Source organism: Brevibacillus centrosporus, assembly GCF_046622605.1.
GTDB lineage: Bacteria > Bacillota > Bacilli > Brevibacillales > Brevibacillaceae > Brevibacillus > Brevibacillus centrosporus.
In genome coordinates this window covers 2,035,938-2,093,608 of sequence record NZ_CP176856.1, presented here as the reverse complement: position 1 = coordinate 2,093,608, position 57,671 = coordinate 2,035,938, and the positions used below count along the sequence as shown (strand labels likewise).

53 protein-coding genes, 1 other RNA gene and 1 pseudogene (1 of these 55 only partly in view) are annotated in these 57,671 nt (G+C 50.6%); 9 read left to right on the top strand and 46 right to left on the bottom strand.

The window, feature by feature from the left end; translation table 11 throughout:
• Positions 1 to 69 precede the first annotated feature (69 nt).
• A protein-coding gene (locus tag ACLIN2_RS10715; protein WP_411504510.1) for an IS1182 family transposase occupies positions 70 to 1,421 on the top strand; the annotation gives its coding sequence in 2 pieces (ribosomal slippage) (positions 70 to 637 and positions 637 to 1,421; 1,353 coding nt in all).
• A gap of 116 nt (positions 1,422 to 1,537) precedes the next feature.
• On the opposite strand, the gene mltG is transcribed toward ACLIN2_RS10715, so the two are convergent.
• The 6 genes from mltG to ACLIN2_RS10685 form a co-directional block, all read right to left on the bottom strand.
• Positions 1,538 to 2,638, bottom strand: a complete 1,101-nt coding sequence (gene mltG / locus ACLIN2_RS10710) for an endolytic transglycosylase MltG (RefSeq protein ID WP_258957737.1) — start codon at positions 2,636 to 2,638, stop codon at positions 1,538 to 1,540.
• 152 nt (positions 2,639 to 2,790) lie between these two features.
• Complete coding sequence (locus ACLIN2_RS10705; protein WP_092269388.1) at positions 2,791 to 3,081, bottom strand: DUF1292 domain-containing protein; 291 nt, start codon at positions 3,079 to 3,081, stop codon at positions 2,791 to 2,793.
• A gap of 5 nt (positions 3,082 to 3,086) precedes the next feature.
• Entirely contained in the window at positions 3,087 to 3,503 is a 417-nt protein-coding gene (ruvX, locus tag ACLIN2_RS10700; RefSeq protein ID WP_411504011.1) for a Holliday junction resolvase RuvX, read from the bottom strand.
• A 10-nt stretch (positions 3,504 to 3,513) separates the two neighbouring features.
• A complete protein-coding gene (locus ACLIN2_RS10695; RefSeq protein WP_092269719.1) occupies positions 3,514 to 3,774 on the bottom strand; it encodes an IreB family regulatory phosphoprotein in 261 nt (86 codons plus the stop codon).
• A 118-nt stretch (positions 3,775 to 3,892) separates the two neighbouring features.
• Positions 3,893 to 6,541: an alanine--tRNA ligase gene (alaS, locus tag ACLIN2_RS10690; RefSeq protein WP_411504010.1), complete on the bottom strand. Its 2,649-nt coding sequence runs from the start codon at positions 6,539 to 6,541 to the stop codon at positions 3,893 to 3,895.
• A 322-nt stretch (positions 6,542 to 6,863) separates the two neighbouring features.
• On the bottom strand, positions 6,864 to 7,928 hold the full coding sequence (locus tag ACLIN2_RS10685) for an AI-2E family transporter (protein ID WP_411504009.1): 1,065 nt from the start codon (positions 7,926 to 7,928) through the stop codon (positions 6,864 to 6,866).
• Between the two features lie 367 nt (positions 7,929 to 8,295).
• Between ACLIN2_RS10685 and ACLIN2_RS10680 the strand changes: the two genes are divergently transcribed.
• Entirely contained in the window at positions 8,296 to 8,982 is a 687-nt protein-coding gene (locus tag ACLIN2_RS10680) for a TerC family protein (protein WP_411504008.1), read from the top strand.
• A 181-nt stretch (positions 8,983 to 9,163) separates the two neighbouring features.
• Here ACLIN2_RS10680 and ACLIN2_RS10675 read toward each other — a convergent pair whose 3' ends face one another.
• From ACLIN2_RS10675 to ACLIN2_RS10655, 5 genes and pseudogenes are all read right to left on the bottom strand, one after another.
• Entirely contained in the window at positions 9,164 to 9,358 is a 195-nt protein-coding gene (locus tag ACLIN2_RS10675) for a hypothetical protein (RefSeq protein ID WP_246011181.1), read from the bottom strand.
• A gap of 28 nt (positions 9,359 to 9,386) precedes the next feature.
• The gene (locus tag ACLIN2_RS10670) at positions 9,387 to 9,593 is read right to left on the bottom strand and encodes a hypothetical protein (protein ID WP_049737968.1); all 207 of its coding nucleotides are present in this window, start codon (positions 9,591 to 9,593) and stop codon (positions 9,387 to 9,389) included.
• 36 nt (positions 9,594 to 9,629) lie between these two features.
• Positions 9,630 to 10,109 carry a PRC-barrel domain-containing protein gene (locus ACLIN2_RS10665; protein WP_092269406.1) on the bottom strand — a complete coding sequence of 160 codons (480 nt, stop codon included), beginning with the start codon at positions 10,107 to 10,109 and terminating at the stop codon, positions 9,630 to 9,632.
• 74 nt (positions 10,110 to 10,183) lie between these two features.
• A complete protein-coding gene (locus ACLIN2_RS10660) occupies positions 10,184 to 12,445 on the bottom strand; it encodes an SF1B family DNA helicase RecD2 (protein WP_411504007.1) in 2,262 nt (753 codons plus the stop codon).
• Between the two features lie 97 nt (positions 12,446 to 12,542).
• Positions 12,543 to 12,915, bottom strand: a pseudogene (locus ACLIN2_RS10655) (methyl-accepting chemotaxis protein); the annotation flags it as partial.
• 239 nt (positions 12,916 to 13,154) lie between these two features.
• Between ACLIN2_RS10655 and nhaC the strand changes: the two are divergent.
• Complete coding sequence (nhaC, locus tag ACLIN2_RS10650; RefSeq protein ID WP_411504006.1) at positions 13,155 to 14,507, top strand: Na+/H+ antiporter NhaC; 1,353 nt, start codon at positions 13,155 to 13,157, stop codon at positions 14,505 to 14,507.
• 72 nt (positions 14,508 to 14,579) lie between these two features.
• Here nhaC and ACLIN2_RS10645 read toward each other — a convergent pair whose 3' ends face one another.
• The 4 genes from ACLIN2_RS10645 to cymR form a co-directional block, all read right to left on the bottom strand.
• The gene (locus ACLIN2_RS10645; RefSeq protein ID WP_327931590.1) at positions 14,580 to 14,960 is read right to left on the bottom strand and encodes a DUF4183 domain-containing protein; all 381 of its coding nucleotides are present in this window, start codon (positions 14,958 to 14,960) and stop codon (positions 14,580 to 14,582) included.
• Positions 14,961 to 15,083: 123 nt separating this feature from the next.
• The gene (locus ACLIN2_RS10640) at positions 15,084 to 15,446 is read right to left on the bottom strand and encodes a DUF4183 domain-containing protein (RefSeq protein WP_122959635.1); all 363 of its coding nucleotides are present in this window, start codon (positions 15,444 to 15,446) and stop codon (positions 15,084 to 15,086) included.
• Between the two features lie 152 nt (positions 15,447 to 15,598).
• A complete protein-coding gene (locus ACLIN2_RS10635; protein ID WP_411504005.1) occupies positions 15,599 to 16,747 on the bottom strand; it encodes a cysteine desulfurase family protein in 1,149 nt (382 codons plus the stop codon).
• 38 nt (positions 16,748 to 16,785) lie between these two features.
• A complete protein-coding gene (gene cymR, locus ACLIN2_RS10630) occupies positions 16,786 to 17,205 on the bottom strand; it encodes a cysteine metabolism transcriptional regulator CymR (RefSeq protein WP_092269424.1) in 420 nt (139 codons plus the stop codon).
• 97 nt (positions 17,206 to 17,302) lie between these two features.
• Between cymR and ACLIN2_RS10625 the strand changes: the two genes are divergently transcribed.
• Positions 17,303 to 17,476 carry a hypothetical protein gene (locus ACLIN2_RS10625; RefSeq protein ID WP_170184422.1) on the top strand — a complete coding sequence of 58 codons (174 nt, stop codon included), beginning with the start codon at positions 17,303 to 17,305 and terminating at the stop codon, positions 17,474 to 17,476.
• Positions 17,477 to 17,491: 15 nt separating this feature from the next.
• Here ACLIN2_RS10625 and ACLIN2_RS10620 read toward each other — a convergent pair whose 3' ends face one another.
• The 7 genes from ACLIN2_RS10620 to ACLIN2_RS10590 all read right to left on the bottom strand — a co-directional run bounded on the left by ACLIN2_RS10620 (position 17,492) and on the right by ACLIN2_RS10590 (position 25,202).
• Positions 17,492 to 18,850, bottom strand: a complete 1,359-nt coding sequence (locus tag ACLIN2_RS10620) for an AAA family ATPase (protein WP_092269427.1) — start codon at positions 18,848 to 18,850, stop codon at positions 17,492 to 17,494.
• 6 nt (positions 18,851 to 18,856) lie between these two features.
• Complete coding sequence (locus tag ACLIN2_RS10615; protein ID WP_122925601.1) at positions 18,857 to 19,612, bottom strand: tRNA threonylcarbamoyladenosine dehydratase; 756 nt, start codon at positions 19,610 to 19,612, stop codon at positions 18,857 to 18,859.
• A gap of 68 nt (positions 19,613 to 19,680) precedes the next feature.
• A non-coding RNA gene (gene ssrS, locus ACLIN2_RS10610) (6S RNA) lies at positions 19,681 to 19,862 on the bottom strand.
• A 49-nt stretch (positions 19,863 to 19,911) separates the two neighbouring features.
• Positions 19,912 to 21,696, bottom strand: a complete 1,785-nt coding sequence (gene aspS / locus ACLIN2_RS10605) for an aspartate--tRNA ligase (RefSeq protein WP_092269430.1) — start codon at positions 21,694 to 21,696, stop codon at positions 19,912 to 19,914.
• Positions 21,697 to 21,719: 23 nt separating this feature from the next.
• Positions 21,720 to 23,000: a histidine--tRNA ligase gene (gene hisS / locus ACLIN2_RS10600; protein WP_327931599.1), complete on the bottom strand. Its 1,281-nt coding sequence runs from the start codon at positions 22,998 to 23,000 to the stop codon at positions 21,720 to 21,722.
• Between the two features lie 417 nt (positions 23,001 to 23,417).
• Entirely contained in the window at positions 23,418 to 24,932 is a 1,515-nt protein-coding gene (locus tag ACLIN2_RS10595; protein ID WP_411504004.1) for a coproporphyrinogen III oxidase, read from the bottom strand.
• Between the two features lie 99 nt (positions 24,933 to 25,031).
• Positions 25,032 to 25,202, bottom strand: a complete 171-nt coding sequence (locus ACLIN2_RS10590) for a hypothetical protein (protein WP_170184421.1) — start codon at positions 25,200 to 25,202, stop codon at positions 25,032 to 25,034.
• A gap of 210 nt (positions 25,203 to 25,412) precedes the next feature.
• On the opposite strand from ACLIN2_RS10590, the gene ACLIN2_RS10585 reads away from it, so the two are divergent.
• On the top strand, positions 25,413 to 27,245 hold the full coding sequence (locus ACLIN2_RS10585; RefSeq protein WP_411504003.1) for an SH3 domain-containing protein: 1,833 nt from the start codon (positions 25,413 to 25,415) through the stop codon (positions 27,243 to 27,245).
• 140 nt (positions 27,246 to 27,385) lie between these two features.
• Here the strand turns inward: ACLIN2_RS10585 and ACLIN2_RS10580 are convergent, their stop codons facing one another.
• The 9 genes from ACLIN2_RS10580 to ACLIN2_RS10540 all read right to left on the bottom strand — a co-directional run bounded on the left by ACLIN2_RS10580 (position 27,386) and on the right by ACLIN2_RS10540 (position 37,699).
• Positions 27,386 to 27,868 carry an SRPBCC family protein gene (locus tag ACLIN2_RS10580; protein ID WP_411504002.1) on the bottom strand — a complete coding sequence of 161 codons (483 nt, stop codon included), beginning with the start codon at positions 27,866 to 27,868 and terminating at the stop codon, positions 27,386 to 27,388.
• A 21-nt stretch (positions 27,869 to 27,889) separates the two neighbouring features.
• A complete protein-coding gene (dtd, locus tag ACLIN2_RS10575; protein ID WP_092269442.1) occupies positions 27,890 to 28,327 on the bottom strand; it encodes a D-aminoacyl-tRNA deacylase in 438 nt (145 codons plus the stop codon).
• A 72-nt stretch (positions 28,328 to 28,399) separates the two neighbouring features.
• Complete coding sequence (locus tag ACLIN2_RS10570) at positions 28,400 to 30,565, bottom strand: RelA/SpoT family protein (RefSeq protein WP_122959639.1); 2,166 nt, start codon at positions 30,563 to 30,565, stop codon at positions 28,400 to 28,402.
• A 579-nt stretch (positions 30,566 to 31,144) separates the two neighbouring features.
• A complete protein-coding gene (locus ACLIN2_RS10565; protein WP_092269448.1) occupies positions 31,145 to 31,657 on the bottom strand; it encodes an adenine phosphoribosyltransferase in 513 nt (170 codons plus the stop codon).
• A gap of 12 nt (positions 31,658 to 31,669) precedes the next feature.
• Positions 31,670 to 34,024 (bottom strand): single-stranded-DNA-specific exonuclease RecJ, encoded by a 2,355-nt coding sequence (gene recJ, locus ACLIN2_RS10560; RefSeq protein WP_411504001.1) that lies wholly within the window; start codon positions 34,022 to 34,024, stop codon positions 31,670 to 31,672.
• Between the two features lie 108 nt (positions 34,025 to 34,132).
• Entirely contained in the window at positions 34,133 to 35,038 is a 906-nt protein-coding gene (locus ACLIN2_RS10555; RefSeq protein ID WP_400582681.1) for a cation diffusion facilitator family transporter, read from the bottom strand.
• Positions 35,039 to 35,137: 99 nt separating this feature from the next.
• Positions 35,138 to 36,055, bottom strand: a complete 918-nt coding sequence (secF, locus tag ACLIN2_RS10550; RefSeq protein WP_411504000.1) for a protein translocase subunit SecF — start codon at positions 36,053 to 36,055, stop codon at positions 35,138 to 35,140.
• On the bottom strand, positions 36,045 to 37,283 hold the full coding sequence (secD, locus tag ACLIN2_RS10545; protein ID WP_092269458.1) for a protein translocase subunit SecD: 1,239 nt from the start codon (positions 37,281 to 37,283) through the stop codon (positions 36,045 to 36,047). Before secD ends, secF begins: the two co-directional genes overlap by 11 nt.
• Positions 37,284 to 37,462: 179 nt before the next feature.
• The gene (locus ACLIN2_RS10540; RefSeq protein WP_092269461.1) at positions 37,463 to 37,699 is read right to left on the bottom strand and encodes a post-transcriptional regulator; all 237 of its coding nucleotides are present in this window, start codon (positions 37,697 to 37,699) and stop codon (positions 37,463 to 37,465) included.
• Positions 37,700 to 37,787: 88 nt separating this feature from the next.
• Here ACLIN2_RS10540 and spoVB point away from each other — a divergent pair, with 88 nt between their 5' ends.
• On the top strand, positions 37,788 to 39,374 hold the full coding sequence (gene spoVB, locus ACLIN2_RS10535; protein ID WP_092269465.1) for a stage V sporulation protein B: 1,587 nt from the start codon (positions 37,788 to 37,790) through the stop codon (positions 39,372 to 39,374).
• A gap of 2 nt (positions 39,375 to 39,376) precedes the next feature.
• Here the strand turns inward: spoVB and ACLIN2_RS10530 are convergent, their stop codons facing one another.
• Entirely contained in the window at positions 39,377 to 40,093 is a 717-nt protein-coding gene (locus tag ACLIN2_RS10530) for a DUF421 domain-containing protein (protein ID WP_411503999.1), read from the bottom strand.
• 67 nt (positions 40,094 to 40,160) lie between these two features.
• Positions 40,161 to 41,138 (bottom strand): magnesium/cobalt transporter CorA, encoded by a 978-nt coding sequence (gene corA, locus ACLIN2_RS10525; RefSeq protein ID WP_055743137.1) that lies wholly within the window; start codon positions 41,136 to 41,138, stop codon positions 40,161 to 40,163.
• Positions 41,139 to 41,270: 132 nt separating this feature from the next.
• Here corA and ACLIN2_RS10520 point away from each other — a divergent pair, with 132 nt between their 5' ends.
• Positions 41,271 to 41,672 carry a TIGR04086 family membrane protein gene (locus ACLIN2_RS10520; protein ID WP_092269472.1) on the top strand — a complete coding sequence of 134 codons (402 nt, stop codon included), beginning with the start codon at positions 41,271 to 41,273 and terminating at the stop codon, positions 41,670 to 41,672.
• A gap of 64 nt (positions 41,673 to 41,736) precedes the next feature.
• On the opposite strand, the gene yajC is transcribed toward ACLIN2_RS10520, so the two are convergent.
• The 10 genes from yajC to ACLIN2_RS10470 all read right to left on the bottom strand — a co-directional run bounded on the left by yajC (position 41,737) and on the right by ACLIN2_RS10470 (position 51,335).
• Positions 41,737 to 42,075, bottom strand: coding sequence for a preprotein translocase subunit YajC (gene yajC, locus ACLIN2_RS10515; RefSeq protein ID WP_092269476.1), 339 nt, complete (start codon positions 42,073 to 42,075; stop codon positions 41,737 to 41,739).
• A 15-nt stretch (positions 42,076 to 42,090) separates the two neighbouring features.
• Positions 42,091 to 43,221 carry a tRNA guanosine(34) transglycosylase Tgt gene (tgt, locus tag ACLIN2_RS10510; RefSeq protein WP_092269480.1) on the bottom strand — a complete coding sequence of 377 codons (1,131 nt, stop codon included), beginning with the start codon at positions 43,219 to 43,221 and terminating at the stop codon, positions 42,091 to 42,093.
• Between the two features lie 117 nt (positions 43,222 to 43,338).
• A complete protein-coding gene (queA, locus tag ACLIN2_RS10505) occupies positions 43,339 to 44,367 on the bottom strand; it encodes a tRNA preQ1(34) S-adenosylmethionine ribosyltransferase-isomerase QueA (protein ID WP_411503998.1) in 1,029 nt (342 codons plus the stop codon).
• Between the two features lie 43 nt (positions 44,368 to 44,410).
• The gene (locus tag ACLIN2_RS10500) at positions 44,411 to 46,507 is read right to left on the bottom strand and encodes a SpoIID/LytB domain-containing protein (protein ID WP_411503997.1); all 2,097 of its coding nucleotides are present in this window, start codon (positions 46,505 to 46,507) and stop codon (positions 44,411 to 44,413) included.
• Between the two features lie 171 nt (positions 46,508 to 46,678).
• Positions 46,679 to 46,897: a DUF2905 domain-containing protein gene (locus tag ACLIN2_RS10495; RefSeq protein ID WP_092269490.1), complete on the bottom strand. Its 219-nt coding sequence runs from the start codon at positions 46,895 to 46,897 to the stop codon at positions 46,679 to 46,681.
• Positions 46,894 to 47,892: a Holliday junction branch migration DNA helicase RuvB gene (gene ruvB, locus ACLIN2_RS10490; RefSeq protein WP_092269493.1), complete on the bottom strand. Its 999-nt coding sequence runs from the start codon at positions 47,890 to 47,892 to the stop codon at positions 46,894 to 46,896. Before ruvB ends, ACLIN2_RS10495 begins: the two co-directional genes overlap by 4 nt.
• Before the next feature lie 4 nt (positions 47,893 to 47,896).
• Positions 47,897 to 48,514: a Holliday junction branch migration protein RuvA gene (gene ruvA, locus ACLIN2_RS10485; protein WP_122924819.1), complete on the bottom strand. Its 618-nt coding sequence runs from the start codon at positions 48,512 to 48,514 to the stop codon at positions 47,897 to 47,899.
• Complete coding sequence (gene ruvC / locus ACLIN2_RS10480) at positions 48,511 to 49,011, bottom strand: crossover junction endodeoxyribonuclease RuvC (protein WP_411503996.1); 501 nt, start codon at positions 49,009 to 49,011, stop codon at positions 48,511 to 48,513. The genes ruvA and ruvC overlap by 4 nt, the downstream gene beginning before the upstream one ends.
• A gap of 259 nt (positions 49,012 to 49,270) precedes the next feature.
• Positions 49,271 to 50,569: a group II intron reverse transcriptase/maturase gene (gene ltrA / locus ACLIN2_RS10475; protein ID WP_411501843.1), complete on the bottom strand. Its 1,299-nt coding sequence runs from the start codon at positions 50,567 to 50,569 to the stop codon at positions 49,271 to 49,273.
• Positions 50,570 to 51,143: 574 nt separating this feature from the next.
• The gene (locus ACLIN2_RS10470) at positions 51,144 to 51,335 is read right to left on the bottom strand and encodes a hypothetical protein (protein ID WP_092269499.1); all 192 of its coding nucleotides are present in this window, start codon (positions 51,333 to 51,335) and stop codon (positions 51,144 to 51,146) included.
• A 131-nt stretch (positions 51,336 to 51,466) separates the two neighbouring features.
• Between ACLIN2_RS10470 and ACLIN2_RS10465 the strand changes: the two genes are divergently transcribed.
• The gene (locus tag ACLIN2_RS10465; RefSeq protein WP_411503995.1) at positions 51,467 to 52,552 is read left to right on the top strand and encodes a hypothetical protein; all 1,086 of its coding nucleotides are present in this window, start codon (positions 51,467 to 51,469) and stop codon (positions 52,550 to 52,552) included.
• A gap of 43 nt (positions 52,553 to 52,595) precedes the next feature.
• Here the strand turns inward: ACLIN2_RS10465 and ACLIN2_RS10460 are convergent, their stop codons facing one another.
• Complete coding sequence (locus ACLIN2_RS10460; RefSeq protein ID WP_411503994.1) at positions 52,596 to 53,168, bottom strand: BofC C-terminal domain-containing protein; 573 nt, start codon at positions 53,166 to 53,168, stop codon at positions 52,596 to 52,598.
• A gap of 187 nt (positions 53,169 to 53,355) precedes the next feature.
• Here ACLIN2_RS10460 and ACLIN2_RS10455 point away from each other — a divergent pair, with 187 nt between their 5' ends.
• Positions 53,356 to 55,344 (top strand): bifunctional 2',3'-cyclic-nucleotide 2'-phosphodiesterase/3'-nucleotidase, encoded by a 1,989-nt coding sequence (locus tag ACLIN2_RS10455; RefSeq protein WP_092269505.1) that lies wholly within the window; start codon positions 53,356 to 53,358, stop codon positions 55,342 to 55,344.
• A 42-nt stretch (positions 55,345 to 55,386) separates the two neighbouring features.
• Here ACLIN2_RS10455 and ACLIN2_RS10450 read toward each other — a convergent pair whose 3' ends face one another.
• Both ACLIN2_RS10450 and safA read right to left on the bottom strand, forming a co-directional pair.
• Positions 55,387 to 56,415 (bottom strand): phosphotransferase, encoded by a 1,029-nt coding sequence (locus tag ACLIN2_RS10450; RefSeq protein WP_327931629.1) that lies wholly within the window; start codon positions 56,413 to 56,415, stop codon positions 55,387 to 55,389.
• A gap of 11 nt (positions 56,416 to 56,426) precedes the next feature.
• Positions 56,427 to 57,671, bottom strand: partial view of a SafA/ExsA family spore coat assembly protein gene (gene safA, locus ACLIN2_RS10445; RefSeq protein WP_411503993.1) — the 3' portion only. 129 nt of this gene lie beyond the right edge of the window; only the last 1,245 of its 1,374 coding nucleotides appear in the window; its start codon lies beyond the right edge, outside the window; its stop codon occupies positions 56,427 to 56,429.

Genomic DNA, 57,671 nt, shown 5'->3' with positions numbered 1-57,671 from the left:
TAAAAATTTCAATACGACTCCGCGTTAATGTGTTATAATATAAGTATACTATAACTGTAGGTGATCGTAATGTTACGTTCAAATAAAGATAAACAAACCGCATACGAATTTGTTTCGATTGAGCAACTCGTCCCCCAAGACCACATGCTCCGTAAAATAGATAAATACATCGACTTTTCATTTATCCTTGAAAAAGTTCGGCCCTATTATTGCGAGGATAATGGGCGCCCTGCCATTGATCCATTGGTTTTATTTAAAATGATCTTTTTGGGATACTTTTACGGCATTCGCTCGGAAAGGCGTCTTGAGCAAGAAATCCAAACCAATGTGGCCTATCGTTGGTTTCTTGGATTGGGTTTGACGGACCGGGTGCCTGATCACAGTACCATCAGTTTAAACCGTCGTGTTCGCTTTAAAGATTCCACTATCTTTCAAGACATTTTTGATGAAATCGTTCTTCAAGCCATTGGTCACAGAATGGTGGGAGGGCGGATGCTTATTTCTGACTCTACGCATGTAAAAGCCAACGCAAACAAGAATAAATACACGAAAGAGCAGGTATTACAAAACACCAAAAGCTATATGGATGAACTGAATGCTGCTGTGGAAATCGATCGGAAGAACAACGGAAAAAAGCTCTAAAACCTGAGAAAGAAGTGGTTGAACAAAAAGAAGTAAAAGTGAGCACAACAGATCCAGATAGCGGTTATATGGTGAGAGAGGGTAAGCCCGAAGGATTTTTTTATCTGGATCATCGCACAGTGGATGCAAAATACAATCTCATAACGGATGTCTATGTTACACCAGGAAACGTACATGATTCGATCCCTTATCTTGATCGCCTAGAACGCCAAACCGAGCGGTTTGGCTTTAAAGTAGAAGCTGTTGCTTTAGATTCTGGCTATTTAACAAACCCGATTTGCAACAAGTTAAAAGAGAAAAACATTTTTGCCGTTATTGCACACCGTAGGTACCATCCGACTCAAGGCTTATTTCACAAGTGGCAGTTTACATACAACTCCGAAACGAATAGTTATTTGTGCCCTCAGAATCATGAACTGCCATACAGCACTACGGACCGCAAAGGGTACCGTCATTACAAATCAAACCCGGAGGTTTGTAAAACCTGCCCTTTCCTCTCGAAATGCACCCGATCGAAGAACCACCGCAAAGTGGTCACTAGACATGTCTGGGAAGACAGCAAGGATTGGGTGCGTACAAACCGACTAAGTAAATCAGGGAAAAAGCTCTACAAAAGAAGAAGAGAAACGATTGAGCGAAGCTTCGCGGATGCCAAACAGCTCCACGGGTTTCGCTATTGCCGTTTGCGAGGGTTGCACAACGTCAGTGAACAGGCACTGATGACCGCAGCGGTACAGAACATGAAAAAGATTGCCCTCCACCTTGCGAAGCAGGGGTAAAATGGAGGGCAATCCTTTTTTCTCAAGAACAAAGTAACTTTTTTCCACTGAACCAACTAGAAGCAAGAAAGCCCTGCTTAAAAGCAAGGCTTTCTCAACAATCTGAGGAAACTTGGTTAGTTTCCCCTGCTTTTGGCATTATTCGCATTGTGCTCTTCCAGCGTTCGAGAGAAATAGTGTTCGGATGTACCATCTTTTTTCGTCACGTAGAAGAAATACTCATGCTTGGCTGGCTTCACGACAGCCTCTAGTGAAGCTCTCCCCGGATTCGCGATCGGTCCTGGCGGCAGTCCCGGGTTGGTATACGTATTGTACGGGCTCTTTACCTTTAAATCCTCGAAGGTCAGACGATCCCTCTGCTTGCCCAAAACAAACTGCACAGTGGCATCCGCCTGCAGCGGCCATTTGTCGCGGATTCGGTTGTAATATACACCGGCAACGAGCGGTCTTTCTTTATCCACGGTCACTTCCCGCTCGACAATAGACGCGAGATTCACAGCTTGATCCACCGTCAGTTTACGTTGCTGCAGCTCAGTCGTCCATTCCGGCTTCCATTCTTTCTCGAACTGCGCCAGCATTTTGGATACGACATCGTGGGCTGTTGCATCCTTTTTTATCTCATACGTTTCCGGAAATAAGTATCCTTCCAGACGATGCTTGCGTTCCTTGCTGGCAGGAATTTGCGCGACAAACGGATAATCCGGGAACTCTCCTTTGTCTACCTCCTGCAAGAAGGCTGCTTTTGCGACAATGCCTTCCTTGTCCAAATGCTCAGCGATTTGCTCCACATTCCAGCCTTCTGGAATCGTAAAGCGTTTTGCACTCACGACGGTTTTTCCTTCCGTCATATCCAGGAGCAAGGCATCGATGGTCTGCCCCGTGGTAAACAGGTATTCTCCCGCTTTTAGTTCGGGAGCCACCCCTTTATACTTTACATAGTAGCTGAACATATCTGCATTTCGGATCAATCCCGCTTCCTCTAACAACCGTCCAATGTCCCGGACGGAAGAACCTGAGGGGATTGTAACGTTTTTGGCGGTTTGTTCACCTTCGACCGGCTGCAGCTGCTGATAGATGTACAGACTGCCTCCCCCGACAGCCACTACCATCAGCAAAAAGAGAGCGACAATCCAGCGAAAGAGACCTCCGCCTCGTCTACGTCGCATGACAACTGGTCGATCCGCCTGGCGATCAGGCTTCACTGACATGGGTTTCAAATTCGAAATCCTCCCTTTAGGGTCTTCTCTCTCGATCCTCATCATTATACAGGAGGGTTGTCTACCTTGTCACGATATAGGATATTTCAGGAAAAAAGCGCGATTTTTGTAGAAAAAAGAGGACCCTCATCTGGGTCCTCCTTCGTTTTTTCTTATATACCGTCTTTCTCGAGATCCGCGATCAGCGTTTCGAAGGTAGCTTCGACTTGCTCCCACTCTTCGTCGTCTTCGATCGGCTGCAGCATGTCTGTACCATCATAGCGCAGGAAGTGAACTTCGTATTCCTCTTCCTCTTCTTGATCGACGGGTACAAGCACCAAATAGCTGCGATCTTCGATGTCAAAGATGTACATGATCCTAAAGTCACGAGGCTCCTCGGTACCTTCTTCTGTCAGGGCAATCACATCGCCCACTTCAAACTCTTCGTTCATCTCTTCAGTCATTGTGGTCACCTCGATTTTGCGTCCAAATATCCTTGTAGGATCAATGTGGCCGCCATTTTGTCTATTACCGTCTTTCGCTTTTGGCGACTGACCTCGGCAGAGATAAGCATACGCTCCGCTGCCATGGTCGTCAACCTTTCATCCCACATGTGGACAGGAAGAGAGGTCTTCTCCTGCAGAAGCTTGCCGAATGACTGGCACAATTCCGCACGGGGGCCGATCGTGCCGTTCATATTCTTCGGCAAGCCAACCACGATGGCTCCAACCTGATACTGGGCAATCAGCTCCTGCAAGCGGGCAAAATCCTTTGCTTTGGATTGCCGTTTGATCGTCTCTACCCCTTGGGCCGTCCAACCAAGCTCATCACTGACTGCTACTCCAATCGTTTTGTCGCCAACATCTAAACCCATTAATCGTGTCATATAAGCAGGCTTACTTGCGCTCTGACAAGTAAACGGTCACCAACTCTTCTATGATTTTGTCCCGTTCCAATTTGCCAATCAGGCTGCGCGCGTTGTTGTGGCGTGGGATAAACGCCGGATCGCCAGAGAGCAAGTAACCGACGATCTGGGTGATCGGGTTGTATCCCTTTTCCTGAAGGGCTTTGTACACCTCTGTCAACGTCTCTTGCACTTCCGCCGCATTTGCTTCCTTTGGCACCGTGAACTTCATGGTATTATCCAACGAACTCACAATCAACACCTCGATTTCCTTTGAGACTTGTACCTTACTGGCTTCTTGCTACCCATTGTATTCGACCTTGCTCGACTCTACTCCTTGTAGATCGCGCAAATTTTACACTTTGGCTGTGTTATTTCGCCACTGCTTGCGTTTTCACGAACTCAGCTACTGCATCCAGTGCTTCCTGAAGCTTGGATGGATCTTTCCCGCCTGCCTGTGCCATGTCAGGACGGCCACCGCCGCCACCGCCGCAACGAGTCGCGACTTCCTTGATGATCTTACCGGCATGAATGCCTTGATCCATCAGATCTTTGGTGACCCCTGCTACGAGGTTCACCTTGTCACCGTCTACTGCACCGAGAACGATCACGGCCGAGCCCAGGTTGTTTTTCAGCTCGTCCACCATGCCGCGCAGGTTGTCCATATCGACTGCGGATACGCGTGCAGCCAGCACGTTCATGCCATCTACTTGCTTAAGCTGATCGGTCAAGGAAGCCGCTTCGATATTACCCAGCTTCGCGCGCAGTGATTCGTTCTCACGCTGTGCCTCTTTCAGCAGCTGCTGCAGACCTTCTACACGTGCAGGAGCTTCTGCAATAACTGGAGCTTTCAGAGCATGTGCAACTTCCTTCAGCGTAGTAAACTGCTGGTTCAGGAACTGATAAGCACCGCGACCGGTTACCGCTTCGATACGGCGAGTGCCTGCACCGATGCCGCTTTCGCTCACGAGCTTGAATAGTCCGATCTCTGCCGTGTTGCTTACATGGCAGCCACCGCACAGCTCCAGGCTGTAGTCGCCCACTTTTACCACGCGTACGATGTCCCCGTATTTTTCGCCAAACAAAGCCATAGCACCCATTGCTTTTGCTTCTGCAATCGCTTTGTTGGAAATCTCGACAGCGAGATTTTCCCACACTTTTTCGTTGACGATCGCTTCAATGCGCTCCAGCTCTTCTGCTGTGATAGCGCTGATGTGTGTAAAGTCAAAACGCAGTCTTTCAGGAGCAACCAAAGAACCAGCCTGGTTAACATGCGTGCCCAGTACGTCTTTCAAAGCCTGGTGCAACAGGTGTGTAGCCGTGTGGTTCTTGGTGATCGCCAGACGTGCTTCGCGATTCACCTCTGCGCGTACTTCATCGCCTTTGCGCAGTGTGCCCGCTTCCACCGTAACAGAGTGTACGTTTTGGCCTTTAGGACCTTTTTGTACGTCGGTTACACGTGCTTTTACGGAATCGGAGATCAGATAGCCTTCATCGTTGATCTGTCCGCCACTCTCCGCATAGAACGGTGTCTGGCTCAGAACGACTTGAACGGTCTGGCCTTCCTCCGCTTCCTCTGTCAGTTGGTTTTCGAAAATAATCGCTTCTACTTTACCTGTCGCTACCAATTCAGTATAACCAACAAATTGGCTCGTAACCGTCAGCTCGGACAAAGGACCGCCCTGGATCTGCATGCTGTCTACATCCTGACGAGCTGCACGAGCGCGCTCACGCTGTTCTTCCATCGCTTGATCGAAGCCATCTCGGTCAACGGTCAGTCCCTGCTCATCCGCAAAGTCCTCTGTCAGGTCCACAGGGAATCCATACGTATCGTACATTTTGAACACATCTTGTCCGGAAAGCTGCGTTTTGCCTGCTGCTTTCGCGTTCTTCACCATGTCGGAGAGGATCGCCAGTCCATCGTTCAACGTCTCGTGGAAACGCTCTTCCTCGGCACGAATGACTTTTTCAATGAATTCGCGTTTTTGCACCACTTCTGGGTAGAATTCGCCCATCATGGTACCGACTGTAGCTGTCAGGCTGTACAGGAACGGTTTTTCCACTCCCAGTTTCTTACCCATGCGAACGGCACGGCGAAGCAGGCGGCGGATAACATAGCCACGACCTTCGTTGGAAGGAAGTGCACCGTCACCGATTGCAAACACAACCGTACGAGCGTGGTCAGCGACAACTTTCAGGGCAACGTCCATTTCAGGGCTTGTCTTGTATGCCACACCGGAGATCTTGCTGGTTTCCTCGATCAGCGGGAACAACAGGTCTGTCTCAAAGTTGTTGTCCACCCCTTGAATGATGGAAGCCATGCGCTCAAGACCCATACCGGTATCGATGTTTTTCTTCGGCAGTGGTGTATACGTGCCGTCTGGATTGTGGTTGAACTGGGAGAACACCAGGTTCCAAACTTCCAGATAGCGTTCGTTTTCACCGCCTGGGTAGAGTTCAGGATCACTTGGATCATTTCCGAACGCCTCACCACGATCGTAGAAAATTTCCGTGTTCGGACCGCTTGGGCCTTCGCCGATATCCCAGAAGTTGCCTTCCAGACGAACGATTCGCTCTTCCGGTACGCCGATTTTTTTATTCCAGTATTCGAAAGCTTCCTCGTCCTCTGGGTGAATGGTAACGGAAAGCAGCTCTGGATCAAAGCCGATCCATTTTGGACTGGTCAAGAATTCCCATGCCCACTCGATTGCTTCTTCTTTGAAGTAGTCGCCGATGGAGAAGTTCCCCAGCATCTCGAAAAACGTATGGTGACGAGCCGTGCGTCCAACGTTTTCGATGTCGTTGGTACGAATGGATTTTTGCGAGTTGGTGATGCGTGGGTTGTCCGGGATGATGCGGCCGTCAAAATATTTTTTGAGAGTCGCCACACCGCTGTTGATCCACAGCAAGGAAGGATCGTCGATCGGAACCAAGGGAGCGCTCGGTTCAATTCGATGTCCTTTTTCCACAAAGAAGTCCAAGAACATCCGGCGAATTTGATTGCCTGTCAGTTTCTTCATTTACATTCTCCTCTAAAGAAAAATAAAAAAAGCCCCCATCCCCTCAGGGACGAGAACTGTTTTTCTCGCGGTACCACCCTGCTTACAGGCATACACCATGCTCTTAAACAAAGAGCCAAAATACCTGTCGCTTTCCGGCTTTTAACGGTGCCAAGCCGCCGGTTTTTGCCCGGTCTTAGGAGTAGCCTTCTGTCGCACTTCTTCTGGGCGCTCTCTCAACCGTGGAGCGTCCTCTCTGTAGAAGGGCTGCAACGTACTCGTTCCCTCATTGATCAATGCAGTATTGCTTTGTTCGTATTATAAATTTTTTAGGCGATCACTGTCAACTTTCATGCAACATCAAAGCCACTCGACTGATAATCACTTTGCAAACGGCCAGCACAGGTACAGCCACGATCAAGCCAATGACACCACCAATGGCCTCCCCTGCCAAGAGTGCCATGATAATGAGCAGCGGATGCAGGTGTAGGGAACGCCCCACGATATTGGGCGACAAGATATTCCCCTCCACGACCTGAATCACAATATTGATCAAAAGCACAAGCAGGAGCATCTTGGTTGAAATGGTCAAGGCCACTACGACTGCAGGCGCTGCACCGATCAAAGGCCCTATGTACGGAATGATGTTCGTCAAGCAGACAAAAGCTGCGAGGACAAACGGATAAGGCATTCCGACCAGCCAGTATCCCAGGTAAGCAAATACGCCAACGATAATCGCTACCGTCATTTGACCGTGTATGTAGTTTCCCAGAGATTCGTTGATGTCGCGCAATACCGCGAGAACCTGCTTGCGGTATGCCCGAGGCACGACTGACATTCCCGCTTCATGCAGCTGCTTCATATCCTTCAGCAAATAAAAGGCGATAAACGGAACAACGGCATACGCAAGCACCTTACCGATTGAGTTGCGGGCGTTGTTTACCAGCTGCGTGACGGAACGCGACATATTCTCATGCGACTGTATAATAACGCGATCCACCCCGTGCGAGATGCTGTCAGGCAAAAAATATTTATGTGCTTCCCATTCGCTCATCCATTTGTAATACCATTCAGATAGCCTCGGCAGATCATCGGACAGCTCCACCAGCTGTTTCGTAAAAATCGGGATGGCGTTGACGACGCCGATAGCAATTATGAGCACAAAGGAACCGTAGATAAGCAATACAGCCATGAGCCTCGGAACTCTGCGCCTCTCCAGCAGCTGCACAATGGGATGGAGCAAATACGCGATAATCAGGCCGACCAGAACGGGGACCAGGACTTCCTCCAATAAATGAAACACCTGTGACAAGACAGGTCGCAGCAGCCACAGCAAGTTGGCGATGATCAACAGGGCAATGAGCCAAATGGCGGCGGCGAACAGGCGACTGCGCCGGAGTTCATCCATGCTGACAGACCTCCCTTCCTTTCCGTATCTAATAGAATGGCTCAGCCGCACAAAAATCATGTACCCTATTGACACATCGGAATCATCGAAGTAGTATGATATTACAAGTGGATATCTCCAAAGGGGAGTAGCTTTTTCGCAACATAGTCGTCATTACGGGAGAAATCCCCGGCTATGTTGGCAACATGTACCTTATGTTGTAAGCAAGACCTTTGCCTAACAGGTAAAGGTCTTTTTCTGTTTGTTTCACGACCTTTGCCTGTCCAGGGAAAGGTCGTTTTCTTTTTCCCCCTCTGCAGCAAACTATAGGAGGTATCAAGAAAACGGCCGGAGGATTTTTACTTTCCAAGGACGAGGAGGAAGAGAAATGGATCTATTGTTTACCCCTGAGTTTTGGTCGGCGCTGCTTGCCATTGTCGTCATCGACTTGGTTTTAGCGGGCGACAACGCGATTGTCATCGGGATGGCCGCTCGAAATCTTCCCGCACATCAACAGAAAAAGGCAATTATTTGGGGAACGGTCGGTGCCATTGTCATTCGTGCATTGGCGACTATGGCAGTCGTTTGGTTGCTGAAAATTCCTGGTCTGATGCTCGTCGGTGGATTGATCCTCGTATGGATCTCGCTGAAGCTGCTCGTACAGGATGACAGTCATGAAAACATGAAAGCAAGCAGCAGTTTGGGAGCGGCGGTCTGGACGATTATCGTCGCAGATACGGTGATGGGTCTGGATAACGTGATCGCGGTTGCAGGTGCTGCCCATGGCGACTTCCTGATGGTGATTATCGGTTTGGTCATCAGCGTTCCGATCATGGTGTGGGGAAGTACCATGATTCTGAAGTTCATGGAGAAATACCCGATCGTCATCTACATCGGTTCTGCGGTATTGGCTTATACGGCAGCGAGCATGGTTACCTCGGAAAAATTCCTGGCCCCCTTCTTCGCCGCTTATCCTTGGGTGAAATGGGTGTTCATCGTAGCCATCGTAGTTGGCGTACTGCTGACGGGTCGCATGAAGAGCCAGAAGCAAAAGCGATTGGCAGAACAATCGTAAGCTGGCTATCCCCGCTGCATCTAACCTATAAATAACCAAAGACACCTCTCGCGGAGCAGCGGCCATCTTACAGGATAGTCGGTGCGGATGCAGGAGGTGTCTTTTTTCTGCGATAAATGAAACGACAAAAAAACTGACACCCGAAATGACAGGCGTCAGCTTTTGGATCGTTTCATCTAGGTTACCTGGCAACGGCACGCATCAGTTTGCGCCCTGTTTTCATCATACGCTGCATGTCGCGCATGGAGAAAGGCATTCGGTTCCATTTGAATGCGAATCGACTGCGTCGGCGCGGAGCCATCAAATAGCCAATGATTGCCACGATACCGCTTGTGGCAAGGACGCGCAACAGGCTTCTTACTACCAAGCGTGCCACCTCCAGTTGTTTTAGTCGCTCAGTGAAATTACATATTCAGTTGAGCGCTAACCGTTTGATCCTCGATAAACAGATCATTGAGCGAGTGCAACGACCCATCTTCCTCCACCTGGTAGACAGAGGCGATCTGCTCGTTAGTCACGCTCATCTCTATAAAGCAATTCCAGCAGTAGTACTGATTGGTACCAATTTTTCCTACATCTTTGGAACTGCAGTTCGGGCAAATGACACGCATTACGCTTTCCTCCCTTTCACGCCTGGCTACGAACCATTAGTCCGGCACGATCAGGTTTTCCTCCCCGACGATAACGGTAGGCGGCGCATAGAGGCGTTTTCGGCCTTCGGTTATGTCCGCAAACCAGCCATAAGACAGTTCGTACCCTACAAGTTTCTCCCAGTTCGCAGAAAAGTAAACGTCTTCCAATCTGCCCAGGAGTTCACCGGAAGCGGTAATAACCGCTTTTCCTTTTAGTTTCGTCTTTCCCGTCACGAAGCCGACAGGTTCCAGACCGGCGAGATGAGGCAAGGGCGTAATCGCGTCTTTACCCGATACGGTAAGGCAGGACTCCCCTACCGCGTGTATACGTTCGGTAGGAATGTAGGTACCTGAATGGAACCAACCCTGCTCGCTCAGCAAGACTCCGCGTACATACCAGCTGGAGTCACAAAGAATGTCACGGACGGTACCAATCGTCTCTCCTGTTTGCAGGCAAACGACGGGCAAGCCGACTACATCCAATGCCTTGCGCATGTGGGATTTCCCCCTTCCGCCCTTTTAGTATCTGGCGATTGGACGGGGGTCATTCGACGCAAAAGGTTCCAAACCTACCCTTGCCGAAGCCGTTCCTCAAGATAGCTGTATCGCACGCCCTCTTCATCTGTTTCCACTGCCGCACGAAATGCATCCGGCTCGCCGCACATGATGAGGAAGGATTTGCTTCGGGTAATCCCTGTATAGACAAGCTTGCGCCGAAGCATTCGGTAATAGCTTTTTACGAACGGCATGACTACGATCGGAAATTCGCTCCCTTGTGACTTATGAACGGAGCAACAGTACGCCAGCGTCAGCTGATGATACGCGGAGCGCTTGTATGTTACTTCCCGGCCGTCAAAGGATACGACCAGCATCTCTTCGTTCTCTGCGTTTTCGTTCGGGAAAAAAATCGCAACAATCTCACCCATGTCACCGTTGAACACCTGTTCTTCGGCATTGTTCACCAGTTGCAGGACTTTGTCACCCGTGCGGAAAGCCGTTTCTCCAAACGTCACTTGCCGCTTTTGGGCTGTCTTTGGATTAAACAGCTCCTGCAACTCTTCATTCAACTTGTTAACACCGGCACTTCCTTTATAAATAGGGGCCAAGACTTGTACATCTTTTGCCGTATACCCTTTCTTTACGGCCCCCGAGCAAATTTGTTTCACTGCTTCCGGCACATCTTGTGGCGAACTTGTGAAAAATCGCCGATCCGGTGTCGTGTGCAGTAAATCCGCCGGTACATTTCCTTTTCGCACATCATGCGCAAGCCGGATAATTGTGGACTCTTCCGCCTGACGGTAGATCTCGGTCAGTTGAACCAGCGGCAGCAATCCCGAGCGGATCATGTCCTGCAGCACGTTTCCTGGCCCCACAGACGGCAGCTGATCAGGGTCACCCACCATAATAATTTGCATATCATCCGGGATCGCCCTGAAAAGCTGGTTTGCCAGCCAGATATCCACCATGGACATTTCATCAATGATCAACAGGCGTCCCTGGATCGGATGCTCCGCGTCATGCTCAAAGCTTTCGCCTTTATAGCCGAGCAGTCGGTGGATCGTCATCGCAGGAAGTCCAGTCGTCTCCGTCATCCTTTTGGCTGCACGGCCAGTAGGGGCCACGAGCAAAATAGGAAACGGATTGTCCTCTCCATACTTTTTGAGGTCCAGCGACAAACCATGCAGCTGAGAAAACACGCGACAGATCCCTCTGATCACAGTCGTTTTCCCTGTACCAGGTCCCCCAGTCAACAGCATCAGTCCAGATGTAATCGCCTGCTGGATCGCGTCACGCTGCGTCTGTGCATACGTAATGGCCAGCTCATCCTCCACCGCTCCGATGGCTCTGTAGAACTCGGAGGTAGGAAAGGAAGCAAATTGATCACGCTCGGAGAAATGCCGCAGTCTCTTTGCCAGTCCAAGCTCTGCGAAAAACAGGGAGGGCAAATAAACCCGATCGTCTTCCCAGGCAATCTTTGTAGCGATAAACAGCGCTTCGACAGCCTGAGTAATCTCATCGGCCGCAAATGCATGCCCGCCACACTCGTCCAAAAGCCTCATCGTTTTTTCGCAAAGCTCGTCCACAGGCAGATACACGTGTCCTTCCGAATAGGACGCCTCCTGCAGCGTAAACAAGGCTGCTGCTTTTACCCGCTCTTCTGAAGAAGCGGCAATCCCCGTTGAACGCGCAATATCATCCGCCCGTTTAAAACCGATGCCTTGGACATCCTCAATCAGACGATACGGCTCTTCCTTGAGCACTGTCATCGTTTCCAGCTTGTAGGTCTGGTAAATGCGCAGCGCCATGTTGACACCGATGCCAAAATCGTACAGGAACACCATCGCACTCTCCAGCGAACGATGCTCAATCACCGATTCATAAATGATCTTGGCCCTCGATTCGGAGATCCCTTGCACTTCTGCCAGCCTCTCCGGAAAGTCCGCGATGATGGTCAAAGCGTCCACTCCGAGCTGCTCAACGATGCGCTTCGCCATCTTTTTTCCGATGCCTTGAAAAAGCCCGCTCGCCAAATAGCGTTCGACCCCTGCAATCGTTTTGGGTGTCTCCCGCTCATAGCGTCTGGCCACGTACTGCTGCCCAAAGCGCGCATGTGTTTTCCAGTCCCCGTAAAACGTATAGAGCTCATCCGGATGTGGCTTTGGAAAATTCCCTACGATGACGACTTCCGAATCCTTGATGGCTTCCGTTGTCTCTTCTATCTTTAGACGGATAACACCGTACCATGTTTCCTCGTTGTAAAAAATTTCTTGGGTGACAAATCCCCGAATGTAGTTTTCAGCAAACAAGGAAATTGATTGCTGCTCGTCCATCTTGCTTCCTCCTTGCCCAGTTCTTTTTCGTCTTAATACCCGTTGGGAAGGAAAAAATCCACTTTCAACCAAAGTGGATTCTACCAGTAAACGCTTGTTAAATTGTAAATCGTTTTATCTGTTCTGACAACCGCTCTGCCATTTGCGCCAAGTTTTCCGCAGCAGCAGACATCTCTTCTGTTGTCGCGGTCTGCTCTTCGGACGCAGTTGCTACCTCTTGGGTGTCATGGGCAGCCGTTTCGGCGAGCCTCGCGATGCGATCCGAGTTTCCTACCAGCTTTTCGGTATCGCGATGGATCGTCTGAGCCGCTTCGTTCATTCGATTGACCTGATGGCTTACATCCTGGACGGCGATCAAGATCTGCTGGAAGCTTTCGCTCGCGGATGAAACCCCGTCCCTGCTCACCAGCGCGTGCTGCTTCAATCGCTGCATTGAGCGCGAGCAGATTAGTCTGATCGGAGCAGTAGTTCTATTGTCATAGCCTGCCAAGCATAAGTGTACCACTTTCCAGAATCAACCACAATTAGAACGGATCACCACAGACAAAATGGCTCATTACTCCGTATTTTTTTACGATTACGAATACAGCGGAATTCGTTGACGAATCTAGCAAATCGGGATAAAGTACCTCTAGCTCACTTAAACGCACAAAAGCACAAAAGCAAAGAAGCGGAAAAGTGAACCTACCATCTACGAGGAGTTTTCAGCATGAACAACAAATCTGTATCTTTTGCCCAAAGCATTTGGGTGCTGCTTGCTATATTTGGGATCCTCTTTCCTGCCCTGTTTTTTGGTAAAGTAGAGCCTCATATGCCGCTCCTGGGGGCAACGATCGTAGCTGCTACCCTACTGCGCTTTTTTGGAGTCTCCTGGAAGCAAATGGAGGATGGACTGATCAAAGGCATCCAGTCTGCCATCGCTCCCATGCTCATCCTCTGCCTGATTGGCATCCTGATCGGTGTCTGGATGATGAGTGGAACCGTCCCAACTATCCTAAATCTCGGGATTTCCGTGATCTCCCCTGAATACTTTACGATCAGTACCCTGTTTTTGACGATTATCGTATCCAGTGTGACGGGGAGCTCTTTTACAACGCTCAGTACCATCGGTGTGGCTTTGATGGGCGTCTCAACTGCCCTCGGCTTGGACCCGCTGCTGACTGCCGGCGCGATCATTTGCGGGGCTTGCTTTGGGGACAAAATGTCTCCGCTCTCGGATACGACCAACTTCGCGGCAGCCATGGCAGACGTCAGCCTGGCCTCGCATATTAAATTCATGATGAACACGTCGATCCCCGCGCTCGTCTTGACCGCGTTGTTTTTCGGAATGCAGGGGCGAACGGTTGAAGTTGATATGAATGCCATTTCCCAGATCCGAATCGCTCTGGAGCAGCACTTTGCTTTAGGGCTCGGAACCCTGTTGCCGGCTCTCGTCGTGCTCGTCTGCTCCGCGCTGCGAAAGCCGATTCTCCCTACACTCGTTTTCGGGATTGTCAGCGGTATTGCTACGGCAGCGTGGATGCAAGGCGTCTATTCCCCGGTGACCTGGATGAACGTCATGCAAAACGGCTTTACCCTCGACATTCCTAACCAAGCGGTGACAGCTATCGTGAACCGGGGCGGCCTTCTGTCGATGACCTGGTCCATTGCCCTCATTCTGATTGCGCTGTCCCTCGGAGGCATCCTGCAGAGCAGCGGCGTTTTCGATGCTCTATTTAGCGGCCTGATCAAGCGTATACGTAGAGACGCGGAATTGGTTGGCCTGGCTGGCTCTTCCTCCATCCTCGTTAATGTGCTGACAGGGGAACAATATCTTTCTATCCTTCTGCCTGGGCAAATGTTTCGAGAAGCATTCGTAGCTCGGAAGATGGAAGGCCGAAGACTGTCCCGTACGCTGGAGGACTGCGGCACGCTCGTCAATCCGCTCATCCCTTGGGGAGTCAGCGGTGCCTTTTTTAGCACGACCCTGCACGTCTCTACTTTGGAATACCTGCCTTACGTCATGTACCTGTGGCTATCGCCTCTACTGACATTCCTGTACGCATGGCGCAAAAAGGCGTAGCTTCGATCGTCAAGAGAATTTCTACAAAAAAACCGTTCGGGCTTGTTTTCCCAAACGGTTTTTGCTTTTTCTTTACCCCGTAATCGTCGTAGTCGAAGTTGGAGCGTAGCTGACAATTTCCAGCACCACGACTGTATCCTCAGAAATGCTTTCCCCTGTAGGCACAGTAATGGCAAGACTCCCTACTCCTGTTGCTCCTGGTGTATATACGGAAAGGCCGCTCATTTGCAAAACGCCATTAATGAACACGTTGTAGTAGCTGTTGTTCGCATCCAAGGTAGGCAGAGTGGTTGCCGCGTTTCCATCGTCCTGGAGAAAATCAGCTGCGTCGATGCTCAACGTCGTCGGACCAGTAGTCAAAGCGGGAACCTGATAAAACAGACGAGTCGCCGTCGGTACCACATTTGTGACAGTGGTAGCCCCTACGACAATTTTCATGATTTCAAGTGCCATGTGAAACTCTCCTCCTTTCCCTCATCCATACTGTATTGTATGAGGACTTGCTGAAAGCGTGTGGACAAGTGCCGCTGATGCAGCTCCTATTTTTTCAGCACAAAATGATCCGGTGTTGGTCTCTCACGGATTAGGCAAAAGAATCTTTACAAATTGCAGCATAATCATGACTCCGGACTGGGGTACATCCGTTGTCTTGAGAAGCAAAAGTCCCCTCCTCACTTCATACAGAATGGGAGGCTGGAGCATGCCATTGACAAAAAGATTCATATAGGACACTTGCTGCGGATCGAGAATGAGTGAAGACTGGTATTCAATCAGACGGTCGTGGTCCGTAAAATAACGGGTACTGCCACTGGCCAAAGCACAGTAATAGTACACTTCGGTTTGCAGGAATTGGCCTTGATTGTTGCCTGGAAAAATATCGGGACAGCCTGATGGCACAAGTAGCTTCCGTCTCGCTGAGGCTGCATCTCGTATGTGCATATCCTCCCCCTGCTCACTGTCATTTTCTTTAGAATATGTTTTTGTTTACAGAATGGCATGGTTCTTCACCTACCAGGTACATGCAAAAAAACCGCTCGGGCAGCTTCCTCCCAAACGGTTTCCATCCTCTTTCTCTATACCAATCCATTCTTTTATGCGCGCTTGACCAGTCGCTGTACGATTTTGGCAACAGCGTCTGCTGCACGGCGAGCTTCTTCCACGGTATTCGTGATACCAAAGCTAAAGCGAATGGCAGAGTGCGAGACGCTGTCCTCCAGATGCATGGCTTTCAAAACATGGGACAGCTCGAGCGAGCCAGACGTACATGCAGATCCACTCGATGCAGCGATATGAACCAAATCCAGGTTCATCAGCATCGTCTCTGTATGTACGCCGACAAAGCTGACATTGAAAACATGCGGCATGACCATTTCGGGGTGACCATTGACCTGGTAAGCAATCCCCGCTTCCTTCCAAACCGCCTGCATTTCTTCTTTCATTCGCTTGTATTTGGAGACACGGTCGTCCATTTCCTCTTCGGTCACCTTTGTAGCTTCTGCAAATCCGACGATTCCCGCGAGGTTTTCTGTCCCTGCTCTCCGGTTCCGCTCTTGGGAGCCTCCATGCAGGATCGGTTCGATCGGAACTTTTTTCGCCAGATACAGCGCTCCTACTCCCTTGGGTCCATTGATCTTATGGGCAGACACAGAGAGCATATCCACAGGGAGCTGCCGCACGCGAATAGGCAGTACCCCAAAGGCTTGTACAGCATCGGTATGAAAAAGAATGCCTTTTTCACGCAAAAACGTACCGATCTCCTCAATCGGTTGAATCGTGCCTACCTCGTTGTTGCCGTACATGATGGATACGAGCACAGTATCCGGTCGAACAGCCTCCTTCAGATCAGCCAATCGCACGGAACCTGTCTCATCCACCGGAAGATACGTCACCTCGAAGCCTTCCTGCTCCAAGTATTCGCACGCATGCAAAACGGCGTGATGCTCAATTTGGGAGGTGATGATATGACGGCCGCGTTCCCGCTGTGCCATCGCTCCTCCGATAATCGCCAGGTTATCTGCTTCTGTCCCGCTGCCAGTAAAGATGAGCGACTGGGGATCGGCATCCATGAAAGCAGCAATCTGATCCCTCGCCTGCTCCAAAGCTTTGCGTGCTTCTCTACCGAAGCCATGAACGCTGGACGGATTGCCAAACACTTGCGTCAAGTATGGGGTCATAGCCTCCAATACCCGTGGATGCACCGGGGTAGTGGCGGCGTGATCAAAGTACATCATGTCAGACACGGGTGTCACCTTCTGCTCATTAATCATTTGACGATAGGTCAAATGTAAAACATGTAGCTGTCCGAACGACCGTCATCCTCAAACGTAATCAGGTCTTGCAGGGAAGTCGAATCGAGTACAGCGGAAATGCTGTCGCGAATGCGCAGCCACAGGTAGCGTTTTGCTGGATCTTCCTCTTCCGCGAACTCTACAGGACTAATCGGACCTTCCAGCACACGGATAATATCGCCAGCCGAAATTTCTTCTGGCTGCTTGGCAAGGACATATCCACCGTAAGCACCGCGAATACTTTTTACTAGTCCAGCATTGCGCAGTGGCGCGATCAATTGCTCCAAATAATGCTCTGACAAATCATGACGCTGGGCGATGCTGCGCAAGGAAGTCGGCCCTTCACCGTTACGGTTGGCCAGCTCCATCATAATCGTGAGCCCATAACGCCCTTTCGTAGAAATCTTCACGTAACAATCTCTCCTCTATACAAATCTTTTCCCCCCGCCAGCCCCTACATGACTTGGGCGTGTCGGGACAAACTAGCATCCATGGGGGTGAAGTCACATGGCGACAAATAAGGGTTCAGAACGGGGGAAGAACCACCCGTCCAATACCTTGTACGATCAGCCGGCAGGAACCATCGCTCACAAAGCCCGCTACGGTGCCACCGAGCAGAGCAAGCAGCCGAATGAAAATGGCGATCTGCCAAATAAGCCAGGCGGAGATGTCCGTACCTGACGAAAAGCTCTCCCTCTATTCGGGGGAGTTTTTTTGTGGCAATCCCCGGTCATCCAGTTTTTTTCGCTCTTCCTGAAATCGTTTGATATGCCTTTCGTAGCCATGGTCTTTTGGCAGGTAAAACGAATAGTTCACACCATCTGGCAAATATTGCTGCGGGACATACCCATATGGGTAATCATGCGGGTACTTGTAGCCCTTTCCATGCCCCAGCTTGGCAGCACCCTTGTAGGCCGCGTCGCGCAAATGGATCGGGACTGCCTTGTGACCATCGTTTCTGATCCGGTCCAAGGCTGCATTGATTCCATTGTATGCGGCATTGCTTTTCGGAGCTGTAGCCAGGTAGGTCGTCGCTTGTGCCAGTGGGATCCGTCCTTCCGGCATGCCAACCAATTCCACTGCTTGAAAACAGGCGGTAGCGACTGCGATGGCTTGCGGATCGGCATTGCCAATGTCCTCCGAAGCAGAAATGACAAGCCTGCGGGAAATAAAGCGCGGATCCTCTCCCGCATCGATCATTCGTGCAAGCCAATACAAGGCTGCGTCCGGATCAGAGCCGCGGATGGATTTGATGAAAGCGGAGATCGTATCGTAGTGGTTGTCTCCGCTCTTGTCATAACGAACAGCTCTTCGCTGGATAGACTCTACCGCGACATCCAGGGTAATCGTCACACGCCCGTCGGAACCTGCAGGCGTCGTGGTAACAGCCAGCTCCAAGGCATTCAACAATCTCCTGGCATCGCCTTCTGCGTAATGGATCAAATGCTCAGAAGCTTCTGGTGTCAGAGAGACCCGAAGCTCTCCCAGTCCGTTTACTTCATCCGTTAACGCTCTCTCCATCACTTGACCCAATTCTTCGTGCGTCAACGACTGTAGTGAAAAAATCTGCGAGCGGGACAGCAAGGCCGGATTCACCTCAAAAAAAGGATTTTCCGTGGTCGCTCCAATCAAAATAATCGTCCCTTCTTCTACATAAGGCAGAAGAGCGTCCTGCTGGGATTTGTTGAAGCGATGGATCTCGTCGACAAACAGCGTGGTTCGCTGATTGTCCATGACAAGCCTCTCTTTGGCTGCTTCCACCACTTTCCGGATGTCTGCGACGCCAGCCGTGACCGCATTCAATTCTGAAAAATGGGACCGCGTCGACCTCGCAATGACTTTGGCTAAAGTGGTTTTCCCCGTTCCAGGCGGTCCGTAAAAGATCAGCGAAGATACTTGGTCGGCTTCAATCGCACGTCGCAATAGTTTACCTGGAGCGAGAATGTGAGACTGCCCGATGACCTCTTGAATCGATTGGGGGCGCATGCGGGCAGCCAATGGCTTTTGTTTGCCTCCACCCTGCTGGTCGTAGGCAAACGTGAAAAGATCATCCATAGGTCACTATCCTTTTATCGGCTGCCAGTCCAACAGATCACGCACAACGACACTTGCCAGAATCAATCCAGCTACGGAAGGGACAAAGGCGTTGCTTGCTGGAGGCTGCCGCACTTTGCTAATGGGTGAATCCGGATTGGAAACGATTTGTTCACGTACATCTGAGCGGACGGTCACCGGAATCTCACGGGAATAGACCACTTTTACCCCTTTGTAGATCCCAGCCTTGCGCAGCTCACGACGAATCACCTTGGCGATCGGATCGTAGCTCGTTTGAGAGATATCGGCTACCTCGAAACGGGTTGGATCCATTTTGTTGGCCGCTCCCATGCTGGAGATAATGGGAATGTTGCGTCGTTTCGCTTCTTTGATCAAATAAAGCTTCGCGGACATGGTATCCATGGCATCTACGATGTAATCCACTTCATGCGCGAAAAATTCATCGGCGGTCTCCGCTGTAAAGAACATGTTCAAGGTAACGACCTCGCACTCCGGATTAATCGCGGCGATTCGTTCCTTCATCAGCTCCGCCTTTTTTTGCCCGACGGTATTTAGTGTAGCATGAATCTGACGGTTGATGTTTGTAATATCCACGACATCCTTGTCAACCATTACAAGCTTGCCTACGCCTGTGCGGGCCAATGCCTCAACCGTGAATGATCCCACTCCGCCTATACCTAATACCGCAACGCGGCTATTTTTCATTTTTTCCAAACCTTCGGGACCGAAGGCCAATTCACAACGAGAAAATTGATGGAGCATCTTCTTGTCACCTTTCATTTCATCCGCGAAATTATAATCCATCGGAAAAGTAGGATTCCAGCGAAAAAAGGAGCCCCATTATGCCGTGTAGCTCCTTAGTTTTGAACCTGCTCATCGCAGGTGGGTGTCTTGCCCAACCATTACAGACGTCCACTCGATGGAGGCATGCCTTTACAGTTGCGGACGAAAAACTCCCTAAACAAACTTTGTGGCTCAAAACTATCGGATTTCACGTACATCTCAGGGCTTCTTTTTAGTATTACCACTGTATCAAATCGTCATGCGGTTGTGCAAGTCGCTTACGCTTCTACCTTTTCTTCTACAGTCGTTGCGATATGCAGATCGGACAGCTGTCTTGGTGCTACGACATCTGGTGCGTTTACCATCAGGTCGGTTGCACTCGCTGTTTTCGGGAACGCGATTACTTCACGCAGGTTCGTACGTCCAGCCAGCAGCATGATCAAGCGGTCCAGACCAAGGGCGATACCGCCATGTGGTGGTGTGCCGTAATCGAAAGCATCGAGCAGGAAACCAAATTGCTCACGAGCTTCTTCTTGTGTAAAGCCGAGCGCTTTGAACATTTTCTCTTGGACATCGCGCTTGAAGATCCGCATGGAACCGCCGCCAAGCTCATAGCCGTTGAGTACCATGTCGTATGCCTGTGCACGGATTTGGCCTGGATCCGTATCGAACAGGTGCAGGTCTTCGTCTTTCGGACGTGTGAACGGATGGTGCAGCGCCACGTAGCGTTTTGCTTCTTCATCCCATTCAACCAACGGGAAGTCTACGACCCACAGGAAAGCAAATTTGCTGTGGTCGATGAGGCCAAGTTCTGCACCCAGCTTGGAGCGCAGAGCGCCCAGCGCATCTGCAACCACTTTTGGTTTGTCTGCTACGAACAGGAGCAAGTCGCCATCTTCTGCAGACAGGCGTTTTTTCAGCTCCGCGATCTCTTCTTCTTTAAAGAACTTCGCGATTGGACCTTTTACTTCGCCGCCTTGGAAGCCGATGTAAGCCAAGCCTTTTGCACCATAGCGGTTCGCGAATTTTTGCAGGTCGTCTGCTTCTTTGCGGGAATAATGACCGCAGCCTTTTGCATTGATCGCTTTTACCTGACCGCCGCCTGCAACGACACTTGCAAATACTTTAAAGTCGCTGGATGCCACGAGGTCAGATACATCCGTGAGCTCCATGCCAAAACGTACGTCCGGCTTGTCGGAGCCATAGCGTCCCATCGCTTCTGCATAAGTCAGGCGTGGGAATGGGGTTGGGATGTCTACACCAAGCGTTGCTTTGAATACGTGAGCCACCATCTCTTCCATCATCGGCAAAATTTCTTCCATCGACAGGAAAGAGGTCTCGATGTCCACTTGCGTAAATTCCGGTTGACGGTCAGCTCGCAGGTCTTCGTCACGGAAGCAACGGGCGATCTGATAGTAACGCTCCAGACCGGATACCATCAACAGCTGCTTGAACAGCTGAGGAGATTGAGGCAATGCGTAGAATTCTCCTGGATGCACACGAGATGGCACCAGGTAGTCGCGAGCGCCCTCTGGTGTACTCTTATTCAGGATCGGAGTTTCAACCTCTAAGAAACCGTTGTTGTCGAGGTAATCGCGGAACGCTTTCGCTGCTTTGCTGCGCAGATACAGGGAGCGCTGCATTTCGGGACGACGAAGGTCCAGATAGCGGTATTTCAGGCGAACCTGCTCATCTACATCGATCTCATCCTCGATTTGGAACGGAGGCGTTTTCGCTTCGTTCAAGATTTGGATGTCAGAGATATGGACCTCGATTTCACCTGTTTGCAGTTTCGGGTTGATCGCTTCCGGTGCACGGTTCACGACGGTTCCTTTTACGACCAGTACGTATTCGCTGCGGACCTTGTCGGCCAGCTCCCATGCGCCTTTGTGATGCTCAGGGTTGAATACGATTTGCACGATCCCTGTACGGTCACGGAAGTCGATAAAAATAACTCCGCCGAGGTCGCGGCGTTTTTGTACCCAGCCATTCAGGACAATTTCCTGTCCTACGTGTTCTTTCGTTACTTCTCCGCAATGTACGGTGCGATATTGCCATGACATGTTGGTAATCCCCCACTCAATTTCTAGTTTGTATGGTGTAATGTAGCGTTCAGCACGGAAACGAGCTCTTCCCGCTTGACTTCCTGCTGTTCACCCGTTGCCATCTCTTTGAGCACGACTGTGCCGTTTGCCAGCTCTGACTCGCCGATGATCGCCGTAAAACGTGCGGACAAACGATCAGCTTGCTTCAGCTGTGCTTTCATTTTGCGATCCAGGTAATCGAGCTCTGCTGCGATTCCAGCTTGACGCAGCTGGTCGACTAGTACAAAGGCTTGCGTTTTTGCCTCAGGAGACTGTACGACGACGAAGCAATCGATGCCACCTGTGATCGGCAGCTGTACGCCTTGCTTTTCCAGTGCCAGGAGCAAGCGCTCGATACTGAGTGCAAAGCCGATTCCCGGCATGTCATCTCCACCCAGCTCTGCCACCAGTCCGTTGTAGCGTCCCCCACCGCAGAGGGTTTCTACCGCACCGATTTCCGCCATTTTGATTTCAAAAGCGGTCAGCGTGTAGTAGTCCAATCCACGCACCAGACGTGGGTTCACGTGATACGGAATATCCAGTGCTGTCAGGTAGCCTTTCACGGCTTCAAAATGCGCGGCAGACTCCTCACTCAGGTAGTCGAGAATCGACGGAGCATCTTTCGTCAGCGATTTGCACTTCTCGTTTTTACAGTCGAGAACGCGCAGTGGATTGCGGTCGATCCGGGATTGGCAGTCTTCGCAAAGCTCTGTGCGCACGCCATTCAGATGTGCCAGCAGATGCTCGCGATGACGAGCGCGGTCTTCCAGCGTTCCTACGCTGTTCAGCTCTACGCTAAGCCCAGTCAGTCCCAGCTCCTGATACAATCGGATCGCAAGTCCAATCACCTCAGCGTCAATCGCCGGATCGCTGGAGCCGATCGCCTCTGCACCAAACTGTACGAACTGACGGTAGCGACCTGCTTGCGGACGCTCGTGACGGAACATCGGGCCGAGGTAGTACAGCTTGGTCGGCTGATTCGGCACACCGTACAGTTTGTTTTCGACATAAGAGCGGACGACGCCAGCTGTTCCTTCTGGACGGAGCGTCAGCGCATCGGTACTGCGCGGATTTGCCACGCTGTACATTTCTTTTTCCACGATGTCAGTCGTCTCACCCACTCCGCGCTGGAAAAGCTCAGTGCTTTCAAACAGCGGTGTGCGGATCTCCTGATAGTTGGAACGCCGGCACAAATCGCGGGCTTTTGCCTCCACGTAGTGCCACAGCTCTACGGTACCGGGCATGATGTCCTGCGTACCGCGAGGAATTTGAATACGCGTCATTCGAATGAACCCCCAATAGAATTAAGAAAATAAAAAAGCCCCTCGTCCTTGACCTGTAGCGCAAACTACAAGTCAGGGACGAGAGACTGGTTTTACTCCCGTGGTGCCACCCTGTTTGAGCGACTCTCTTCACACGAAAAGTCACTCCACTTCATGAGCCGGTAACGTCGGCATACGCCTGCCAGTTACTGAGGAAGCTGCTGCTTCAACCGTTCACTGCGGTCTTCAGGGATGTCATTTTCCAAGTCGTTATACAAAAGCACTCTCAGCCACGGTGCTTTCTCTCTGGATATCCGTCTCTTGGATACTTGTTCCCGTCATTAGATCGTTGTCTTGTTTCAAAAGCTTATTGTGAATCATAGCAAACCTGCCAACACGCGTCAACAGGCGCTTTGTAAAACTTTTTTTATTAACGATTCATCGTTTTACAGATACTGGATTACCGGAATAAATGTCGTCCAGATCTCGCAGCTTGTTTTCTACGAGGGTGCGGTACGTGTCATTGTACGTTTTCGGATCCTTCGGGTTCGGCCAACGCGTAAGCTTGCCGCTCCCTGGTGCCATCAGTTTGGACACCGCGCCACATCCGAGTCCAAGAATGGTCTGCACCTCTTCCATGATCATGATGTTATATATGCTTTCCTGACCTGGTTTGGAATACCCGACATTCTCCAGATTGCCCAAAATGTTTTTCTGGCGATACAGGTAGTATGGATCATAACCGTTCGCCGCAGTCCATTCTGACGCCATTTCCATCATTTTGCTAATCTCGTCCCGGCTGGCGACTTTATAGCGTTCCTTATTCTGCGTCATTTCAGAAGCTCGTTTAAAAGACAAGGTATGGACCGTAAGCGATGCAGGCATCAGCTTTTCAACCTCTTGCAGGCTGTGTGCCAGCTCTGCTACCCCTTCGTTCGGCAGCCCGATAATCAAGTCCATGTTGATGTTCGTAAGCCCCATCTCCATAGCGAGGTGATACTTTTCGATGGTCTCTTCCACCGTATGATGCCGCCCGATGGCGTTCAGCGTTTCCTGAGTGAAGGACTGCGGATTGATGCTGATGCGGTCAACCTCCCACCGCTTCATCACATCCAGCTTCTCACGCGTGATCGTATCCGGTCTTCCTGCTTCTACGGTCAGTTCTCTGACGCCATCCATGTGAGGGAGGGAGCGATACATCTTGTCGAAGAGCTGATCCATATCCTCCGCCGTAATGCTCGTCGGCGTGCCTCCGCCGAAGTAGATCGAAGTAATCCGTTGATCGTTTTTCGCAAGCCATTTTCCAAGCTGCTCGATCTCGTAGTGAAGCCCTTCGAGAAACGGATTTACCGATGCGGTATGGCTGCGAATGGCGTAGGCAGGAAACGTACAGTACGCACATTTCGTCGGACAAAAAGGAATGCCAATGTAGACGGACAGCTCCTGATCGATTTGATAGAGGTCAGGCACCACCTGCAGCTGTCTGTCAACGATGTCCTGCAGCAGTGACAGCTTGTACGGGCGCAGGATCACTTCCTCCTGCAGGCGCTTATGCGCTTCCTCTCGACCAATACCCGCCACGTTCATCTGATGCAGCAGCTTGGTCGGACGGATGCCCGTCAAAATGCCCCAGCCTTGTTCCATTCCTGTGTATTCTTCCAGCATCAACAGCAACGCGTAGCAAAGTGCCTGCTTCGCTGTCTTGCGCATCGCCTTTTCTTCAAGAGACACATAGCTTCGATTGACCTGATGCTCGATTCGCCGAGCACCATCAAACAGCTCGCCACAAGCCACTACGCCGTCTTCTTTCACTGTCAATGCAAGCTTTAGCTTGAGATCAGACTCATCTGTCCACTCACTGACAAAAGAGAGCTGCGGATCTTCGTAAAACAAAGCGAGAATCAGCGAGAGCTCACGCTCGAACGCGTGACCTACGCATGTAATCTGAATCATAGGTTCACCTGCTTTTCAGTATGCCACTCCTCATCTTAGCTGACCGAAAGGAAGACGGTCAACCATCCAAGTGGCACCACCTGCAAGCAATCTCGGCCTTTATTTCCTTTTTCTGCGCAAATGCTGCAGGTCTCTCACACTCGCTTGAAACTCTCTGGACATTTCCACATCGTTTATCGTCGATTCTTTTTCCAAAAAATCGTGAAAATCTGCTGAAAAAAGCTTGCGGTTCAAATCTTGTGTAAAGGTTTCCTTTTCTGACTGTCTCACTGTCTTCCATTCCTCCTGATACACGATGCAGTCGTCACTCTCCCTAAGTATTGCCGATCTTTAGGAAAATCAACCCGGGATTGACATGAGGAAGTTTGTCGGAAGTTGCAGGAAAAAAGGCGATATAAGGCGAAATAGATACCTTTGCCAAAAAGATACCAGAAATATGGGGTTGACAATCGTAATTCAGCTAGAAAGGATGTCAAAAAAGTGTTTCGTCAAAAATTCCTGAGGTCGCTCCTGACTTTTCTATGTGCCGTTTCCCTCCCAGTCACAACAGCTTGGGCCGCCGGTTCTGTTCAGGTCTCCGTGGACAAGCTCAATGTCCGTTCAGGTCCTAGCCTCCAGGATTCCATCATCACTACTTTGCCTGTCAAAACCGTGTTACCCGTTCTTTCTACCAAAAACGACTGGATTCAAGTAAAGCTGCCGAACGGCCAAAGTGGATGGGTCGCAAATTACCTCGTTACCCAGCAGCAGACCCCGACCTCCGTCGCACAAATTGAAAGTACGACAGACAAGCTTAACGTCCGCTCTGGCCCTGGACAGACCTATTCTGTCATTCAGACGATCAATCCGGGGACTCGTTATAGCATCGTTCAAAAAAATGGCGACTGGATTCAGATTCAACTCTCCGGTCAAACCAAAGGCTGGGTCGCCTCCTGGCTGGTCAAGGAAATTAACAGTGGCGGACAGACCAGCACGAAGCCTTCTCCTGAATCTTTGCCTGCAGCCAATACGGGAACTACGCCCCCAGCAAAGCCTGGTGCGGTGCAGGGAGCAAGCCTGACTCTCGAATTTGCTCCGTACGTCTATGCGACCCCAGATGCCAGCACACCTGCGATCGGCCAGCTGCATGCCGGTGAAAGCATCACCGTGCTTACTCAGCAGAACGGCTGGATTCAATTCCCGTATGACGGTGTGAATGCCTGGATCTCCACTGACGAAAACTCACTGCCCTCTCTGCCAAATACGGGCACTGGCAGTGGAACAGGAGCGGGAAACACAAGCGTGACCACTCCACCAGTAACGCAGCCTACATCACCTGCCAAACAGACTGTGAGAGTCAATACAGATGGCCTAAACCTGCGCAGCCAGGCAAACACGACAAGCGCTATTCAGGGCACGCTCGCAATAGGCAGCACCTTGACCGTTTTGGAAAAGCAAGGTGAGTGGTATCGCGTCCAGGCACCAGACGGAAAGACAGGATGGGTCGCAGGCTGGCTGGTGACTGTTTCCCAGCCAACAGCGCCGACGCCGAGTGGTCCCTATGTCACTATTATTAACCCGGATACAAATGTCCGCTCTGGTCCTGGTACCGAGCACGAGGTCATTTCCCATGTACAAACGGGGGAAAAATACGCGATCATCAACAAAGCGGGGGACTGGTTCCAGGTCACGCTCAGCAACGGCTCGACTGGCTACATCGCCGGATGGCTCGTATCCGCTAGCGGGGCTCCCGCAGTGATCAAATCCAATGAATTGGTTGGAAAAGTGATCGTCGTAGATGCCGGACACGGCGGAAATGACAACGGTGCTACAGGTGCTAGCTTTTCGACTTTGGAGAAAACAGTGAATCTGCAGGTGGCCCTTTTGCTGCGCAACAAGCTCGAGGCAGCCGGTGCCACAGTCATCATGACTCGCCCCGATGATCGCAAGCTGACCTTGCAGCAGCGAGTCGATGTGGCGGTCACCAATCGCGCTGATATTTTCGTCAGCATTCATCACAATACGCATCCGAATACAGCTACAAACGGCTCGATCGTCTTCTTCTACAACCAGGGCAGCTCCAGCAAGCTGGCTTCCCTCGTGCAAAATGAGCTTGTCAAGGCAACCAGCTACAAAGACCTTCAGTCCCGTTTTGGCGACTATTTCGTCCTGCGGGAGAACCCGGTGACAGCGATTCTGGCGGAAATCGGATTCCTCTCCAACTACAACGAGGAAATTCGTGTACGCTCCGAGAAGCAGCAGGACCTGGCTGCAGAGGGCTTGTACAAAGGGATCCTCCAGTACTTCTCCTCGCAAAATACGCAGGGCAGCTAGTATTTCCCCGAATAAACAAAAAAGGAACCCTCTGCGAAGACGGGTTCCCTCTCGTTTCCGAACGCGGACTTCCGCGTTCTTTTTTATTGCTGTTCTCATTTGGTGGCGTTCATCGCTCTCTTCGGTTACGGCTCCGAATCTTATTCCTCCGTTACCTCTGCCACAGCTTGTACGTATTTCTCGTACCATTTGGCCCATTCCTCTTTACGGGAGTCGATGGTTCTGCCATCCAGCAAAGCGATAATCACATCCAGACAGACATGCCATCCAGCGAGATCCCGCGGCGTATGGTCGGTGATCCTTGTGATCTTTTCAATCAAAACAAGCTGACAGCCTTCTGGCTCAGGATAGAGCTCAAATCGGACTATATCCTCGGCCCATGTGTACTCGAGTACGGATTGTGTCTGAAGTTCGAGGATCTTCATCTCTTCAAAGGTGCCGTTTCCCATGTCAAACTTGATGACGCCCCCCTCGCGAAGATCATCCACAGATAGCTCCGAAAACCATTTCGCCAGCTTGTCGTTTTCCGTGAGTAGCGCCCACACCTTCTCGACGGAATGCTTGATGTTCCGTTCAAAACGAGCGATATAACCATTCTCCACTTTTTGCATGAAAGCTAACAAGGATATCTCCTCCTGTCTGGCTTAGGACTCAACAATCAGTGTAACAGGTCCGTCATTTCGCAAGCGAACATCCATCATCGCACCAAAGCGTCCTGTTTCGACCTGCAGACCTTTTTCCCGCAGCTTGGCGTTGAACAGCTCGTACAACGGCTCTGCATGGTCTGGTCTTGCCGCTGCCATGAAATTGGGGCGTCTGCCTTTGCGGCAATCGCCGTACAGCGTGAATTGCGAAACAGACAAGATTTGTCCGCCCGTCTCGAGGACAGAATGATTCATTTTGCCTTCCTCGTCTTCAAAGATACGCAGGTTGGCAATTTTATCGGCGACGAACTCTACTTCCTTTTCGCCATCCTCGTGGGTAATTCCTACAAGCAGCATCAAGCCGTGGTCAATCTGTCCCACTATCTCTCCTGCTACTGTTACACTCGCTTCCCGTGTTCGTTGTACCACTACTCTCATTCTTCTTCCAATCCCTTCTCTATCACGTCGGTTCGCACAATTTGAAAACAAGAACACCCAATCCGCGAAGGATCAGGTGCTCAAAATCCGGCGAACCGAATAAATATCTTTGATACGCTTGATGCGTTCTACCACTTTCTGTAGATGATCCACATTGCTGATGGAAATCGTCATGTGGATGGTGGCTACCCGGTTTTTGTCGGCTTTGCCACTTACGGCGGCAATATTGGTCTTGGTTTCCGCTACTACCTGCAGAACATCGTTTAAAAGACCGCTTCGATCATTGCCCGTGATTTCAATTTCCACGTTGAAGTTGTGCTTAAAGTCCGTGTCCCATTCGACATCGATCAATCGTTCGGAGCATTCATCAGCCAAGACATTTGGACAGTCCAGCCTGTGCACGGAAACCCCGCGGCCTCTCGTAATGAAACCGATGATCTGATCACCTGGGACCGGCGTACAGCAACGGGAAATACGCACAAGCAAATTGTCTACACCGCGCACCTTGACACCAGACTCGCTTTTGGTATGCTGCGGGTTCGGCTTGTATTCAGGAATGACTGGATTTTGTTCTTCTCGCTCCCGACGCAGCTTGTCGACCAAGCGTGTCACGATCTGAGAAGCCGTAATCCCGCCATAGCCCACGGCGGCAAACATATCCTCGGCTCCCTGGAAATTAAAACGGGCAGCCGCTTCCTTCAGATTGCTTTCCGTCATCGCATCTTTAATATCAAAATTGCGGGCTTTCACCTCAGCCTCGACCATCTGCTGGCCCTTGGCTACGTTTTCTTCCCGCTTCTCTTTTTTGAACCATTGTTTGATCTTGTTGCGAGCATGAGCGGACTTCGCCATTTTCAGCCAATCCTGGCTAGGACCGTACGAATGCTTGGAGGTTAAAATCTCAATGATGTCGCCTGTCTTCATCGCGTAGTCGAGTGGCACGATCTTGCCATTTACTTTGGCGCCAATCGTCCGGTTCCCGACTGCCGAGTGAATCCGGTAAGAGAAGTCCAATGGCACGGAGCCTTTGGGCAGCTCGACGACGTCTCCCTTGGGGGTAAAGACAAAAACGGTATCGGAGAACAGATCCTGCTTGAGACTTTCCATGAATTCCTGAGCGTTTGGCGCTTCCTCAGACCCGCCTTCGATCATCTCACGCAGATTTCCCAGCTTTTCCGCGAAGGATCCCTGAACGACACTCTTGCCTTCCTTGTACGCCCAGTGCGCAGCAATCCCGATCTCTGCCGTCTGATGCATATCCCATGTGCGAATTTGCACTTCCAACGGCTCGCCTTTTGGTCCGATTACCGTCGTATGCAGGGACTGATACATATTGGTTTTCGGCATCGCGATATAGTCCTTGAAACGACCTGGCATCGGCTTCCACAAGGTGTGCACAATACCGAGCACGGCGTAACAGTCGCGAATGTCATTCACGATGATCCGCAAAGCCAGCAGGTCATAAATCTCGTTGAACTGCTTGTTCTGCCTGGTCATCTTTTTATAAATGCTGTATATATGTTTTGGTCTTCCCGAAATTTCCGCCTCGATATTCAGCTCGCCCAGCTTTTCCCGGATGGTGTCTGATGCTTCGTTGAGATAAGCTTCACGCTCTACCCGCTTTTTCTGCATCAGATTAACGATCCGGTAGTACTGCTGCGGATTTAGATAGCGAAGTGCTGTATCCTCCAGCTCCCATTTGACGGAGGCGATCCCGAGACGATGTGCCAGCGGTGCAAAGATCTCGAGTGTCTCATCGGAAATCTCCCGCTGTTTCTCCTCCGACATATGCCGCAGCGTTCGCATATTGTGCAGGCGGTCTGCAAGCTTGATCATAATGACCCGAATATCCTGAGCCATAGCAATTAGCATCTTGCGGTGGTTTTCCGCGAGCTGCTCTTCTTTGGATTTGTATTTAATTTTTTCCAGCTTGGTAACGCCATCTACCAGAAGCGCCACATCCGGCCCGAACTGCTCCCGGAGGTAATCAAGCGTGATCTCCGTGTCTTCCACCACATCGTGCAAGAAGCCTGCTGCAATCGTAACCGCATCCATATGCAAGTTTGCCAGGATGCCTGCGACCGCAATCGGGTGCATGATGTAAGGAACACCTGATTTTCGCACCTGACCTTCATGAGCTTTCTCGGCCAGCTGATAGGCTCTGGTTATCAGATCTAAATCCGCTTGAGATAAATATGTGCTCGCTTTTTTTACTACCTCATCAATGCCGGTAATCATAGTTCCCTTCCCTTATCCTCTCATTAGAAAACTTGGCTATGCCAAGCCTCGGGCGTAGCCTTAGTTGCACTTATACTGGATAGGAAACTTATCCATCCCTATCTATACAAGAAATCCTCTAGTAAGGCCTCCACAAGGATGAATGACCACGTTGTAGAGGAAGGATATACCGCAGCCATGCCTGAAGCGAATGCTGAGGTACGAAAATCAGGCAGTTGGTACCACTACTAGTATTAGCCTGCCAGACAAGCATCGCCAGGAAACGATAGTATAAAAAAAAAGTCCTGCGAAGCCGGTTCACAAAATCGGTCATGCGTTAGGATGGAAAATGAGAATCATGTCTATTTCATACTATTATCTTGTAAGTCGTTCGTATTGTAAAGCCGTATTCCCCTGTAAAGTATGAACAGTATTAGAAAATTAGAAAACTTGGCTGTGCGGGGCTTTTTGGCACAGCCTTTGCCGCACGTATACTGGATAAGAATCCCTTCATTCTTGGGCACTCTTTCCTTTGAGGATATTAAATCCTTCTTTATAAAACAAAAAACGGGCAATTTGCCCGTTCTTGCTTGCTCCTCCTTAGTATTGCACCAAGGATTTCACAGGGATATCTCCGATTTTTTTGCGTCCATCCAAGTAGGACAGCTCGATAAAGAATGCCGCACCTACGACTTTTCCGCCCAGCTGTTCCACCAGCTTGATAGTCGATTCGATCGTACCGCCAGTCGCCAAAAGATCGTCAGCGATCAGCACGCGTTGGCCAGGCTGGATGGCATCCACGTGAACAGCCAATGCGTCTTTCCCGTATTCCAGGTCATACTCTGCCTTGATGGACTCGTATGGCAGCTTGCCGGATTTGCGGATCGGCACAAAACCGATGCTCATTTCATAGGAGAGCGGTGCACCCACTACAAAGCCACGCGCTTCCGGTCCTGCAATGACCTCAGCATCCACTTCACGAGCAAATTCCGCCAGATCCTGGATGGCAGAGCGATAAGCCGGGCCGTCTTTCAGCAAGGTAGTAATATCTTTAAAACGGATCCCAGGCTGGGGAAAATCGGGAATAACGCGAATGTACTGTTTATAATCCATGAAAAATTCCTCCTAAACGGTGGCTGTTTCCACCAACTGATGAAACGTTCGAATCAAATCCTCTGAAGAAGAGAGCAGCAGCTCAGTTGCCAGCTCCGCTTCTTCCTTCCAAGCCTGATAAAGCAAAGAGCTTTCCAGCGGTCGTTTTTCTCCCGGGTTTTGCAGTCTGTACTGATCTGGCTCTTCTGCCAAGAGGCCGAGCTCCATAAAAATGGCGATCATACCGTCCAGCAAGCTGCGCTTCCACTTCAGTCTTTTCGCCAGGGCATCCAGATGAATCTGAGGGACGACAGGCACTTGGACCAAAAACTGGTACAGCTGTTTAAAATGCTCCCTACCCGGGCAGGAAAGCCTTTCCATTCCGAGATCAGGATCACCGAACAAGCAGTAAATGCGCTCCGCCTGTCTCACCTGAGCCAATATGGCGGTGAGCTCGGAACGTCGTTTTGGCAAATCGTAAAGGATGACAGTTTGCAGGGCAGGGAATAGGTCCTTCATGTCTCCTGCACCTACATATAACACGGAATTCGATTGCTCCGGTAATGCCTTTGCCGTGAAGCTCGCATAGCTTTCTTCTCGAAAGACAACGGTCCAGGAAGCAGGTTCCTCCACCAGCTGGAGCCATTTCTCCCACTTGTCCCGGCTTCCCCGCCAATCGAATACTTGCTGATGGGGTACGGACATGTCTCGTATGGTCAGCTGCGGCTTGCGATTCCCATTCCATTCGTTTACGGAGAGCTCGCCTAGCACGCGGAATTTCGCTTTTGGCGTTACCTTTTTCGTTACATGCGCCCAGTTGAAGCCGATCGCATCCACCGTCGTTCCCTGCTTTTGCAAGGAGCATTTCAGATGATTGTCATCGCGGCCAATCGTCCGCATGCCCACGCTCTCCACGTCCTCTAGCATAACGAGTGGCGTTGGGTTCCCCATTCCGTACGGTGCTAGCTGTTCCAGCTGCTCTGCCGCGTCGAGACTGACTTCCTGTATGTCCATGGCTACATCCACCTTGGTCAGCGGAGTAAAGTCATCGGCCGTCAGCCACTCCTTTGCCAGCTCATTTAAGCGCTGGCGCAAAGGGTCGAGATTCTCCGTAGGCAACGTCATACCTGCAGCCATCGTGTGGCCCCCGTAATGCGGCAGCCACTCTTTGCATTCGGTCAGTGCCTCGTACAGATCAAAGCCAGCGATGCTGCGGGCAGAACCTTTTGCCGTGCCTTTGACCGGATCGATTCCTAATACAATCGTCGGACGGTAAAACTGTTCGACCAACCGGGATGCGACAATCCCGACGACACCGACATTCCAGCCTTCTTTTGCCACGACGAGAACACGATGCTCATCAGGCGGGTAATGCTCGCGGACCATCTGGATGGCTTCCTCTGTCATTGTCTGAACCAGTTCCTGACGCTCTCGGTTGAGATCATCCAATGCCTGCGCACACTGTTCTGCCTCGTCCAGATCCTCGGTAGTCAAGAGCTTCACAGCAGATTCTGCGGTCTCCAAGCGCCCACTCGCATTTAATCGCGGTCCCAGAGCGAATCCTACATGCCCTGCTGACAGCTCACTGTCTGCAAGCCCGCATACGCGGATCAATGCCTGGAGTCCGACATTGCGCGTCTGGTTCAGCCTCTTCAGACCGGCTCGCGCCAAAATGCGGTTCTCATCAACCAGCGGAACGAGGTCTGCAATCGTTCCTACTGCCGCTAGATCCGCCAAGTGAAGCGGAGCCTCTCCGAGCAGGGCATGACCCAGCTTGAAAGCTACGCCAACACCTGCGAGCATATCAAATGGATAGGAGCAGCTCGGCTTTTTCGGATTAATCACAGCAAATGCCTCCGGAATCACAGCCGGAGGTTCATGGTGGTCGGTTACAATGATCTCAAGACCCAGCTGGTTGGCGTATTCCACCTGCTCTACCGCACTGATCCCGGTATCGACTGTCACGACCAGCTTGTAACCCTTCTCGTGCAAGTGAGCCAACGCGTCTTTATGTAACCCATATCCTTCCGTAAAACGGTTAGGGATGTAGTAATCAAAAACCGCGCCCATTTGGCGCAACAGATGTACCATGAACGATGTCGAGCTGACACCATCCGCATCGTAATCTCCGTAAATACAGATCGGTTCCTTCTTCTCGATGGCTTGCCGGATTCTGTGCACACTCTGTTCCATACCGTCCAGCAGGAACGGATCGTAAAACAGCTCCGGGCCAGCCTGCAGAAAATCACGAGCCTTCTGTGGTGAGTCAATGCCGCGAATCACCAGCAGCTTGGAAACGAGCGGGGTCAATCCGCACTCGACAGCAAGTGCTGCCGCCAATTGCTCGTCGTAAGCAGCCAGTTGCCAGCGTGTTTTCGCTTTCAACAATGAGCACACCTCCAATCCTCATTCATTATAGAGGATGGAGCAGGAGACTGACAACTGCGTAAAAAGCCATCCGCAGTAGCTGTTTCATGGAAAAGGAGCATCAGTATTCTACACTTGTCTATCCGAGCCTGCATCAAAGGGATTGATGTGGACGAATACGTCACGCACCTGTGAAAACTTTTCCAGCAGCGCATGCTTGACCTGCTTGCCTATACGATGGCCTTCTTCCACCGTCATATGCGGATCTACCCCGATCTTCACATCAATAATGAGATAATGGCCGTGTTCCCTGGCTCGCAGCGAATCGACTCGCAAAACACCCTTCACGCCCTCTATGCACTCGCGAAAAGGCAATGCATCATCCTCGTGAAGCACATGGTCCAGAGTACTGTGAATGGATTCCATCAAGATATTGTACGACATTTTCAGAACAAGAGCGGAGACGAAAATACCAGCAGCCGGATCCAGGTACAGCATCCACGAAACGCCTGCCCGATCCCCTAATATGGCTCCCCCAATCCCTACGAGCGCCGCAAAAGACGAATACACATCCGAGCGATGCTCCCACGCATTCGCGATCAAAGATTGGCTGTTCAGCTTTTTACCGAGGTTGTACTTGTAACGAAACATCCACTCTTTGACGATCATGGAACCGATCGCAGCCCATACAGCCAAAAAACCAGGAGCTTCTACTGGGGCAAAGAACGACTTGATGGACGACATCCCAATCTCAAATCCGACGATGGCCAGCAGCACTGACACGATGATCGCAGAGACAGACTCTGCCTTCCCGTGTCCATAGGGATGATCTTCATCCGGAGGACGTTCCGCTGCACGCAAGCCAATCAAGACAGCCACCGATCCAACCACATCTGAAGCCGAATGAACAGAATCCGCAATGAGCGCTTGTGACTTGGCAGCGAGTCCAATGACGAGCTTTACGGCTGCCAATGCGAGATTCCCCACGATCCCGACCCACGCCCCAAACTGCGCTTTTGCCAATCGATCATCCACGATCGTAATGCCCCCTTTGTCGAAAACCCTTATGAGAGTAGAAAACCGCGGGGAGATCCCCCGCGGCACTTCGGTTACGCTGATGGGAAAGCTGTTCTCTTACGAGTTTGCTTTCTTCTTTAGCATATTCCGTTCTTTTAAGTTTACCCAAATTTGCGCTGCGATAAAGATCGAAGAATAGGTACCGCTCACCAGTCCGAACAACAGAGCCAGGGAGAAGTTGCGAATACTTTCGCTCCCCAATATAGCAATGGCCAAAACGGTAAAGAACACAGTCGCTACCGTGTAAACGGAACGACGCATGGTTTGCCAGAGGGATACGTTGACCAGATGCTCCAGATCTTCGACACTTTTGGACTTCATGGTTCTCAGATTTTCCCGAATCCGGTCAAAAATAACGATTTTATCGTTGATTGAGTAACCCAGAATGGTCAGCAATGCTGCGATAAAGGTCAAGTCGACCTCAAGTCCCAATACCGAGAAGATGGCAATCGGAATGAACACGTCATGCAAAAGACCCGCGACTGTCGCCACCCCGAAAAGCCATTGGAAACGGATGGCAACGTAGATAACAATCCCGACAGCAGCGATTGCGACCGCAATAGCTGCCTTTTTCACCATTTCCCTCGCGATACTCGGGTCAACTGTGGACACCTGTTTGTTCACTTGGTCTCCATACTTTGCTTTCAACGCTTGCTCAACCGTACTCATCGTATCGGAGGAAACCGTTTGATCAAAGCGAGTGAAAGCTTGATACGTACCATAAGTCGTTACTGGGGAGAAAGTCACATTCGGGATTTTCTCCTTGATAACCGCCTCTACATCAGCCGGCTTGAACTCTTTCCCGATGTAAAGGTCAAGACGAGTACCTGCCTTAAAATCTACGCCCAAGTGAAGTCCTTGGATCAAGATGAATAGCAAGCCTAAAATGATAATAGCGGAAGATCCGATAAAAAACTTCCGTCGGTTTTTTACGATGTCAAATCGGACAACCGTGTCTTGATTATTAAAGCTCACCGATCTCACTCTCCTTTACTCCGAACCAGAACGGCTTTTTAAACATGTTGGAGCGGACTACCAGCCAGAGGAGGAATCGAGACCCGAACACGTTGGTGATGATACTCACAACAATCGTCATGGCAAGGACAACCGCGAAGCCTTGGATGGAGCTTGTCCCGAAGTAGAAAAGTACCCCAGTTGCAATCAAGGTCGTGATATGCGCGTCCAAAATCGTGATCAAGGAACGGCGCTCACCTGCACGGAAAGCCGACAGGATTGTTTTGCCAGAACGGATTTCTTCTTGAATTCGCTCGTACGTAATGATGTTCGCGTCCACAGCGATACCGATCGAGAGAATGAAACCAGCGATACCTGGCAGCGTCAGTGTAGCATCCATCCAGTCCAGAACAACCAAACAGAAGTACGTGAAGCCCGCCAAAGTAATGTTTGCGATCATACCTGGCATACGGTACACGAGCACCATAAACAGGAAAATCAAAGCGGCACCGATATAACCGGCATAAATCGTTTTTTGCAGAGCAAGAGCACCCAAGGAAGCTCCCACAGAGGTTACCTGCTTCTCAACCAGCTTGGCAGGCATCGCCCCAGAGTTCAGCAGGTCAGCCAGCTCTTGTGCGGATTCCTGTGTGTAGTCCCCAGTGATTTGTGCACTGCCACCCGTAATGACCGACTGAATGGTCGGGTTGGTTTGCAGGTTTTCATCCAGGAAGATCGCCATGCGTTTATGCAGATTTGCGCGCGTAACATCTTCCAGTTTTTTCGAATCAGAGAATTTCACTGTTACCAATGGGCGTTTCAAATCATCGTAGCCGACAGCCGCACCATTTGGAGCCAAGTCGCTACCGCGGAGAATGACTTTACCCGATTCGTCACGGAAAGTCAGAACTGCAGGTTTACCGATCAGCTCGCGAAGCTTGTCCTGGTCGGCGGATTGTGAAGCGATCTTCACACGGATACGGTTCGGCAATTCTGTATCGATAACAGGCTCCACCACGCCGCCAATGTTAATCCGTTTCTCAATCATGTGTGCGGTTGATTTGAGCAATTCAATATCAACCTGGTGTCCAGCTTCTAGCGGCTCTACTTCATACAGAATTTCAAAACCGCCTTGAAGGTCCAGACCGAGTGTGATCTTGCCTGCCACCTGCGTGGTCGTCGTTGCTACCAATGTACCTAGCAAGGCTACAACAACCAGGAACAGGAGGAATCTTCCCCATTTTATCATCGCAGTAATACCCCTCTTTCGTAACAGGGTCCCGTCCCTTGACGAGAAACCAGTATGCCCATTATAGCGAAGTATGAAAAAACGTGTCAATTATTGCTGGAAAAGCGAACCATGGTAACCAACCCCTTGCCGTTGCATGCACATTTCCGTTCATACGAATGTGCGACAAAGAAGTTTCATTATGAGTTTTTATACATTTGAATCATGAGGTAATTCATGTACTTATTGGGTTTTAGGGACAGAACATCGTTGACTAGGCGATGCATCGGCGGGATCTCCTTGTACGGATGGCTGACGCATTCCCATATGTCTTTTGCTGTCACATTTTCATAGCCAAGAAAGGAAAATTCTTCAGCTTTACTCTGGCAAATCTCTGAAACCTGCCGAAACCAACCATCTTTTTCCGCTTGGTCCATCTTTTGTTTCCCTCCCCAAAGTAGTCATGCCGACTGTGGCACGTCCATATTCTTTAATAAGTGAATTTCCTTTGCAAAGGAGCCCTCCATGAGACAGTCATTCTTTTACGGGACGGTTATCCTCATCATCGCTGGCGGCATCACGAAAGTATTTGGCTTTGCTCACCGAATCGTTCTCTCCCGCATCATTGGTGCAGAAGGAATGGGGCTCTATCAAATGGTCGTGCCCCTCTTGTACTTTCTGATCACATTGACCACATTTGGGCTGCCTGTTGCAATCGCCAAGCAAGTTGCAGAAACCGAAGCGGCCAACAACCCCCGACTGACGCGCCGCTTTCTCCTCCTGGCGTTGTCCGTCGCAGGTGGCATCAGTCTCGTCATCTGCTCCGTTTTGCTGCTGTTTTCCACGTGGATCGCGAGCGGCTTGTTTGCCGACCCTCGGGCTCACATCGTGATGCTGGCCGCCATCCCAGTGATCCCTATCTCCAGCATTTCCCTGGTCCTTCGCGGGTACTTCCAAGGCAAACAGAACATGATACCTACCGCGGTTTCACAGCTGATCGAGCAGATCGTTCGAATGGCGCTCGTCGTCGTGATGACCATCTCCTTTATGTCGCATGGCGTCGAGTATGCAACAGCAGGAGCGGTAGCCAGTATCATTTTCGGGGAAGCAGCTGGCCTCCTTTACATCCTGTGGCAGTATCGAAAAGGCAGCAAGAAGACGGCTGCGCTGCTCCTGAGAAAGCCTTTCCTACAAGGAGTCTCCGCACACAGTGCAAGCCTGCGCCAACTGATTCATGTCGCGCTTCCTGTAACGATGAGCCGCATTATTGGCTCGATTGCCTACGTCCTAGAGCCAATGCTTGTACCTCTTGCTCTGGTCATGGCCGGTTTTACGACTGCAAATGCCACCGGACTGTACGGGCAGTTTGCAGGAATGGCCGTACCACTCTTGACGTTCCCGACTTTTCTTACGTATTCCTTATCCGTTTCCCTCGTTCCTGCCGTTGCGGAAGCCGCCTTTCAAAATAATGCTCCCCTCGTGCATCGACGCATCTATCAATCAATGCGGATTACACTCGTGATAGGAGCACCGTGCACGGTATTGCTGACCGTTTTTGCGGAGCCGCTTTGCGGCCTGATTTACGGTGAACAGTTTCATGAAGTCGGATATTTGCTAAAACAGATGGCGCCTTTTTCTGTCTTCCTCTTTTTTCAAGCACCGCTGGCAGCCGCTCTGCAAGGCCTTGATTACGCCCAGGTCGTCTTTCGCAACACCCTGATCGGCGCCATCGTCAAAACCGCTGCCATGTTTCTCTTTACCGCCCAGCCGAGCTTTGGAATTTACGGCACGGTCATCGCGCTGAACATCGGTATCACCCTCGTGACCCTTCTCCACTTTGCGAGTCTGATCAAAAAAATTGGATTTACAATCGATGTCAAAGAGTTCGGAAAAATCGGTGCAGCCATGCTCGCCATGGGTTACTCCGGATCCTACATGGCGAAGCACTGGTTTACGGATGTTACGGTAGGACAGCTTCTGCTTGCCTGCACAATGGCAAGCACGGTGCTCTACGTCGTGCTCCTCGTTGCGATGAGAGTTCTGGGAAAACAAGACGTTCGCCGAATCCCCTGGATTGGCGAGCAGCTGTCCATCTTTTTCCCCCGCCGCTAGAGCTATTGCAGCGGCGGTTTGTCTTTTTTGTCGAGATAGATGATCCCATGTTCATCGATACTGCAGAAAGATACGTCCCGGATATCCCGAATACCGTACTTTCGTATCTCTCGTTTGAGCCACAGCTCGTTTTGTCCGATTTTGTTCAGAGCTTCCTTGCGAATCCGTCCGTCCAGGATCAAGGGAATGGGCAGTCCTTTATAAGATACGGGTCCAACCGGTTCCCGTTCAAATAGCCCTAGATCCTCACGGGTGACAGGATCTTTGCGCTCTTTTAAAAAAACGCTCATTTGGCCGGTTGGCTCCAGCAAGGCAAATTCGACGTCTGCAATGTTTTTGACGTTTTTTTGGCGCAGATGGACCATGAGATCGTCCATGTTCAGCCGATTACGCTTCATCGCTGCTTCCCGAATTTCCCCATTCTCGATGATGAGATCCGCCGATCCGTCTACCACATCCCGGACTTTTTTGCTTTTCAGCGAGATGTACGCCATGAGAAACTCCAGAAGTCCAATCAGCAGCATCGGTATGTAGAACAGTATCGCTGGCTTCTCGATTTCCTCGATAGCCAGAACTGCCATTTCCGCTAGCATAATGGAAATGACAACATCAAATACAGACAGCTTCCCCAGCTCCCGTTTCCCCATCACGCGCAGCATCAACAGGAGAAAAAAGTACGAAAACAGGGTGCGTAGTAACGCTGTTGTCATGTCTTCCATGCGAAACGCCCCCCACAGAACATTTGATACTATTCTTTAGCAGGGGGCGCACAACTATTACCGCCAATTACAGCCACTTGCGCTTGCGGAAAATATGGAGCATGGCAAAGGTCATCCCTAGCATGATGACCAGGGCTACGACTAACATGTAAGGCTCTGCTTCTTCACCCAGCCAGGCGAACGTATTCATCCCGAACAAGCCGGTAATAAACGTCAGCGGGAGGATAATCGTGGAGATAATGGTGAGGACGCGCATCGTCTCCGTTGTCTTTGCGCTAATGATGGTGTAATACGTGTCAAGTGCACCGTTCACCAAATCCCGGAAGGTCTCCGTCGAATCGGAAATCCTCTCCAAGTGGTCTGTCAGGTCACTGTAGAACGGAACGTTTTCCTCGGATATGTCGAAGGAATAGCGGCCATTTACGTTTGCGAAGATCCTTTTTTGCGGCATAATCACGCGACGAATCAAAATAATCGTTCGCTTCAATGCCAGGAACTCTTCCGTAATTTCCTCCATTTGGTGCTCATAAATCTCGTCCTCCAGCTCGTCAATCCGCACACTGATTCGGTCAATGATCGGAAAGTATTCATCCGTGATGCCGTCTACAATGGCATAGAGCAGATAATCCGGGCCCCGATTCAAGTACGAGATGTTGCGGTGACACATCGCTGCGATCCTTCCGATGGTGTTCATCGGGGATTTGTGGATGGTCACAATGTAGTTCGGACCGAGAAACACGTTCAGTTCTACCGTAGTAATTTCATCGTCGCTCTCCTCGTTGTAACGCAGGGCGTGGAAGACGAAGAAGTAGTAGTCGTCGTATTTGTCTACCTTGGCACGCGGACTGACGTGCAGACAGTCCTCAATTGCCAGCGGGTGGAAGTCGAATATCTTGGCAATATAGGGAAGTTCGTTATTTCCCACATCATACAGATCGATCCAGAGCAGATCCTCCGGTGACTTCAGCCATTGATCTTTGGTGGCCAGATCTACATCATGGAACATCTTCTGTTCTGAGTGGTTGTAAAAGTACGTTTTAATCATTCTTCTTCACCCCCGTCTCATTCCCCATCCATCATACGAAAATTCCTTTCAATGTTCAACGCGAAGATGAATACGTAAGCCAAGCTTCTCATATAGATGGTACAAACAGTTGACCAGTGAGGGGGTAATACCGTGCGGAGTGCTTCCACCTCTGTACTAACAGGTCTTTTGTATACGCTCGGTCTCGTCTTGATCGGAGCGCTGCTCGCTACCTTTCTCCTTAGCTTCACCAATGTACGCGAAAGCTCACTCCCCTACTTTACGTACTTCATCAATGCGATCGGACTTCTGATCGGCGGCTACGTCACCGGGCGTCGCTGCGGGGGAAAAGGCTGGTACTACGGCGGATTGACTGGACTCACTTATTTCATCGTCGTTCTGCTCATCGGCTTCCTCGGCTTTGATGCACCCATGCAATGGGGAACCATTCTTTATTTGGCTGCTGCCTTTGTCCTTGCGGGGCTCGGCGGTATTCTGGGGGTAAACTCCATCAACTCCGGCCATAAGCCCAAAGGAATCAAGACAAGACGCTGATCCTCTCTTCCTTCTCAACAGATGCAAAAAAGCAGGCGGGCTACCCCACCTGCTTTTTTCATTCTTATTTTGCTTCTTCTGTTGCTTCTTCCGCTTTCGCAGGCTCAGCTTTCGCTGGTTCTGTTTTTGCAGGAGCAGCTGCACTTGCAGACGTCACGCTGTTGATTGCACCACGGTCAAACGTGATGTTTACATTGTGAGCTACACGAAGGGTAACGGTGTCATCTGACAGCTCTTGAATCGTTCCGTGCATACCGCCGATCGTAACGATCTTGTCGCCTTTTTTCACAGCAGCCAGCATGGCATTACGCTGTTTGGCTTTCTTTTGCTGAGGACGAATCAGCAAGAAGTAGAAAATCGCGAACATGATGATAATCGGTAAAAAATTAGTTAAGCCATCCATGTAAATCCCCCTCGATTAAAAAGATCTATCTTCACCCAATCCATATTGAGCGAAAAACTGGTCGCGGAAATCTTGCAAACGGTCTTCGGCAATTGCTTGGCGTACATTTTCCATCAGCTTCACGAGGAAGTGCAGATTATGATACGTGGTCAAGCGTATGCCAAAGGTTTCCTCCGACTTGACCAGATGTCGGATGTAAGCACGGGTGTAATTCTTGCAGGTATAGCAATCACAGTTTGGATCAAGCGGAGTGAAATCGCGCGCGTACTTCGCATTGCGAATCACCAAGCGTCCTTGGCTCGTCATGCATGTCCCATTTCGGGCAATACGTGTCGGCAACACGCAGTCAAACATGTCGATGCCGCGAATCGCACCGTCAATCAATGCATCTGGCGACCCCACTCCCATCAAGTAGCGAGGTTTGCCCGTCGGCAGCAACGGAACTGTGCTTTCCAGTACCTCGTACATCAAAGAGAAGGGCTCTCCTACACTCAATCCACCGATCGCATAACCTGGGAAATCCATGGAAACGAGATCACGTGCGCTTTGGGCGCGCAAATCGTGGTACATCCCGCCTTGAACAATACCGAATAAGGCCTGCTCATTTGGACGGGTATGTGCTTTCAAGCAACGCTCTGCCCAGCGAGTCGTACGCTCCATCGATTTCTGAACGTAATCGTACTCTGCAGGATACGGTGCGCATTCATCAAACGCCATAAAAATATCGGCACCTAATGCATTTTGAATGTGAGTAGCTTCTTCCGGACCGATAAACAGCTTTTCCCCATTGAGATGGGACCGGAAAGAAACACCCTCTTCTGTTATTTTGCGCAAATTGCTCAAACTAAAGACCTGGAATCCCCCAGAATCTGTGAGGATAGCACGATCCCAGTTCATGAATCCATGCAGTCCTCCAGCCTCTCGGACAATTTCGTGTCCAGGACGTAGAAACAGATGATACGTATTGCTGAGAATAATCCCTGCTCCCATGGCTTTAAGTTCTTCTGGACTCATCGTTTTTACCGTTGCCTGGGTGCCGACTGGCATAAAGACAGGGGTGTCAATCGTCCCATGTGGCGTATGCAGTTTGCCGAGACGTGCACCGGTTTGCTTGCATGTTTTGATCAATTCGTAGCGTACAGCCAACTCTTTGCACTCCTCAAGCTATGTATGTAAGTCTTTCCTATTATAAAAAAATCTCACAATGAAGTAAACCCACATAACCCGCCGGATATATAATCAATTACGAATGTGCTTACTTTGTTACAAAATCAGCATCGCATCCCCGAAGCTGAAGAAGCGGTATTCCTCTTCCACCGCAGTCTTATAAGCGCGCAGGACATTCTCTTTTCCTGCCAAAGCACTCACGAGCATGACCAATGTCGACTTCGGCAAATGAAAGTTCGTCAGTAGCCCATCCAATATCGAGAACGTATAGCCCGGATAAATAAAGATATCCGTCCACCCCGATGTCGGTGTGAGCTTCCCGCCGTTTGCCTTGCCGACTGTCTCCAGCGTTCGGCAGGAGGTCGTTCCGACAGCGAATACTCGTCTTCCCTCTGCTTTGGCACGGTTGACGATCTCTGCTGTTTCTTCTGGGATCTCGTAATACTCGGCATGCATGATGTGCTCTTCGACGGAACCCGCCGAGACCGGCCGAAATGTCCCTAGACCTACATGCAGGGTGACGTAAGCGAGCTGAACTCCTTTAGCCGCGATTTGCTCCAGATAAGGCTTGGTAAAGTGCAGACCTGCAGTGGGGGCTGCGGCTGAGCCGCGCTCACGAGCGTATACGGTCTGATAGCGCTCCTGATCATCCAGCTGCTCATGAATATAGGGAGGCAGCGGCATCGAGCCCAGCTGATCCAATATCTCGTAAAAGATACCGTCATAGTGGAATCGGATGATGCGTCCTCCTGTCTCCGTTACCTCCTCGCAGGTGCAGCGCAAAAGTCCGTTTCCAAAGACCACCTCAGTCCCTATCTTCATCCGTTTTCCCGGCTTGACGAGTGTCTCCCAGCGATCATCCCCCAGCGACTTCAGCAGGAGGACCTCAATTTTCGCTCCCGTATCGGTTTTTTCGCCGATCAGCCTAGCGGGAAGGACCCGGCTATCGTTCATCACGAGTACATCACCAGGAACCAAATGTTCGATCAGGTCAGTAAAGCGCTGGTGCAGGATATCTCCCGTCTTTTTGTTTAGCACCAGCAACCGGGAAGAAGTGCGTTCCTGAAGCGGGTACTGGGCAATCAAATGCTCTGGCAGTTCAAAATCAAATTGTTGTACATCCACGAGTCCTTGCTCCTTTTAAAACAGTTCATGTGCTTCCTCGATGCTACTCTTCGATTGTCACATCCTGGTAATAGTGTTGCAAGATCTCCTTGTAGTCATACCCGCTCTGCGCCATCCCTTTTGCTCCGTACTGGGAGACGCCGAGACCGTGACCGTATCCTGTCCCTTTAAAAAGAAACTTTTGAGTCTTGCTGGCTACACGCCAATCATCTGTTCCGCGATAGATCAGAAATTCGTCGCTGTAGCCATTCGCTGAATCAGCGTAGCCATCCGCACCGACTGCCTGTAGGCTGCGGCCCCCTGCAGGGTACGTCGTGCGTTTGCCGCCCGCTCCTAAAATCGTGTACGTCCCCATTTCCTCCACGTCGAAAAGAGTGCTGCGCAGGGAGCTTGCCCCTTGTGTAAAAATGGAGCGATGCGCGTCTGGTGAGGAGGCTGCAATCCGTGTACCGTCCGCCTCCATCTCCACGACACGTCCGGATGGGCCTCGTTCGGTGACCCGCAAGCTTTCCAGAGAAGCGGAGACGCGCGGTGCATTACTCTTCGTTTGGTTTGCGTTAATCATACCCGCTACCTCAGCAGGAGTATAGGGTCCTCTGGTCCAAGAATACGCATTTTCCTCCGGCTCTTCTGTTACGATCGTCACCTCGGCACCCGTCGGCAGGGTGGACAGCACTCGATGATAAGCTGTACTTGGCCCTGAACGCAAATTGGTGCTCGACGTGCTCACGACTGCCTGGCGAAGGCCCATCGCGTTCTTGCCGCCAGTCATTTTCACGAGATCACTGCGAATGTAGCCCAGTGTCCCATCGTTCAAGGATACCTGGTACCAGATGTTTGCCTTTTCCAATGGCTCTGTATCATCACTCATGACCGGTCGCAAATACGGGACTGGGTTGCCCCATACTTCCGTCCCATCTGCAGTCATCCCGCCCGCGTTGGAATAAAACAAGGATTCAGCAATCTTTCCTTTGTAGTAGATGACTTCCCCTTCTGTCTCATCGACAGCTTCGCGAATATCTTTGGATTCTTTTGTATATCCGTAATAGGCTTGTTCGTACACCGTATCCGAAACATTGGCTACCCCGTATTTATTACCAGCACCTGCGGCTCGCGTTCGTGCAAGCACCGCTTGTGCCTTTAACGCCTCGATGGGCCAGCCTGGAGCCATTTCCGATCCGACAACGCCGTACAGATATTCTTCCATGGACACCTCATTGACGAGCGTGAGGTTTCCTTTGTATTCAGAAAGCTCCATTTCCCCGCGATAGGTGCGCTGTTCCCGTTCGACGACGCCAATCACCGTAGTCGAACCCGCTTTTTTCGGCTCCACTGACAATTTTACTTGCGGAGAAAAGACGTACTTCCATATCGTATCATTTTTCGAGCCAAATGCGTCTTGTTTTAGCACAACATAGGACTGCGCTGACGCTTGTTTATACGAAAACCCAGGAACTTCAGCGGAGGTCTTTTTCGCGAGTGCATTCAAAGCATCTTGGCTGACTTCGTCTCCAACCCAAACCGCATAGGCGATTTTACCGTTATCTGCCACGAGAACCGGATAGGCAGAAATCCCAGAAGAAGCGAAGACTTCCTGCCAGCTTTGGGCTTCCTTCAGGCTGCCATAGCGGCCTGCCTCCAGTCTGAGTGGACCTTTCACAGCAGGTTGTTGTCCCGTTGCCTGCGCGATGGTTTTCGCCGCATTCGCAGCAATTTGGAAGGAGCCATACGTGCCGCTTACGACCTGGTACACAGTTTGACCGCCTCGTTTGGCCACCTGGATGCTGCCCTCATATTTGCGCTGGCTCATTTGCTGCGCTACCCGCTGCGCTTGATTCCAGTCACCTGTTTCCGCCACGATCAGATGATATTCATCGACACGAAAGCGAGCGTCTTCTCCTCCCAAGCTTGGGAGCTTTTCTTTCCCTTGTGGGCCTGACAGCGTGACTTCCATTCCTTTTTCTGTCGTTAGGGTGACAGCTGGTACGACGCCACGATAGCCTTGCCCTGTATCTACAAAAAGAGCAACCCGAATGTTCTTCCCTGCTGCGTCAGCAGGCGTGTACCCCCCGAGAAGCACAGCTGACACTAGCCCCGCTGAAAGGACTTTTCCCATCCATTTCTTCCACATGTCGTCCATTGTCCTTCCTTTCCTTAGGTTAGGTTTCGTCGAAAATTGGCATGAACTCCCATGTTTTTCGACAAACCGAGCGGGTTCTCCTTCCCTTTTTCATAATTTGGGACCTGGCTGATTCCTCATTCCCTCTAAAATCAACGTAAAAAAACCATTGGGAACAAGCCCCAATGGTTTTTATTTGAACAGCCGAAACAAATAAGTCGCCAGGGAAAGCACGATGCTGATGACAATACAAGTGACCACCGGAAAGTAGAACCTCACGTTTTCCTTTTCGACCACGATGTCACCAGGCAAGCGGCCAAGGGGGAAAAATCGCCCGCCTATCTGCCACAAGAGCCCGATCACAATCAAAATGGCACCCCCGATAATCAAAAGCTTGGCTATCGGATTCACGCTTTCATCTCCCGACCAAAATGTTGGTATGCGCTAGGGGTTAGGACCCTTCCGCGCGGTGTACGCTGCATAAAGCCAATCTGCATCAGGTACGGCTCGCAAACGTCTTCGATCGTTTGTGATTCCTCGCCAATGGTTGCCGCGATCGTATCCAGCCCGACAGGCCCGCCGTCAAAACGCTCGATGATGGCCAAAAGCAGCTTGTGGTCGATATGATCCAGTCCGCAAGCGTCGACCTGCAGACGCTCCAGCGCTTCCTTGGCAATTTCCGTCGTGATGACGCCTTCCCCTTTTACCTGCGCGAAGTCTCTGACGCGCTTCAGCAATCGGTTCGCCACACGCGGTGTGCCTCTGGACCGTTTCGCGATCTCTTCCGCGCCGCCTTCGCGGATCACTACCTGTAGGATATCCGACGCGCGTGAGACGATAAACGCCAGCTCGGGAACCGTGTAAAACTCCAAACGATTCACCACGCCAAAACGGTCGCGCAGCGGTGCAGACAGCATACCAGCACGTGTCGTAGCGCCTACCAGTGTAAACGGCGGCAGATCCAGGCGAACACTGCGTGCGCTCGGCCCTTTCCCGATGATGATATCCAGGGCAAAATCCTCCATGGCCGGATACAAAACTTCCTCAACGCTGCGATTCAGCCTGTGGATCTCGTCGATGAACAAAACGTCGCCTTCTTGCAAATTCGTTAAAATCGCTGCCAGGTCGCCCGGTCTCTCAATCGCTGGCCCCGAAGTCGTGCGGATGTTTACGCCGAGTTCGTTTGCAATGATCTGCGACAGAGTCGTTTTCCCCAAGCCAGGCGGGCCGTACAGCAGCACATGATCCAACGATTCTTTGCGCATTTTGGCAGCCTCGATAAAGATCTTCAGATTTTCCTTTACGTGCTGCTGTCCAATGTATTCGTTTAAATAGCGCGGGCGTAGGCTAAGCTCCGCCGCATCCTCTTCCCAATCCATTTGCGTCGTAATAATTCGCTGGTCCAAGATCCTACCCCCTCATGAGCAAAGCAAGTCCTTGCTTGATGAGCTTTTCCACACCATCGCCTTCTTTGGACTTTTCGGAAAGCGCATTTCTGATTTTTTGCAGCTCGCCATCCGAATAGCCGAGGGCGGTCAAGGCATCTAAAGCTTCGTTTAAAGCAGACACAGCAGACTCTCCTGCCGTCAAATCCCCTGCCGCTACAGTCAAAATTGCAGATGGTGTATAACCGACCAGCTTATCCTTCAAATCCAAAATAATACGTTGCGCCGTCTTTTTCCCGATACCCGGGAATTTCGTCAAATACGTCACGTTTTCCTGTTGGACAGCCATGACGATTTGCTCTGGTGTCGCAGCAGCGAGAATCGCCAGCGCACCTTTTGGGCCGATCCCGTTCACATCGAGCAGCTTGCGGAACAAGTCACGATCGTCGCGCGTAGCAAACCCGTAAAGCAGGATCGCATCCTCGCGTACATGATGATGGGTGTACAGCTTCGTCCTGCTTCCTTCATAGCGGACAAACTGATACGGATTCGGGCAGAACAGACGATAGCCGATCCCTCCCGTCTCAAGCACTATGTATTCAGAATCCAGGTAACACAATGTACCTTCGACAAAATCAATCATTTCTGAACTCCCTCCGAAATGGAAATGAACGCGCGGAACTGAGCGTGCGTAATGGCAATTCCCAGCGCATCCGCCACATCGTCAGGCTTGGGCACTTCCTTTAAGCGCAAGAGCAGCTTCGTCATTTCCTGAATCTGTTTTTTCTCTGCTCCCCCGTAACCGGTCACAGCCTGTTTTACCTGCATGGGAGTGTACTCGTATACGGGCACACCTGCCAGCTCTGCTGCGAGCAAGATCACGCCACGCGCTTGGCCTACTGTGAAGGCAGTCGTTACGTTCTTGTTGAAAAAGAGCTTCTCTACGGACATTTCATCTGGCTGAAAAGTGCTTATCAAGCTTTGCATCGCTTCGAAAATCTGTTTCAGGCGCAGAGGAACAGGCAATCCCGCCTCGGTCTGAATGCTTCCGTACTGTACAGGACGAAGCTGGCTTCCCTGTTTATCCAACACCCCAAATCCTACAATAGCAATACCGGGGTCAATTCCTAAGATGCGCATGGCCCACACTCCGTGTACAAAGATTCTACCTTCTACTGTAACACAAAGCACCCAAAAAGCGAACGTGCATTTCCATTCCATCAAAGAAAACTTGACAATGACAAGCAACGGATCATTTTATCTGTAGAGTAGAAAACTGAAACTTTCGGGCGACCTTGAGGTCGCCTTACTTGTTTCAGCTCCCCCTCATCAAACCGTACGTGAGGTTTTCCCTCATACGGCTTTCCGATGTTCTTCTTTCTTTGGCATTCGGCACTGCTTATCCGGCAAGTTTCACAAGTATTCCTTGAGTATCTTTAATGACTTTTCCTTCCCACGAGTGTTTCTTTCGCACATTCCTTTTCTTGTTAACGAAAAGGGTAAGCCTTTCAATAACATACCAGTCAATCCGATTTAACCATCTTGCAGCTATTGGCGATAGCGAGTAGTAGTTCTTGAAGCCTTGAAGTTTTCGATTTAGCCCCTGTACTAACTCCGTTAACGACCAATACAACTTGCTGCGAGGTTCGGTATACACTTTTATTTTCCGGCGCATTTCCTTCATAGCTTTCTTACTCGGAATATGGGACATGACAAACACCTTCGATCCGCCCTTGTTAAGGACCGGAAATTTCCGGTGATGTAGACCAAGGAAATCAAAGCCCGAAGTATTATCCCAGATGTTGACCAGTCGAGACTTGTCCTTACTAAGTGCAAGATCCAATTTGTCCATAATAGCTTTAATGACCTGAATACTTTCCATGGCATCCTTTTTCGTTTTGCACATGATGACGAAGTCATCGGCATATCGAATCAGTTTTCCCAAATGGGCAAATTGCTTTCCCCATACCGTATCCATGTAGTTGAGATAGATGTTGGCTAACAGTGGGGAAATGACTCCTCCTTGCGGAGTACCCAATTCGGTGTCATGAAACTGTACATCTTCCATCACGCCTGCTTGTAGCCAGTTCCGAATCAGCTTTAGTACCCTACGGTCAGAAATCCTCTGCTCAACTAACTTCATCAGCTTCTCCTGATTGATGTTGTCAAAGTACCCTTTGATGTCTGCATCAACCACCCAGTAAGCATTTTTACTTGCTTTCCTGATTTGTGCAATCGCTTGATGAGCGTTACGTTTTGGGCGAAATCCGTATGAGCAATCTTTAAAGTCCGCTTCAAAGACTGGCTCAATGACCATCTTTGTCGCCATCTGAACAACCCTGTCTCGAATAGTTGGGATTCCGAGTGGTCTTTGTTTCCCATCCGCTTTCGGAATGTAAGTACGCCGTACCGGTGCTGGATGATACTGATTTCTCTTTAGGTCGAGATAAATTTCATTAAGGAATTTACTCTCTCCATACTCATGCACAATCTTATCTATCGTTTGACCATCCACTCCGCCACTTCCTTTATTGGCTCGTACTCTACGCCAAGCTTCTGCAAGAATGTCTGGTCTGTATACTTTGTCGTACAGAGCATGAAACCGCCGTTTTGGCTTTTCCTTGGCACAAAGATATAGAGTTGTCCAAAGTTGTCGAGCTTTTGCATCGGTGTAGTTAGCAAGTTTACTTGCATTCACTCACTCTTACCTCCTTTCAACTCTTGAACAAAGCAGGGCTCCTTCTCTCCATAGAGTTTTGTTGTCTCTACTTCATCGGTACTATGAACCCCTCCGACTCCCTTCCTGCCGTCCTCCATTTCCCTTTCGGTTATAGGATTCCGCTTTACGCTCCAACGGAGCGTGCAGGGGAGGGTCTCCCCAGTTCCGTTAGCTACTTTCTCAACATACCGCTCCCCATACTCCGGGAGGTTCCTGGGTGCTGCATTCCAAGTGCTACACACCTTCCATGGACTTCGCCCAATATCCCAAGGCTCGTCTCCCCCTTGTCCATCTTCCGATGGTCTCTTTTAACGAAGCGGCAGGATTCACTTTATGTTACGGTCTGCTGATTTGCTCGCACTCCTGTCGGAGTTACTTTGTCACAGGGCTTCAACCTTAGGATCTCTCCACCAGTTGCCTGTCAGCTACGAGGCGACTTGGCTCTTACCTCGGTCGGACTTTCACCGACTAGCAATTAACGGCTTGCTGGGCGCGCGGACATGGAAAAAACCCGCCTCCTGTTCGGAGACGGGCCATATACGGTGTCTTTTTGTTAGTGTTTGTTCAGTCCCTCCAAATCTGACACATCATGCTGCATGTGAGCGTAGTCGTCGACGCCGCTCTGCATCTGCTCCTGGATCATGTTGATCTGCCGGTAGTTTAGCTTGTTGTGTCCTTGATTTAATTGAACGTACAAACGCTGATGGAACTGGTCTTTGTAGCTACCTCTGGGCATAGAAGACATGCTAAAAGACTCCTCCTTGAGATCACCGTATGAGAACAGTATGGCGCCTCAGCCCATGAGTTATGATGGCAAGATTTTCTCGTCATTCGTTCGTTATGGTGGAGACACTACCTTAAGTGGAGGTGTTCTGCGTGCGGCTAGTCAAGCTGCTTCTGATTCAGAGCCTGTGGTTCGCTGCTTTATGGATGACTATACCGGGCAAGGCTCAAGCGAGTTCCGCAAACGAGATCGTCATTTCTGTCTCTGTTTCACCAGACTCGCCCTTCGTTTCTACCCTGGTCTTTGAAAAATCTCACCCGCTTATTCGCGAGCTCAAACGCACTCCTACTATCCCAGCCAAGATTTCTTCTGAATGGGTCCGCGCCAAGATGAAAATAAACGGCCGCGACCTGATCTACGATTATCACGGTCAGCTGTTTGACGTCAAAAAGTCACGGCAATACCTTTTGTCTGAAGAAATGAAAAGAAGCCTGGAATTTCTGGTTCAGACAGTTGAAAAGGCTCACTTCGGGCAACCCGTACCTTGGGATAAAGTAAAGCATTCCTTTGGCCGAATGAAGTACGCAACCGTCATCGATCTGGAGACAGGAGAGCGCTTTTCCGTCCAGCGCAGAGCAGGGAGCCGACATGCTGATGTCCAACCACTCACACGCTCCGATACCCACATCATGAAGCATATTTATCAAGGAAAATGGAGCTGGAAACGACGTGCTATCCTGGTCGAGGTCAACGGTATTTTCTATGCTGCTTCCATGCACGGAATGCCTCATGGGGCTGGTGCTATTCAAGGAAACGACTTCCCAGGACATTTTTGCATTCATTTTTCCGGAAGCTCTACTCATCGACGAATCGAGCCGGATCCCAGCCATAGCCTGATGATTCTCAAAGCCTCCGGTTCCCTGCCACAGGCGATCATGGAGGCAGAGCCAGAAAAGCTGGTCGGGTATTTCCTCACCTCGTTGAACGAACACGATGCTCACACGTTGCGGATGACTACAGCGGGCACTCCCTTGCCTACCTTTCTGCATGACATTGATTCTGTGCGCAAGCCAGAGGAGATTCGGCCCTCTGATCCCGATGCTCCCATGATCGTTGACATTCCGGTTCGAGTCGAGTATTCACTGCGTTCTGGCAAAACAGGCGCAGGATTATGGCACTTTCTTCTCATGCGCTCTGCCCCTTGGGAAAGATGGCAGATCATCGATGTTTCCGCCTAATAGCCCTCTTACGCAATGAGGCTGCCCCGCGGGGCAGCCCTTTTTATTCCGCGCTCAGCTGAAATTCACCATACGTGGACAGAACGCTGTTGTACTCAGCCAGATCCCGCACGCGTATTCCTCGCTTTAAGCTTTCCACTTCTTCTTTCGGAAGGCTAGCTTCCATCTTCTCCGTATTGATCCGGTAAAAGGTCTGTACGACCTCCTGATCGGCAGGCAAGCCGTGGAACAGCGTCAGCATTCCTTCCGCAGACAAGCCAAAATGGCCATTCTCTTTACACTCGGGTGAAATATCATGCTCTCTCTTCAGCAGAATCATCTTGGAAGCATCCGCCGCAACGATCTCCCACCCTTTGTAATCTGCCATCGAATTCGCGATGTGATTGAGTGCTACTGGTTTGTGCTCCTCGTCTCGAGCGCCACATAAATAGCTGCGAGTGAGAACCAAATTATAGGAATTCCCAGCCGCTTCTAAGGATCTGCCTGTGCCAACTGCAAGTAATTGAGTCAGGGATGCCGATTCCTTGCCACCGCTTTGTGATAGGACAACTCCCAATATCAGCCCTGTAAAAAGGGCAATACCCCACGATGCATACATCATCCACTTTTTGATCATGATTCGATTGAACCCCTTTATACGCCTTTTCTCCCTATTCTCGCCAGTAAAAAGGGCCTACATACCCGATACTCTCAAGATTCGTAATTTACAACAAATTCATGAGTAATATCTACCAATCCTATAATTCTAGTGATAAACTTATTTTGCTTGGTATTATTGTAAAGTTATGGAGGTCAACCCAAAAATGAAAAAAGCGAACAAGCACATGCTGACTGCGTGTCTCCTCAGCACATCTTTGATCGTAAGCGCTCTGACGTTCTCTCAAACCCCTGTCAGCGCTCAAACCAGCTCCACCCTCAAGCTCCGCCTGTTGGAAACGACAGACATCCACACCAACATTGTCAACTATGACTACTATCAAGATAAGTCTACTGACGAGTTTGGTCTTGCCAAAACAGCAACACTGATCAAAAAAGCCCGTGAAGAAGCAAAAAACAGCATCCTGATCGACAACGGTGACTTGCTCCAAGGAAACCCGCTCGGCGATTATGTTGCCAAAATTGATCCGCTGAAAGACGGCGAAACGCACCCCGTTTACAAAGCGATGAACCTCCTGGACTACGACTTGGGTAACATCGGCAACCATGAATTCAACTTCGGCTTGGAGCATCTGGAGCGCAGCATCAAAGGCGCTGACTTCCCGTACATCAACTCCAACGTGTATGTAGATGACAAAGACAACAACCCAGCTAACGACAAAAACCTGTTTACGCCATACCAAATCCTCGACCGCAAGTTCAAGGATGAGAGCGGCAAAGAAGTTACCTTGAAAGTCGGCGTGATCGGATTTGTTCCTCCGCAAATTATGCAGTGGGACAAGGCAAACCTCGAGGGGAAAGTCGTTGCCAAGGACATCTTGGAATCGGCAAACAAATACGTGCCAGAGATGAAGCAAAAAGGCGCTGACATCATCGTAGCCGTAGCTCACTCGGGACTCGGCCCTGTTGAATCTGCTGCCAATCTGGAAAACGCAAGCTACCAGCTGAGCAAAATCGAAGGCATCGATGCTATCCTTTTCGGCCACTCTCACCTCGTGTTCCCAGGCCCTGGCTTTGAGAACATCGAAGGCGTTGACGGAACCAAAGGGATCATCAATGGCAAACCAGCTGTTATGCCTGGCTACTGGGGGAACAACCTGGGTGTAATCGACCTGACCCTCACCCAAGAAAACGGCAAATGGAAAGTGGCAGATTCGGCCTCCAAAGCTGTTCCAATCTATGACAAAACAAACAAAGCTTCCTTGGCTGACGCTGACCAAGCGATCCTCGATGCCGTGAAGGAAGATCACGATCACACAGTGGAGTGGGTACGTTCTGCTGTAGGTACAACCACTTCCCCAATCTTCAGCTATTTTGCACTGGTTCAAGATGACCCATCGATCCAAATCGTAACCAATGCACAAAAATGGTATGTTGAGAAAAACATCAAAGGTACCGAATACGATGGCATTCCAGTCTTGTCCGCAGGTGCTCCATTTAAAGCAGGCGGTCGCAACGGCGCAAGCTACTACACTAACATTCCTGCTGGAACCATCGCGATCAAAAACGTATCTGACCTGTACATCTATCCAAACACGCTGAAGGCTGTAATGATCAATGGATCTCAGCTGCAAGAGTGGCTGGAGCGCTCCGCTGGCCAGTACAACCAAATTGACGTGAAGAAAACCGAAGAACAGCCTTTGGTCAACGAAGCTTTCCCTACTTACAACTTTGATGTAATCGATGGCGTAACCTACCAAGTAGATGTTACGGAGCCATCCAAATACGCAATCGACGGCAAGCTGGCTGACGAGAAAGCAAACCGCATCAAAAACCTGTCTTACAATGGAAAACCAGTGAAGGCGGAAGACAAGTTCATCGTGGTAACCAATAACTACCGCGCTGGCGGTGGCGGTAACTTCCCTGGTCTGGATGGCACAAACATCGTGATTGATTCTCCGGATGAAAACCGTCAAGTCGTGATCGACTACATCCTGAGCGAAAAAACGATCAACCCTGCTGCAGACCAAAACTGGGCATTCGCTCCTGTAAACGCAAAAGTGAATGTAACGTTCACAACGGCTCCAGAGGCAAAACCTTTTGCAGAAAAAATGTCGAACCTGAAATACATCAACACCCTTGAGTCGGGCTTTGCGAAATACAGCATTGACCTGTCCAAACCAGCCTCCAAATAAGACAAAGAAGCTGATGGCACCAACGCCGTCAGCTTCTTTTTTTCACCCCACGAAATGGTACTGTCCCCAGGGCGATCGCTGAAAGATTTGCTCTCCTGACTGCAAGAACGCTTGGCGCTCCCGCAGGAGCTTTCCTTCCATTTGAACGAGCTGCAGTACTCCTCGCAAATGATAGCCAGGGCGATTGCTGTACAACCCGGTGACCTCGCGCAGAAAGTTATCGGGATAGCGCAGCAATTGATGCACTGTCCAGATTTGCGTGTCACTCAAATAGTTTACTTTGCTATAGGCTTCGATCGCTTCGACAAACGATCCGATCCGATACTCCTGGAGCAGAAGCATTCTAGACATCAATTGAACCAGATCGACCAGCTGCACGTCATGCCCTACAGTATCCAGATCAATGAGATAACAGTTGTTCCGGGGAGTCAGCAAAAAGTTATGGCTCGCTACATCACGGTGAGCCAGCGTCCCTCTCTCTACAGCAGAAAACATCTCAGGCGTCAAAGGCAGCTTGTATGCGGATTGCAGCATGTCTTGACCATCCTGGATGATGGCATGCGTCATCTGTTGGATGACCTGCTCCAGCTTGTTTTGCGGGCCATTTTGCTCAATGCCCCACGTAATTCTTTCGAACTGCTCGAGTCTGCTTTCCCACTTGTCGAGTAGCGCAGACTTGCCTTCATACGCATAAGTATGCGAGACGGGGAACCCTTGAGCGGCTACATGAAAGCGCGCAAGGGTCTCAGCCGTCTTTTTCACATCAAAGAGGGATGCGTTATCCGCTTCTCGTCCGTCAATCATTTTCATGATCGTAAAATAGCGGTCCTCATACGGAAAAATCGTTGATCCCCCTGCATCCGGTACATATTGCACCGTATGCATAAACCCTTTCTCCCGCAATGCTTCGGCGAGCTGCGTGACCCATACTGCTTTATCCAGTTGCTTATAGCCCTTGATGATCCAGTGACCCCGGTCGGTCTTCAGCAAATTCACATTTCGTTTTGGCTTAACGGCGTGAACTTGACAGCGAAACGCTTTTTCAAGAGATGCTATTAGCCCTTTGTTCATACTGGAACCGTTCAGTATGACGAAGATTCTTCGTGCCCATCGCCCCAATGCGGCCATAGCCCTGTGTCAGGCATGGAAGCCAGCCGAGGAGGTGGTGGGAACATCATGTTGTTCGGGTTCACTTGCCCGCGGTCTCTCTTATAACCGCGACTAGGCTTTCGCTGTGGGCTATCCGGGGAACACTCACAAGATGAAGATGAGCAAGAAGATTCCACCACTACTTTTGGACGCCTTGGCGGGCATGGATACGGCTGTGGCGGGAATGGCATTGGCATTGGCATCGGCATCGGCATCGGTCGAGGAGGAACTGGAGGGAAGAATGGCATGATCGGTGGTGGCCCAAACGGCGGACCAAACGGTGGTCTAAACGGCCCTGGCCCTATGCTTTCAGGCAATACTTGACCCGGTCTTGGAAACGGCATCGGCATTGGCGGGAACGGGGAAATAGGCGGCATCGGTGGGGAAATTGGCCTCATCCATGGTGTTGGGAATGGTGGACACGGCGGAATTGGGACCGGCACATACTGGCGCACGGGTGCCTGCGGTCTCACTGTTGTTTGTGGCCGCACCTGTGGTTTAGTCGTTGTCTGTGGACGAACGTGTGTAGGCTGTCTCGTAGGCTGTACCTGTGGATATGGCAGGCACGGCGGGCAATAGTTCGGCGATACCGTTGGCCGTATGGGAAGTACAGGCGCTGGCGCCACTGGCGGCCGATAAATATACGGGCTCACCTGGTTCGGCCCTACGTTAGGGCGCAGTGGGCTGAGCTGGGATGGTGGCACATTGGGCTGATGCATATACGGACTTACCATGGTCGGCGGAACTGGCGGTGGTGCCGGACGTGTCTGCATCGGCGGCATAGGTGGCATCGACGGCGGCATTGGCGGCATCATCTGCTGTTTCGGAATGTTTGGCATGTATGGCTTGGTCGGCGGAGGTGCAATAGGCCGCGTAGGCTGCGGCAATGCCGGTGTCAGCATTTCAGGCATGACACTTGGTGTAGGAGGAATCGGCGGCGCTTCCTTGATCGACTCCGTTGGGGCTGGCCGTGGAGCCCTTTCCGTTTCAGCCTCAATTCTTACTTCCTCTTCCTCTTCCACCTCAATTGGCCTGCGCTCAATCTCTTGAGGAACCTCCTGGCTCTGCTCTTCTTCGCGAATAGGTCTTTCTTTTACATAGGGGGATTCGCTCGATTGCCGTTGTGGTTGTCTCGGTTGTGGACGAACAGCCACACCCTTCGACGGAATCTTGATCCT

Bases quoted from the DNA above. Each gene is read 5' to 3' on its own strand.
- ACLIN2_RS10705 (WP_092269388.1), bottom strand. From the start codon at position 3,081: ATGACTGAAGAGATGAACGAAGAGTTTGAAGTGGGCGATGTGATTGCC.
- ruvX (WP_411504011.1), bottom strand. From the start codon at position 3,503: ATGACACGATTAATGGGTTTAGATGTTGGCGACAAAACGATTGGAGTA.
- alaS (WP_411504010.1), bottom strand. From the start codon at position 6,541: ATGAAGAAACTGACAGGCAATCAAATTCGCCGGATGTTCTTGGACTTC.
- ACLIN2_RS10685 (WP_411504009.1), bottom strand. From the start codon at position 7,928: ATGGATGAACTCCGGCGCAGTCGCCTGTTCGCCGCCGCCATTTGGCTC.
- ACLIN2_RS10680 (WP_411504008.1), top strand. From the start codon at position 8,296: ATGGATCTATTGTTTACCCCTGAGTTTTGGTCGGCGCTGCTTGCCATT.
- ACLIN2_RS10670 (WP_049737968.1), bottom strand. From the start codon at position 9,593: ATGCGTGTCATTTGCCCGAACTGCAGTTCCAAAGATGTAGGAAAAATT.
- ACLIN2_RS10665 (WP_092269406.1), bottom strand. From the start codon at position 10,109: ATGCGCAAGGCATTGGATGTAGTCGGCTTGCCCGTCGTTTGCCTGCAA.
- ACLIN2_RS10660 (WP_411504007.1), bottom strand. From the start codon at position 12,445: ATGGACGAGCAGCAATCAATTTCCTTGTTTGCTGAAAACTACATTCGG.
- nhaC (WP_411504006.1), top strand. From the start codon at position 13,155: ATGAACAACAAATCTGTATCTTTTGCCCAAAGCATTTGGGTGCTGCTT.
- ACLIN2_RS10645 (WP_327931590.1), bottom strand. From the start codon at position 14,960: ATGGCACTTGAAATCATGAAAATTGTCGTAGGGGCTACCACTGTCACA.
- ACLIN2_RS10640 (WP_122959635.1), bottom strand. From the start codon at position 15,446: ATGCACATACGAGATGCAGCCTCAGCGAGACGGAAGCTACTTGTGCCA.
- ACLIN2_RS10625 (WP_170184422.1), top strand. From the start codon at position 17,303: ATGGCGACAAATAAGGGTTCAGAACGGGGGAAGAACCACCCGTCCAAT.
- ACLIN2_RS10620 (WP_092269427.1), bottom strand. From the start codon at position 18,850: ATGGATGATCTTTTCACGTTTGCCTACGACCAGCAGGGTGGAGGCAAA.
- ACLIN2_RS10615 (WP_122925601.1), bottom strand. From the start codon at position 19,612: ATGCTCCATCAATTTTCTCGTTGTGAATTGGCCTTCGGTCCCGAAGGT.
- aspS (WP_092269430.1), bottom strand. From the start codon at position 21,696: ATGTCATGGCAATATCGCACCGTACATTGCGGAGAAGTAACGAAAGAA.
- hisS (WP_327931599.1), bottom strand. From the start codon at position 23,000: ATGACGCGTATTCAAATTCCTCGCGGTACGCAGGACATCATGCCCGGT.
- ACLIN2_RS10595 (WP_411504004.1), bottom strand. From the start codon at position 24,932: ATGATTCAGATTACATGCGTAGGTCACGCGTTCGAGCGTGAGCTCTCG.
- dtd (WP_092269442.1), bottom strand. From the start codon at position 28,327: ATGAGAGTAGTGGTACAACGAACACGGGAAGCGAGTGTAACAGTAGCA.
- ACLIN2_RS10570 (WP_122959639.1), bottom strand. From the start codon at position 30,565: ATGATTACCGGCATTGATGAGGTAGTAAAAAAAGCGAGCACATATTTA.
- ACLIN2_RS10565 (WP_092269448.1), bottom strand. From the start codon at position 31,657: ATGGATTATAAACAGTACATTCGCGTTATTCCCGATTTTCCCCAGCCT.
- secD (WP_092269458.1), bottom strand. From the start codon at position 37,283: ATGATAAAATGGGGAAGATTCCTCCTGTTCCTGGTTGTTGTAGCCTTG.
- ACLIN2_RS10540 (WP_092269461.1), bottom strand. From the start codon at position 37,699: ATGGACCAAGCGGAAAAAGATGGTTGGTTTCGGCAGGTTTCAGAGATT.
- spoVB (WP_092269465.1), top strand. From the start codon at position 37,788: ATGAGACAGTCATTCTTTTACGGGACGGTTATCCTCATCATCGCTGGC.
- ACLIN2_RS10530 (WP_411503999.1), bottom strand. From the start codon at position 40,093: ATGGAAGACATGACAACAGCGTTACTACGCACCCTGTTTTCGTACTTT.
- corA (WP_055743137.1), bottom strand. From the start codon at position 41,138: ATGATTAAAACGTACTTTTACAACCACTCAGAACAGAAGATGTTCCAT.
- yajC (WP_092269476.1), bottom strand. From the start codon at position 42,075: ATGGATGGCTTAACTAATTTTTTACCGATTATCATCATGTTCGCGATT.
- ACLIN2_RS10500 (WP_411503997.1), bottom strand. From the start codon at position 46,507: ATGGACGACATGTGGAAGAAATGGATGGGAAAAGTCCTTTCAGCGGGG.
- ruvA (WP_122924819.1), bottom strand. From the start codon at position 48,514: ATGATTGATTTTGTCGAAGGTACATTGTGTTACCTGGATTCTGAATAC.
- ruvC (WP_411503996.1), bottom strand. From the start codon at position 49,011: ATGCGCATCTTAGGAATTGACCCCGGTATTGCTATTGTAGGATTTGGG.
- ACLIN2_RS10470 (WP_092269499.1), bottom strand. From the start codon at position 51,335: ATGTCTTCTATGCCCAGAGGTAGCTACAAAGACCAGTTCCATCAGCGT.
- ACLIN2_RS10460 (WP_411503994.1), bottom strand. From the start codon at position 53,168: ATGATCAAAAAGTGGATGATGTATGCATCGTGGGGTATTGCCCTTTTT.
- ACLIN2_RS10455 (WP_092269505.1), top strand. From the start codon at position 53,356: ATGAAAAAAGCGAACAAGCACATGCTGACTGCGTGTCTCCTCAGCACA.
- ACLIN2_RS10450 (WP_327931629.1), bottom strand. From the start codon at position 56,415: ATGAACAAAGGGCTAATAGCATCTCTTGAAAAAGCGTTTCGCTGTCAA.